Source organism: Celeribacter persicus, assembly GCF_003050785.1.
Classification (GTDB): Bacteria; Pseudomonadota; Alphaproteobacteria; order Rhodobacterales; family Rhodobacteraceae; genus Celeribacter; species Celeribacter persicus.
In genome coordinates, this window is the sequence record NZ_QAOH01000013.1 from 1 (window position 1) to 56,066 (window position 56,066).

53 protein-coding genes, 1 tRNA gene and 1 pseudogene (1 of these 55 running past the window's edge) are annotated in these 56,066 nt (G+C 60.5%); 26 read left to right on the top strand and 29 right to left on the bottom strand.

The features are described 5' to 3' along the window. From C8N42_RS14885 to C8N42_RS14910, 6 genes are all read right to left on the bottom strand, one after another. Window positions 1-200 (bottom strand): acetyl-coenzyme A synthetase N-terminal domain-containing protein (locus tag C8N42_RS14885; RefSeq protein WP_146168279.1); only part of this gene is annotated, 200 nt, incomplete at its 3' end. A gap of 4 nt (window positions 201-204) precedes the next feature. Further along, a complete protein-coding gene (locus tag C8N42_RS14890; RefSeq protein WP_066706553.1) occupies window positions 205-954 on the bottom strand; it encodes an ABC transporter ATP-binding protein in 750 nt (249 codons plus the stop codon). A 3-nt stretch (window positions 955-957) separates the two neighbouring features. Continuing rightward, window positions 958-1,719 (bottom strand): ABC transporter ATP-binding protein, encoded by a 762-nt coding sequence (locus tag C8N42_RS14895; RefSeq protein WP_107817373.1) that lies wholly within the window; start codon window positions 1,717-1,719, stop codon window positions 958-960. A gap of 242 nt (window positions 1,720-1,961) precedes the next feature. Next, entirely contained in the window at window positions 1,962-3,197 is a 1,236-nt protein-coding gene (locus C8N42_RS14900; RefSeq protein WP_107817374.1) for a branched-chain amino acid ABC transporter permease, read from the bottom strand. 4 nt (window positions 3,198-3,201) lie between these two features. Then, on the bottom strand, window positions 3,202-4,233 hold the full coding sequence (locus tag C8N42_RS14905; protein ID WP_107817375.1) for a branched-chain amino acid ABC transporter permease: 1,032 nt from the start codon (window positions 4,231-4,233) through the stop codon (window positions 3,202-3,204). A 187-nt stretch (window positions 4,234-4,420) separates the two neighbouring features. Further along, window positions 4,421-5,761 (bottom strand): substrate-binding protein, encoded by a 1,341-nt coding sequence (locus C8N42_RS14910; RefSeq protein WP_107817376.1) that lies wholly within the window; start codon window positions 5,759-5,761, stop codon window positions 4,421-4,423. A gap of 444 nt (window positions 5,762-6,205) precedes the next feature. Here C8N42_RS14910 and C8N42_RS14915 point away from each other — a divergent pair, with 444 nt between their 5' ends. Continuing rightward, entirely contained in the window at window positions 6,206-7,549 is a 1,344-nt protein-coding gene (locus tag C8N42_RS14915) for a helix-turn-helix transcriptional regulator (protein WP_107817460.1), read from the top strand. 3 nt (window positions 7,550-7,552) lie between these two features. Here the strand turns inward: C8N42_RS14915 and C8N42_RS14920 are convergent, their stop codons facing one another. Beyond that, on the bottom strand, window positions 7,553-7,927 hold the full coding sequence (locus C8N42_RS14920) for a hypothetical protein (protein WP_107817377.1): 375 nt from the start codon (window positions 7,925-7,927) through the stop codon (window positions 7,553-7,555). 204 nt (window positions 7,928-8,131) lie between these two features. Between C8N42_RS14920 and C8N42_RS14925 the strand changes: the two genes are divergently transcribed. The 9 genes from C8N42_RS14925 (at window position 8,132) to C8N42_RS14965 (ending at window position 18,533) form a co-directional block, all read left to right on the top strand. Then, window positions 8,132-8,518: a response regulator transcription factor gene (locus C8N42_RS14925; protein WP_107817378.1), complete on the top strand. Its 387-nt coding sequence runs from the start codon at window positions 8,132-8,134 to the stop codon at window positions 8,516-8,518. Next, window positions 8,511-8,831, top strand: coding sequence for a hypothetical protein (locus C8N42_RS14930; RefSeq protein ID WP_211309201.1), 321 nt, complete (start codon window positions 8,511-8,513; stop codon window positions 8,829-8,831). The genes C8N42_RS14925 and C8N42_RS14930 overlap by 8 nt, the downstream gene beginning before the upstream one ends. Further along, window positions 8,832-11,534 (top strand): ATP-binding protein, encoded by a 2,703-nt coding sequence (locus tag C8N42_RS14935; RefSeq protein WP_107817379.1) that lies wholly within the window; start codon window positions 8,832-8,834, stop codon window positions 11,532-11,534. 112 nt (window positions 11,535-11,646) lie between these two features. Next, window positions 11,647-12,747, top strand: coding sequence for a FliM/FliN family flagellar motor switch protein (locus C8N42_RS14940; protein WP_107817380.1), 1,101 nt, complete (start codon window positions 11,647-11,649; stop codon window positions 12,745-12,747). 121 nt (window positions 12,748-12,868) lie between these two features. Beyond that, window positions 12,869-13,204: a TraR/DksA family transcriptional regulator gene (locus tag C8N42_RS14945; protein ID WP_107817381.1), complete on the top strand. Its 336-nt coding sequence runs from the start codon at window positions 12,869-12,871 to the stop codon at window positions 13,202-13,204. 53 nt (window positions 13,205-13,257) lie between these two features. Next, entirely contained in the window at window positions 13,258-13,446 is a 189-nt protein-coding gene (locus C8N42_RS14950) for a hypothetical protein (RefSeq protein ID WP_107817382.1), read from the top strand. Window positions 13,447-13,480: 34 nt separating this feature from the next. Beyond that, window positions 13,481-13,687 (top strand): hypothetical protein, encoded by a 207-nt coding sequence (locus C8N42_RS14955; protein WP_107817383.1) that lies wholly within the window; start codon window positions 13,481-13,483, stop codon window positions 13,685-13,687. 243 nt (window positions 13,688-13,930) lie between these two features. Further along, on the top strand, window positions 13,931-16,030 hold the full coding sequence (locus C8N42_RS14960) for an enoyl-CoA hydratase-related protein (RefSeq protein WP_107817384.1): 2,100 nt from the start codon (window positions 13,931-13,933) through the stop codon (window positions 16,028-16,030). Between the two features lie 814 nt (window positions 16,031-16,844). Next, entirely contained in the window at window positions 16,845-18,533 is a 1,689-nt protein-coding gene (locus tag C8N42_RS14965) for a putative transporter (protein ID WP_107817385.1), read from the top strand. Between the two features lie 79 nt (window positions 18,534-18,612). Here C8N42_RS14965 and infC read toward each other — a convergent pair whose 3' ends face one another. Then, the gene (infC, locus tag C8N42_RS14970; RefSeq protein WP_425430531.1) at window positions 18,613-19,266 is read right to left on the bottom strand and encodes a translation initiation factor IF-3; all 654 of its coding nucleotides are present in this window, start codon (window positions 19,264-19,266) and stop codon (window positions 18,613-18,615) included. Between the two features lie 106 nt (window positions 19,267-19,372). Between infC and C8N42_RS14975 the strand changes: the two genes are divergently transcribed. Beyond that, a complete protein-coding gene (locus C8N42_RS14975) occupies window positions 19,373-20,104 on the top strand; it encodes a hypothetical protein (RefSeq protein WP_107817386.1) in 732 nt (243 codons plus the stop codon). A 144-nt stretch (window positions 20,105-20,248) separates the two neighbouring features. On the opposite strand, the gene C8N42_RS14980 is transcribed toward C8N42_RS14975, so the two are convergent. The 5 genes from C8N42_RS14980 to C8N42_RS15000 form a co-directional block, all read right to left on the bottom strand. After that, window positions 20,249-21,085 carry a ferredoxin--NADP reductase gene (locus C8N42_RS14980; RefSeq protein WP_107817387.1) on the bottom strand — a complete coding sequence of 279 codons (837 nt, stop codon included), beginning with the start codon at window positions 21,083-21,085 and terminating at the stop codon, window positions 20,249-20,251. A gap of 147 nt (window positions 21,086-21,232) precedes the next feature. Next, window positions 21,233-21,607: a DUF934 domain-containing protein gene (locus C8N42_RS14985; protein WP_107817388.1), complete on the bottom strand. Its 375-nt coding sequence runs from the start codon at window positions 21,605-21,607 to the stop codon at window positions 21,233-21,235. Next, complete coding sequence (locus C8N42_RS14990) at window positions 21,604-22,392, bottom strand: phosphoadenylyl-sulfate reductase (RefSeq protein WP_107817389.1); 789 nt, start codon at window positions 22,390-22,392, stop codon at window positions 21,604-21,606. Before C8N42_RS14990 ends, C8N42_RS14985 begins: the two co-directional genes overlap by 4 nt. After that, window positions 22,382-24,052, bottom strand: coding sequence for a nitrite/sulfite reductase (locus C8N42_RS14995; protein WP_107817390.1), 1,671 nt, complete (start codon window positions 24,050-24,052; stop codon window positions 22,382-22,384). Before C8N42_RS14995 ends, C8N42_RS14990 begins: the two co-directional genes overlap by 11 nt. Continuing rightward, window positions 24,045-24,350: a DUF2849 domain-containing protein gene (locus tag C8N42_RS15000; RefSeq protein WP_107817462.1), complete on the bottom strand. Its 306-nt coding sequence runs from the start codon at window positions 24,348-24,350 to the stop codon at window positions 24,045-24,047. The genes C8N42_RS14995 and C8N42_RS15000 overlap by 8 nt, the downstream gene beginning before the upstream one ends. A gap of 142 nt (window positions 24,351-24,492) precedes the next feature. On the opposite strand from C8N42_RS15000, the gene C8N42_RS15005 reads away from it, so the two are divergent. After that, window positions 24,493-24,954, top strand: coding sequence for an Lrp/AsnC family transcriptional regulator (locus C8N42_RS15005; RefSeq protein WP_107817391.1), 462 nt, complete (start codon window positions 24,493-24,495; stop codon window positions 24,952-24,954). Between the two features lie 102 nt (window positions 24,955-25,056). Here the strand turns inward: C8N42_RS15005 and trpE are convergent, their stop codons facing one another. From trpE to C8N42_RS15020, 3 genes are all read right to left on the bottom strand, one after another. Then, a complete protein-coding gene (trpE, locus tag C8N42_RS15010) occupies window positions 25,057-26,571 on the bottom strand; it encodes an anthranilate synthase component I (RefSeq protein WP_107817392.1) in 1,515 nt (504 codons plus the stop codon). A gap of 20 nt (window positions 26,572-26,591) precedes the next feature. Continuing rightward, on the bottom strand, window positions 26,592-28,445 hold the full coding sequence (locus tag C8N42_RS15015; RefSeq protein WP_107817393.1) for a SurA N-terminal domain-containing protein: 1,854 nt from the start codon (window positions 28,443-28,445) through the stop codon (window positions 26,592-26,594). A gap of 65 nt (window positions 28,446-28,510) precedes the next feature. Next, a complete protein-coding gene (locus C8N42_RS15020; protein ID WP_107817394.1) occupies window positions 28,511-29,689 on the bottom strand; it encodes an aminotransferase in 1,179 nt (392 codons plus the stop codon). 323 nt (window positions 29,690-30,012) lie between these two features. Between C8N42_RS15020 and C8N42_RS15025 the strand changes: the two genes are divergently transcribed. After that, the gene (locus tag C8N42_RS15025; protein WP_107817395.1) at window positions 30,013-30,306 is read left to right on the top strand and encodes a hypothetical protein; all 294 of its coding nucleotides are present in this window, start codon (window positions 30,013-30,015) and stop codon (window positions 30,304-30,306) included. 17 nt (window positions 30,307-30,323) lie between these two features. Here C8N42_RS15025 and C8N42_RS15030 read toward each other — a convergent pair whose 3' ends face one another. Continuing rightward, window positions 30,324-30,917 carry a TetR/AcrR family transcriptional regulator gene (locus C8N42_RS15030; RefSeq protein WP_245890176.1) on the bottom strand — a complete coding sequence of 198 codons (594 nt, stop codon included), beginning with the start codon at window positions 30,915-30,917 and terminating at the stop codon, window positions 30,324-30,326. Between the two features lie 67 nt (window positions 30,918-30,984). Here C8N42_RS15030 and C8N42_RS15035 point away from each other — a divergent pair, with 67 nt between their 5' ends. Then, window positions 30,985-31,578: an NAD(P)H-dependent oxidoreductase gene (locus C8N42_RS15035; protein ID WP_107817396.1), complete on the top strand. Its 594-nt coding sequence runs from the start codon at window positions 30,985-30,987 to the stop codon at window positions 31,576-31,578. A 38-nt stretch (window positions 31,579-31,616) separates the two neighbouring features. On the opposite strand, the gene gpt is transcribed toward C8N42_RS15035, so the two are convergent. From gpt to fabI, 3 genes are all read right to left on the bottom strand, one after another. Then, a complete protein-coding gene (gpt, locus tag C8N42_RS15040) occupies window positions 31,617-32,120 on the bottom strand; it encodes a xanthine phosphoribosyltransferase (RefSeq protein ID WP_107817397.1) in 504 nt (167 codons plus the stop codon). Window positions 32,121-32,165: 45 nt separating this feature from the next. After that, window positions 32,166-32,780, bottom strand: coding sequence for a LysE family translocator (locus C8N42_RS15045; RefSeq protein ID WP_107817398.1), 615 nt, complete (start codon window positions 32,778-32,780; stop codon window positions 32,166-32,168). Between the two features lie 81 nt (window positions 32,781-32,861). Continuing rightward, entirely contained in the window at window positions 32,862-33,665 is an 804-nt protein-coding gene (fabI, locus tag C8N42_RS15050; protein WP_107817399.1) for an enoyl-ACP reductase FabI, read from the bottom strand. Between the two features lie 232 nt (window positions 33,666-33,897). On the opposite strand from fabI, the gene pdxH reads away from it, so the two are divergent. From pdxH to C8N42_RS21395, 5 genes are all read left to right on the top strand, one after another. After that, the gene (pdxH, locus tag C8N42_RS15055) at window positions 33,898-34,515 is read left to right on the top strand and encodes a pyridoxamine 5'-phosphate oxidase (RefSeq protein WP_107817400.1); all 618 of its coding nucleotides are present in this window, start codon (window positions 33,898-33,900) and stop codon (window positions 34,513-34,515) included. Window positions 34,516-34,706: 191 nt separating this feature from the next. Next, window positions 34,707-35,255: a cold-shock protein gene (locus C8N42_RS15060; RefSeq protein ID WP_107817401.1), complete on the top strand. Its 549-nt coding sequence runs from the start codon at window positions 34,707-34,709 to the stop codon at window positions 35,253-35,255. Continuing rightward, on the top strand, window positions 35,248-35,748 hold the full coding sequence (locus C8N42_RS15065) for a DUF192 domain-containing protein (protein ID WP_245890178.1): 501 nt from the start codon (window positions 35,248-35,250) through the stop codon (window positions 35,746-35,748). The genes C8N42_RS15060 and C8N42_RS15065 overlap by 8 nt, the downstream gene beginning before the upstream one ends. 59 nt (window positions 35,749-35,807) lie before the next feature. After that, window positions 35,808-35,884 (top strand) — tRNA-Pro (locus tag C8N42_RS15070). Between the two features lie 203 nt (window positions 35,885-36,087). After that, on the top strand, window positions 36,088-36,444 hold the full coding sequence (locus tag C8N42_RS21395) for a hypothetical protein (RefSeq protein WP_146168280.1): 357 nt from the start codon (window positions 36,088-36,090) through the stop codon (window positions 36,442-36,444). A 237-nt stretch (window positions 36,445-36,681) separates the two neighbouring features. On the opposite strand, the gene C8N42_RS15075 is transcribed toward C8N42_RS21395, so the two are convergent. From C8N42_RS15075 to C8N42_RS15095, 5 genes are all read right to left on the bottom strand, one after another. Then, entirely contained in the window at window positions 36,682-37,674 is a 993-nt protein-coding gene (locus C8N42_RS15075) for an ABC transporter ATP-binding protein (protein WP_107817402.1), read from the bottom strand. Then, entirely contained in the window at window positions 37,671-38,642 is a 972-nt protein-coding gene (locus tag C8N42_RS15080) for an oligopeptide/dipeptide ABC transporter ATP-binding protein (RefSeq protein ID WP_107817403.1), read from the bottom strand. The genes C8N42_RS15075 and C8N42_RS15080 overlap by 4 nt, the downstream gene beginning before the upstream one ends. Before the next feature lies 1 nt (window position 38,643). After that, window positions 38,644-39,549, bottom strand: coding sequence for an ABC transporter permease (locus tag C8N42_RS15085; RefSeq protein WP_245890184.1), 906 nt, complete (start codon window positions 39,547-39,549; stop codon window positions 38,644-38,646). A gap of 24 nt (window positions 39,550-39,573) precedes the next feature. Next, a complete protein-coding gene (gene oppB / locus C8N42_RS15090; RefSeq protein ID WP_107817405.1) occupies window positions 39,574-40,497 on the bottom strand; it encodes an oligopeptide ABC transporter permease OppB in 924 nt (307 codons plus the stop codon). Window positions 40,498-40,563: 66 nt separating this feature from the next. Then, complete coding sequence (locus C8N42_RS15095) at window positions 40,564-42,174, bottom strand: peptide ABC transporter substrate-binding protein (RefSeq protein ID WP_107817406.1); 1,611 nt, start codon at window positions 42,172-42,174, stop codon at window positions 40,564-40,566. Between the two features lie 429 nt (window positions 42,175-42,603). Between C8N42_RS15095 and tsaA the strand changes: the two genes are divergently transcribed. The 3 genes from tsaA (at window position 42,604) to C8N42_RS15110 (ending at window position 47,809) form a co-directional block, all read left to right on the top strand. Then, window positions 42,604-43,005: a tRNA (N6-threonylcarbamoyladenosine(37)-N6)-methyltransferase TrmO gene (gene tsaA / locus C8N42_RS15100; protein ID WP_107817407.1), complete on the top strand. Its 402-nt coding sequence runs from the start codon at window positions 42,604-42,606 to the stop codon at window positions 43,003-43,005. Window positions 43,006-43,843: 838 nt separating this feature from the next. Continuing rightward, a complete protein-coding gene (locus C8N42_RS15105; RefSeq protein WP_107817408.1) occupies window positions 43,844-47,539 on the top strand; it encodes a vitamin B12-dependent ribonucleotide reductase in 3,696 nt (1,231 codons plus the stop codon). A gap of 9 nt (window positions 47,540-47,548) precedes the next feature. Continuing rightward, window positions 47,549-47,809, top strand: a complete 261-nt coding sequence (locus C8N42_RS15110) for a hypothetical protein (protein WP_107817409.1) — start codon at window positions 47,549-47,551, stop codon at window positions 47,807-47,809. A 343-nt stretch (window positions 47,810-48,152) separates the two neighbouring features. Here C8N42_RS15110 and C8N42_RS15115 read toward each other — a convergent pair whose 3' ends face one another. Next, the gene (locus C8N42_RS15115) at window positions 48,153-48,419 is read right to left on the bottom strand and encodes a hypothetical protein (RefSeq protein WP_107817410.1); all 267 of its coding nucleotides are present in this window, start codon (window positions 48,417-48,419) and stop codon (window positions 48,153-48,155) included. Window positions 48,420-48,646: 227 nt separating this feature from the next. Here C8N42_RS15115 and C8N42_RS21905 point away from each other — a divergent pair. Continuing rightward, window positions 48,647-48,826, top strand: a pseudogene (locus C8N42_RS21905) (XRE family transcriptional regulator); the annotation flags it as partial. Between the two features lie 392 nt (window positions 48,827-49,218). Then, the gene (locus tag C8N42_RS21910) at window positions 49,219-49,467 is read left to right on the top strand and encodes a hypothetical protein (RefSeq protein WP_245890186.1); all 249 of its coding nucleotides are present in this window, start codon (window positions 49,219-49,221) and stop codon (window positions 49,465-49,467) included. A 73-nt stretch (window positions 49,468-49,540) separates the two neighbouring features. Here the strand turns inward: C8N42_RS21910 and ilvN are convergent, their stop codons facing one another. The 3 genes from ilvN to C8N42_RS15135 all read right to left on the bottom strand — a co-directional run bounded on the left by ilvN (window position 49,541) and on the right by C8N42_RS15135 (window position 53,255). After that, entirely contained in the window at window positions 49,541-50,107 is a 567-nt protein-coding gene (ilvN, locus tag C8N42_RS15125) for an acetolactate synthase small subunit (protein WP_107817412.1), read from the bottom strand. A 126-nt stretch (window positions 50,108-50,233) separates the two neighbouring features. Continuing rightward, window positions 50,234-51,982: an acetolactate synthase 3 large subunit gene (locus tag C8N42_RS15130; protein WP_107817413.1), complete on the bottom strand. Its 1,749-nt coding sequence runs from the start codon at window positions 51,980-51,982 to the stop codon at window positions 50,234-50,236. Between the two features lie 796 nt (window positions 51,983-52,778). Further along, window positions 52,779-53,255: a YbjN domain-containing protein gene (locus tag C8N42_RS15135; RefSeq protein WP_107817414.1), complete on the bottom strand. Its 477-nt coding sequence runs from the start codon at window positions 53,253-53,255 to the stop codon at window positions 52,779-52,781. A 352-nt stretch (window positions 53,256-53,607) separates the two neighbouring features. Between C8N42_RS15135 and C8N42_RS15140 the strand changes: the two genes are divergently transcribed. Continuing rightward, complete coding sequence (locus C8N42_RS15140; RefSeq protein ID WP_107817415.1) at window positions 53,608-55,491, top strand: PhoX family protein; 1,884 nt, start codon at window positions 53,608-53,610, stop codon at window positions 55,489-55,491. A gap of 246 nt (window positions 55,492-55,737) precedes the next feature. Then, window positions 55,738-56,066, top strand: partial view of a hypothetical protein gene (locus C8N42_RS15145; RefSeq protein ID WP_107817416.1) — the 5' portion only. Its footprint extends 241 nt past the window's final position; only the first 329 of its 570 coding nucleotides appear in the window; the start codon lies at window positions 55,738-55,740; its stop codon lies beyond the right edge, outside the window.

The following is a 56,066-nucleotide window of genomic DNA, read 5'->3' on the forward strand; positions in this document are numbered from 1 at the left end:
TGCGTGTAGGGCTCCATCCAGTCGAGCACCTTGCCCTGCTCAGCCCAGAAACTCACCGGATCTTCAACCGAGCGACGGTAAAGATCTTCGTAATCTGCCGTGGAGATCAAGGCGTCGGACGCGAAGGTTTCAGAGGGCGGGTAAATGTCGGTCATAATGGCTCCTCCCAAAGCTGACCCTCGCCGCTTTGGGAGGGGCATGTCATCAGATGGCGAGATATTCGGCCCTCAGCGCTTCATTCTCAAGCACTTCTTTTGCCGAGCCATCATAAACCACCCGTCCGGTGTCGAGGATCACGGCCCGGTCGGCCAGATTGAGGGCACGCACGGCATTCTGTTCGACGAGCACGGTGGTGATGCCCTGTTCCTTGATGATGCGCAGAGTCTTTTCGATCTCGTCGACGATGACTGGCGCGAGACCCTCGTAAGGCTCATCGAGAAGCAGCACCTTGATGTCGCGGGCCAGTGCACGGGCGATGGCGAGCATCTGCTGTTCGCCACCCGAAAGCGTCACGCCCTCCTGTTTGCGGCGTTCACGCAGGCGGGGGAAGAGGTCGTAGAGCCGGTCCAAAGACCAACCCACCGGTTCGACGATCTGCGCCAGTTGCAGGTTTTCCTCGACTGTGAGGCCGGGAATGATGCGGCGATCTTCTGGGACGAGCGCGATGCCTTTCACGGCGGCCTCATAGGAGGTCTTGGTGTGCAGGCGTTCGTGATCGAGCCAAATCTCGCCATGAGTGACCTGCGGGCTGTCGAGGCGGGCGAGTGCGCGCAGCGTCGAGGTCTTGCCCGCACCATTGCGGCCCAGAAGGGCGAGGATTTCGCCCTCGTGAATATTAAACGTCACGCCCTGCACGATGTAGCTTTCACCATAATAGGCATGCACGTCCCATGCGGAGAAGAAGGCGGGAGCGTTCTGGGCATGGTTGGCGTTGGGATTGAACTGTTCTGTCATGTCTCACACCTGCTGGGTTTCGCCAAGATAGGCTTCTTTGACTTTCGGATTGCCCTTGATGTTGTCGGGCGTGTCCTCCACGAGGGGCGTGCCTTGGGCCAGAACGGTGATGCGGTCCGCAAGCGAGAAGACCACATGCATGTCGTGTTCGATGATGGCGATGGTGATGTCGCGCTTCTCCTTGATTTCCTTGAGCAATGCGATGGTGTTGTTGGTGTCGGCGCGGGCCATGCCGGCGGTGGGTTCGTCGAGCAGCAGGAGTTTCGGTTCCTGTACCAGACACATGGCGATCTCCAGCCGCCGCTTGTCGCCGCGCGACATCGAAGAGGCGATCATGTCGCGCTTGTCAAGCATGCCGACATCGTCGAGCATGGCTTCCGCCTTGGCGATCAGATCGGTTTCCGCCTCCATGCTCTCGATGGCGTGCATGCGAAACGCCCCGTCGCGTTTGGCGAAACACGGGATCATCATGTTTTCCATCACCGTGAGATCGCCGAAAATCTCCGGTGTCTGGAACACGCGGGAGATGCCCAATTGGTTGATCTCATGCGGTTTCTTTCCCAGTACCGAGGTGCCTGCGAAGGTGACGGAGCCCTCATCGGGGATGAGCTTGCCGACGAGGCAGTTCAGGAGCGTGGATTTCCCGGCACCGTTCGGGCCGATGATGGCGTGGACGGTGTTTTCTTGCACCGAGAGATTGACGTTGCCGAGGGCTTGGAGGCCGCCGAAGCGTTTGCCGACGCCTTTGACTTCAAGAATGCCCATGGGAGGTCTCCTTGGATTGGAATTCGGTTGAGCGGTGCCCGGTGCGTGGAGCAAAGGCCGCAGGCCGCCACGCACTCGCCAGCTCAGCCCCATGGGCTGGCGATCTTGTGAGCTTTGCGCGTCGTTTCGAGGTCACGCGGATTTGGCATTCATAAAGCGCTTCGTTCAGAGGGAGTATCGCCATCCCCTGAGCTGGCGAGCGCGCGGCTTGAGAGAATTCGAATGGTTTCATCTTTCCTCCCTCACACCACATGCTTGCCGGGGTCGGGGCGGTGCTCCGGGTCCGGGTTGTCGTATTTGTCGCGCTTTTGCGAGCCGTTTCTGATCCGGGAGCCGAGACGTTTCAGCCCTTCGATCAGCCCTCCCGGCAGGAAGGTCACCACCAGCATGAAGGTCACGCCAAGGGTGAGGTGCCAGCCCTCGCCGGTGAACCGCGCAAAGACCCAGATCACCACATCTTCCACCCCATCGGGCAGGAAGGAGAACCAGTCGTGCAGCACGCCTTCGTTGATCTTCGAGAAGATGTTTTCGAGATATTTGATCACGCCCGCACCAAGGACCGGCCCCATCAGCGTGCCCGCGCCGCCAAGGATGGTCATGATCACCACCTCGCCCGAGGCGGTCCAGAGCATCCGGTCGGCGCCCGCCAGCGGGTCCATTGCCGCCAGAAGCCCGCCCGCAAGCCCCGCGTACATACCGGAGATAACGAAGGCCGCCAGCGTGTAGGGTTTCGGATCGAGACCTGTGTAGGTCATGCGCTGCTGGTTCGATTTCACTGCGCGGAGCATCATGCCGAAGGGCGAGCGGAACAGGCGGATCGCGACGTAGAAGGCAAGAATCGCAATCACGGCACAGAAATAGAAGCCTACGTTGAAGGTGAAAACTCGCCCCAAAGCCTCTACTTTATATGAGGAATTCATCGCCAGACCGAAGATGTTGGTGACCGGCAGAGAGCTTCCTTCGCGCGCGCCGTCGAGGATACGGGGATCGTTGAGGGTGAGCTGGAGACCCGTTTCGCCATTGGTCAGCGGCGTGAGCACGGAATAGGCCATCTTGTAGCACATCTGCGCAAACGCCAGCGTCAGGATGGAGAAATAGATGCCCGAGCGGCGCAGGCTCACATAACCGATGGCGGCGGCAAACAGCCCGGAGACCACCATGGCGAGGATAATGCCGGGGATCACGTTCATGGTCAGCAGCTTGAACATCCAGACGGCGGCATAGGAACCGATGCCGAGGAAGGCGGCGTGGCCGAAGGACAGGTAACCGGTGAGGCCGAAGAGGATGTTGAAGCCCACGGCGAAGATGCCGAAGATGGCGATTTTCTGCATCAGGTCCGGGTAGCCGCCGTTGAACTGTGCGAGTTCAGAACCGGCCGCGAAGGGTTGCAGCAGGATCGGGGTGAACAGAGTCAGAAGCACGACGATCAGCAGGAATTTGGTGTCTTTCGGGTTCAGTCCGAGAAGGTTCTTTTTCATGGTCTCACTCCTCCATCACGCCTTTGCGCCCCATCAGACCGCGCGGACGGGTCAGAAGGATGACGATTGCGACGACATAGATGATGATCTGGTCGATGCCGGGGATGATGGATTTGATGGCGTTCATGGACGCGAAGCTTTCGAGAATGCCCAGAAGGAAGCCCGCGGCGACCGCGCCCGGCAGGCTGCCCATGCCGCCGACGACCACGACCACGAAGGACAGGACAAGAAAGTCCATACCCATGTGGTAGTTGGGCGACAGGATTGGCGCGTACATCACGCCCGCGACACCTGCCACGGCGGCGGCAAGGCCGAACATCAGGGTAAAGCGCCGGTCGATGTTGATGCCCAGAAGGCCCACGGTCTCGCGATCCGCCATGCCCGCACGCACCACCATGCCGAAAGTGGTGAATTGCAGGAAGGAGAACACAGCTCCGATCACCAGAGCGGCAAAACCGAAATAGATGAGACGCCAGTAGGGGTAGATGATGATGTTCGGATCAAAGCCGAGCATAGCCCCGAAATCGAAGCTGCCCTTGAAAGCATCGGGGGCGGGGGTGGAGATCGGGTTGGCGCCGTAGAAATACTTGATCACCTCTTGCAACACGATGGCGAGGCCGAAGGTGACAAGGATCTGGTCGGCATGGGGGCGTTTGTAGAAATGCTTGATCAGCCCGCGCTCCATGATGAAGCCGACGGCGATCATGATCGGAATGGAAAACAGGATCGCCAGAGGCACCGACCAGTCGATCAGCGCGTGACCGAAATCGGGGCCGAACCAGGCTTCGACATAGGGCGTCTTGACCTTGAGCGGATTGCCGAGGAAATCGGTTTTCGTCGGGTCGACGGTCTCGAACGACAGGTTGAGAAGCTTTGAGAGCGTCACCGCGCAGAACGCGCCGATCATGAACAGCGCGCCATGGGCGAAATTCACCACGCCCAAGGTGCCGAAAATCAGCGTCAGCCCGAGCGCGATCAGCGCATAGGCCGAGCCCTTGTCCAGCCCGTTGAGCAATTGCAAGAGGATGGTTTCCATGGACGTGTCGTCCTTCCCTGTGTCCTGTGTGGGTCCCCGAGGGCCAAAGCTCTCCCGGTCCCGCGACATGGCGGGGCAGGGAGGCGGAGGATCCGCTGCTTTGAGAGGGGTGGGGTGGGGGCTGCCGCTTTGCGGTTCAGCCCCCGTTCAGAGGCCTTTGAGGAGGGGTGTCTCCCCAAAGGGCCGCTTAGCCGGCGTTGCACTCACCGAGCGCACCACCCGCGAACATCGGGTGATCCGGCGGATATGTGACCTGGGCTGCGGGCGTGATTTCGACGATTTCCAGAAGGTCGAACTCGGAGGTCGGGTTTTCTTTGCCGCGCACCACGAGCACGTCCTTGAAGCACTGATGATCCTCGGCGCGGTAGAGCGTCGGGCCGTTGCCCAGACCGTCGAACTCGTAGCCTTCGAGCGCTTCGGCCACGGCACAGGGGTTGAAGGAGCCTGCACGCGCCACAGCATCGGCGTAGAGCAGTGTCTGCACATAGCAGGTGTGCGCGGCCTGCGACGGCGGGAAGCCGTATTTCGTGCCGAACGATTTCACAAAGGCCTTGGAGCCTTCATCCGTGAGAGACCAGTGCCAGTTGGTCGAGCCGAGAATGCCCTTGATGTTCTCGCCCGCGCCGCGCGCCATCAGGCGGGAGAACAGAGGTACGACGATCTCGAACTGCTTGCCGTTCACCATCTTGTCGCGCAGGCCGAACTGCACTGCGTTGGTGAGCGAGTTCACCATGTCGCCGCCGTAGTGGTTCAGGATCAGCACATCGGCGTCGGTTTGCAGCACCGGCGTGATGTAGGACGAAAAATCCCCCGCGCCGAGTGGTGTGCGTACCTTGTTCACGGTCTGCCAGCCAAGCGCCTCGGTGGCCGCCGCGATGCTCTCTTCCTGCGTCCAGCCCCAGGTGTAATCGGCGGTCAGGTGATAGGCCTTGCGATCCGTGCCGTAACGCGCGGCGAGCACCGGAGCGAGCGCCGCGCCGGACATATAGGCGTTGAAGAAGTGGCGGAAACCGTTGGCTTTCTTGTCCTTGCCGGTGGTGTCGTTGGAATGCGTCAGACCGGCCATGAAGATTACGCCCGCCTCCTGACAGAGGCCCTGAACGGCCACGGCCACACCCGAGGACGATCCCCCGGTGATCATGATCGCACCGTCTTTCTCGATCATGGATTTGGCGGAGGCGCGGGCAGCGTCGGATTTGGTCTGGGTGTCGCCGGTGACATATTCGACCTTCTTGCCGAGGATGCCGTTGCCTTCGAGCGCCTTGGAACTGAAGGTGTTTAGCATACCACCATCGCCCTCGCCATTCAGGTGCTCGACCGCAAGCTGGTAGGCGCGCAGCTCATCGGCGCCCTCATCCGCATAGGGACCGGATTGCGGCACGTTGAAGCCCAGCGTCACGGTGCCGCCCATCGGTTCGTTGGTAAAGGCGTAAGCGCCGGAGGTGAAAATCGTCGGCAGCGCGAGACCTGCGCCCGCGACGGCACCGGATTTCAACACGCGGCGGCGCGTCAGATCGGTTTTGGTCATTGGAAACTCCTCCCTGAGTTCTCATTTGGCCTGAGTTTTTCGTTTGGCCTGCGTAGAGGCCCGGTTGTATGGCCTGATTTTTGACGGCCTTATCTTGCAATTGGCGCATCGCCCGGAGGTCCTCCCCGATCCCCGGGCGATGCGCGAAACCCGTTTCCCGCCCCGTGATCCACGGTGGTGGCCACTGTTGCGGCTGTAAACGAGATGGGGGTATTATTGAAGGTGTATCGAAAATCGGGCAACAAGTGGCTTGGAAACAATGATTTTTTTGTTAAGGATTACACAATGCATTCGCATACAATGTAAATGCATTTTCCCGCAGTCGCAGAAGGATTCTCTTTGCGCGCGCGGAAAGGACCTGAAATCGCGACGAGAATTCATGTCGCAGGTGAAAAGGCCGGGGCCGCAGGAGGACAAGGGGCGGCCCGGGCTCTGGGAGGGATCATGCCACGTTCGGCACTGACAGGCACGCGCATTCGCGAAAGACGCACGCTCGAAGGGCTCAAGCAGGCCGATCTGGCGCGCACGGTGGGGATTTCGCCTGCCTATCTCAACCTGATCGAACACAATCGGCGCAGAATCGGCGGCAAGCTTCTCGTCGATCTGGCCCGCGCGCTGGGTGTCGAGCTCTCGGTGCTGACCGAAGGGGCGGATGTGCCGCTGATGGAAGGTTTGCAGGATGCGGCGAGTAATGCGGTTGCGCGGACCCGTCCCGCCGGACGCAAGGCGGCGGTCGAGCCGGAGGCGGAACGGGCGGAGGAATTCGCCGGGCGGTTTCCGGGCTGGGCCGAACTGGTGGTGGCGCAACGCGACCGGATCACGGTGCTTGAACGGCGGATCGAGGCGCTGAACGACCGGTTGGCGCATGACCCGTTTCTTTCGGACAGTCTGCACGAGGTGCTCTCCACGGTGACAGCAATTCGCTCCACGGCGGGCATTCTGAACGGCATGGGTGAGATCGACCGCGAGTGGCAGGCGCGCTTTCACCGCAACCTCTACGAAGACAGTCAGCGCCTTGCGCAGGGCTCGCAGGCGCTGGTGAGTTATCTCGACTCGGTCGGTCAGTCGGAGGACACGCTCAGTTCCCCGCTCGAAGAGGTAGAAGCCTGGCTTGCGGCGCGGGATTTCGCGCTGCCGGAGCTGGAGCGCGGCGCGATGCCGGATCTGACGGGCGAGGGGGGGCTGCGTTCGGCCCCTGCGCGGCAGCTTGCGCGCAAGTGGGTGTTGCGTGCGCGGGCCGAAGCCGAGAAAATGCCGCTCTCCATGGTCGAGGAACTGATCTCGGAACATGGGCCGGACCCGGCAGCGCTGGCGCAGGCCGCAGGCGTCGATCTTGCGGCGGCGATGCGGCGTCTGGCGAGCCTTCCGGCGTTTGAGAACCGACTACCGACGGGGTTGGCGATCTGCGACGGTTCGGGTGCGTTGACTTATCGCAAGCCTCTGGACGGGTTTGCACCGCCGCGCTTCGGGGCGGCCTGTCCGCTCTGGCCGCTCTATCAGGCGCTTTTGCGTCCGATGGTGCCGATCCGCCGGGTGGTTGAGCAACAGGGCCAGCCCCCGCGCCGCTTTCTTGCCTATGCCATCGCCCAACCCCAGCGCCCCGAAAGCTTCGAGGCGCCGGAGGTGGTGGAGGCAACCATGCTGTTCATCCCGCTGGAGCGGCTTGAAATCTCCCCGCGCGAGGCGGAGGTGCAGGGCATCGGGACAAGCTGCCGGGTTTGCGCCCGGATGAACTGTCTGGCGCGGCGCGAGCCCTCGATGGTGCTCGAAGAGCCGGAGGAAGGATGAGGCTCAATAGATATGTGTGCCGGAGACGATGAACACGCGCCCGGCTTTGGTTCTGAGCCAAAGAGTGCCGAAGCTGCGCAGCAGAGTCAGAACGGCGGGCAACTGGCTTTCGAAGGCAAAGAAGCGAATGCGCCCGTCGGGGAATTGATAGGCATCCGGCAGGGTGCTGTGCTTGTCGTCCTTGAGAAGGAAAAGCTCGTTGCGAAAAAAATTGCCGCCATCGTCCTGGCGGCTGTCATAGATATAGACGACGATCTGCAACGGGTCGTTGGCGGGATCGGCAATGTCACCACAACCATAGACGACTTTGTACTGTCGGATTTCGCTTGTGGAGTCGATGGGCAGCGTACTGTTTTCGGGTGTGCGTAGCTGTGTCATGAAGAAAGTCCTTTTCAAAATGTGTAGGCGCGGGCGCCGTCATCAACAGATCATGGCAGCGGGGCTGCGTGCAGGGGAATTTGCGCGACAGACGACATGGCAGGGATAAAATGCGCGCTCGGAGGCCCGTCTGGCACAAATTTTTGACAGAGACGCGACAAATCGCCATAAGGTGCGACACGCGAGGGGGAGAAGAGGGCAATCATGGGCAAGCGCGTGCTCCTGATCGAGGACGAGCCGAACATCATCGAGGCGATCCGGTTTATCCTGTCGCGCGATGGCTGGGTGGTGGAGACCCATTCCGACGGTGCGACGGCGGTGGAGGCGGTGGGGCGCAAGCGTCCGGACATCGTGATCCTCGACGTGATGCTGCCCAACAAGTCCGGCTTCGATATTCTGCGCGAACTTCGTGCGGATGCCGAACATGAAAGCCGCCCGATCCTCATGCTCACGGCGCGCGGTCAGAAGAAGGACCGCGACATGGCGGAGGCGGCGGGCGTGTCGCATTTCATGACCAAGCCGTTTTCCAATTCCGAAATGCTTGAGATGGTGCGCCGTCTGGCCAACGGAGCCGGTGAGGGCGATGGCTGAGCGGCGCGGGCCGCTTTATCTGGCGCGCGCCTCGTACCGGCGGCGGCGGCTGATTGATGCTCTGCGATTGCTGCCGTTTCTGATGTTCGGGCTCTGGCTTTTGCCGCTCTTGTGGGGCGGTGAGGGGACGGATCGCCCGGTCGGGGCGGGCGCGCGGGCGTTTTTGCATGTCTTCGTGGTCTGGGCGCTCGGGATTGCAGCGGCGGCGCTGCTCACGCGGCGTCTGGCACGGGCGGAGACCGCGCCGGAGCGTGCAGCACCGATGCAGGACGGGCAAGGCGATGAGAGTCGGGATGAGGAGGCGGAGGGGTAAATGCTGCGCTTCAACATCCTTGTTCTCGCCTGTCTGAGCTATGCGACGCTCCTGTTCGTCGTCGCCTTCTGGGCCGAAAAACGCGCTGAGGCGGGGCGGCTCGGCTGGCTGCGCTCGCCGATGATCTACACCCTGTCGCTGTCGATCTATTGCACCGCCTGGACGTTTTACGGCGCTGTCGGATATGCGGTGCGCTCCGGCCTTGAGTTCGTCACTATTTATCTGGGGCCTTCGCTGATGATGATCGGCTGGTGGTGGGTGCTGCGCAAGCTGGTGCGGATCGGGCGGGTGCAGCGGATCACCTCGGTTGCCGATCTGATTTCCTCGCGCTACGGCAAATCCACCACCCTAGGCGTGCTGGTGACGCTTTTGGCGGTGATCGGCACCACGCCCTATATCGCGCTGCAACTGCAATCCGTGGCGCTGTCCTTTGCGGTTTTCGGGGTCAATGATCCGTCGGGTGCAGTGCTGCCGGATCTCGACAAAACGGCGCTCTGGGTGGCGGTCGGACTTGCGGTCTTCACGGCGCTGTTCGGCACCCGAAATCTCGATGCCAACGAGCGTCATCACGGGGTTGTCACCGCCATTGCGCTCGAAGCGGTGGTGAAGTTTCTGGCCCTCGTGGCGGTGGGGGTGTTTGTGGTCTGGGGGCTGGGCGACGGGATCGGCGATCTGATGGCGAAGATCGACGCCTCGCCCGTGGCGCAGCACCCGATCCAGGGCACGCGCTGGATCGCGCTCACCATGTTGTCTGCGGCGGCATTGCTGACCTTGCCGCGGATGTTTCAGGTGCTGGTGGTGGAGAACTCGGATGAAAGCCACCTGTTCACCGCAGGCTGGGCCTTTCCGCTCTATCTCTTCGGCATGTCGCTTTTCGTGATCCCGATCGCGGTGGTGGGGCTTGAGGTTCTGCCGCAAGGGTCGAACCCCGATATGTTCGTCCTCACCCTGCCGCTGCATTCCGATCAGCGGGTGTTGGCGACGCTTTCGTTCCTCGGGGGGTTTTCGTCGGCCACCTCCATGGTGATCGTCGCGGCGATTGCGCTTTCGACCATGGTGTCGAACCACATCGTCATGCCGATCTGGCTTTCCGTTCAGGACAAAGGTGGCGTGACTGTCTCCGGCGACGTGCGCCGCGTCGTGCTTTATGCCCGCCGACTGTCGATCTTTGGCGTCTTGGTGCTGGGCTATCTCTATTTCCACTTCTCCGGTGGCTCTGAAGCGCTCGCCTCCATCGGCATGATTTCCTTCACCGGTGTGGCGCAGGTGCTGCCCGCCATGCTCGGCGGCATCTTCTGGCGCGGGGCGACGCGTCTGGGGGCGATCCTCGGCGTGGTCATGGGGTTTGTCGTCTGGGCCTATACGATGTTTTTGCCCTCTTTCGGTGTGGCTGCCGGGTTCACGCCGGAACTGCTCGAACACGGGCCGTTTGGCCTTGTGCTGCTGCGTCCGCAGGCACTTTTCGGTGTCACCGGCGTCGATCCGGTGGTGCATGCGGTGAGCTGGTCTCTGGCGCTCAACACCTTGGTGTTTCTACTTGGCTCGCTCTTCTCCTTCCCCCGGCCCGTCGAACGGCTTCAGGGTGCGCAATTCGTCAATGTTTTCGAACATTCCGGTTCGACGCGCGGTTGGTCGCATGGCTTTGCCGAGGCAGAAGACCTGTTGGTGATGGCGCAGCGCATCCTTGGCCCGGTGGAGGCACAGGCGTTGTTTCAGTCAGAAGCGGCGGCACAGGGCAAGGAGGGCTACCTGCCCGACACCACGCCGGATTTCATCGAGCGGCTGGAGCGGGAACTCGCGGGTTCCGTGGGCGCGGCCACGGCACATGCCATGCTGGGCCAGATCGCGGGGGGCGTCGTCGTCTCTGTCGAGGACCTGATGGCGGTGGCCGACGAGACCGCGCAGATCATGGAATATTCCAGCCAGCTCGAACTCAAATCCGAAGAACTCAGCCGCACCGCGCGCAAGCTCCGCGAAGCCAACGAGAAACTCACCGCGCTCTCGATCCAGAAGGACGCCTTCCTGAGCCAGATCAGCCACGAGCTGCGCACGCCGATGACCTCGATCCGGGCGTTTTCCGAAATTCTGCGCGACAGTGGGGCTGCGGGCGATCTCGATGCGGCGAGCCTTGAGCGGTTTTCCTCAATCATCCATGACGAGGCGCAGCGTCTGACCCGTCTGCTCGACGATCTTCTGGACCTTTCCGTGCTGGAGAACGGGCAGGTGAGCCTGAACTGGGCGCGTGACAACCTGCATGACGTGATCGCCCGGGCGGTGAACGCCAGTACCGAAGGGCGCGAAGGGCGGGCGCTTACAATCCGGCGCAACGAGATCGCCGAGCATATCGCCATCGAAACCGATCCGGACCGTCTGGCGCAGGTGTTCATCAATCTGATCGCCAATGTGCGCAAATATTGCGATGCGCCCGCGCCGGAGCTTCGGATCGAAACCCGGCGACTGGGCGGGGATCGCATTCAGATCGACTTCATCGACAACGGGTCCGGCATTCCCAAGGAAAAGCAGACGGTGATTTTCGAGAAATTCTCCCGCCTGACGGATCACGCCAAGGCGGGCGGTGCGGGGCTTGGGCTGGCGATCTGCCGGGAGATTGTGACCAATCTTGGCGGCAGTATCGCATATTTGCCGGGGCAGGGCGGCGCGGCTTTCCGCATCGAACTGCCACGGGTGCGTCAGCGCACGTGAACAGGTGGTTTTCGGAGCAGAAATCCGTCGTGCTTCAATGATTTGTTTACTTTGAGCGGAGACAAAGGGCGGGAGAGTGCGTGCCAGAAACTGTGTGAGATTGCCGTCCGTCATGTCCGATGCCGACATCATTTCCGCGATGCGCCGCAAGGCAGGCGTTGGCCGTCCGCCGCCGGACGTCCAGCCCTTGACACCGGCCAAGGCGCTGCGCATCGCGGCGGCCAAGGCGGCGGAGGACACGATCGGTCTGGTGCTTCAGGTTACGGAGGTCCGCGAGGAGAAAAGCGCGATTTCCCGTCTGCCGGGGGAGGTGCCAGACCATGCGCTTCTCTCTTTGCTTGAAGGGCCGGCCAATGCCTATGGCCTGATGGTGTTCGACCGCAACACCGTGGCCGCCATCGTCGAACAGCAAACGGCGGGCCGGGTCCTGTCGCTCGCCCCGGAAGCACGCCCGCCGACCGCCACCGATTCCGTCATGTGTACGCCGCTTTGCGAGCGGATGCTGCGGCTTTTCGAGGCGCAGCTTGCCGAGTTGGCCGATCCGCCGGAGGTCGCGGGCTATCATGTCGCGGCCCAACTGCGCGAAGCGCGCTCCATCGCCATCGCCTTTGAGGACATGCCTTACCGGCTCTACCGGCTAAAGGTGATGCTGGGCTGTGAGGGGCGTGAGGGGGAGATCCTGTTGATCTTTCCGCATGTGCCGGTTGCCAGTGGTCCTGTGCATGGGACCGGGCGCGATTTCGGTGCGGCCCTCCAGGATACGGTGATGAAGACGGAGGCGCGGCTCGACACTGTGCTGCACCGCCTGTCCCTGCCGCTGTCCGATGTGACCGGTCTTGCGGAAGGCATGATGCTGCCGATCCCGCGCGAGGCGCTGTCGCGGGTCGAACTGCGCGCGGGGGGGCGGGTGATCAGCCGGGCGCGGCTCGGGCAGATCAACGGCAAACGTGCGCTCCGGGTGATGCTGCCCTGTGAGGACGAAGACGCTCTTGGGGGAGATTTGTCCTCTGGCGGCGATTTCGGCATAGCGCCGCTGGCTGCGGAGGACTATCCGGCGCTTTCCAATGGCGGACTGTCCAGAGATATGGCGGGCGATCTGCCGCCGCTCGGTGATTTTCCGGCCATGACGGACCTTCCTCCTCTGGGAGATTTGCCTCCGCTTGGGGAGGGCGAAAGTTTCCCGGAGACGGGCGAGCTTCCGGCACTGGAATAGGCTGTGCCCCTGTCGGCGAGAACCGGCCTCGCCGCAGTGGCGAAACCGTCATTTCTGTTGATGTGAATCAAGGCTTGGGCGACGGTTTGGGAGGATGCTCATGGTCCAAGGAGGAGCCGCTATGATCGACCTTGCAAAAAGAAAGGCGCAATTGCTGGAGCGCAGAGCCGAGTTGACCCGGCGTCTCGAAGAAATCGACGCCGAGTTGGATGCGCACCAGTCGAAAGACTGGGCGGAACTGGCCACAGAACGCGAAGGCGATGAGGTGCTTGAGGGCATGGGAGCCGCTGGCAAGACGGAGATCGTGATGATCAATGCCGCTCTGGAGCGGATCGAGGATGGTGAATACGGCTATTGCGCCGTGTGCGGCGAAGAAATCAGCGAACAGCGTCTGGATGTGCTACCCTATACCCCGATGTGCCGCGATTGCGCCGCGCGTGCCGCTGCGGGCCATTGAAACGCTGACGAGACCGTGAGGCCGGGCAGGTCGAAGGTATCAAGGAGGTTGAGATGACCAGAGTGACGAAAACGGAGGCGGAGATCGACAAGATTGTCGACGATCTCGTGAAAGACGAGAAAACCGCCAATGCCTTGAAGGAAAAACTGCATGACTCGCTTGAGGGGGAGGAGGCGGAGTATATCCGACCGGTGCCCGACGACGACGATGCGGATGATATGTGGGACAACATGCCGGTCTGATCCGGCTCCCCTGACAGGATGAAAGGACGGCGCCATGGCATTCGAAGCGCTGAAAGCTCAGGTTTACATGATCCTGGACGAGATCGCGGCGCGTCCGGAGGACCGCCATATCCTGCAGGAAAGCCTGCGCGAGAAACTGGCCGAACTGTCGGCGCTGGGCCTGCCTTTGCCGCAGGATCTGGTGCGGCTGGAGGCCGAGTTGGAAGATCGCTCCGCCGACGATCTCTATCCTCACCGCTAATGCGTTCAACGGCGCAGGCCTTTTGCATGTAGTCCGTGCCTCGGATCAATTGTAAAAAGCTTTAGGTCTGCGGCCTGTGACGGGTGTTTCAGCCTGAAAAGCCTTGGGAAGGGCGCTGCCGTCTTGCCAAGCGGCGGGTGTCTTCGCATTATGTGGAAAACCTGTGGATAACTTTCATGCGAGCCGCTGTCAGGGTGGAGGGTGCGTGGAGCAGGGGACGGTAAGTGTTGTGCGGGGGCGCGGATGAGTGAGGCGGTGGAACTGACCAGAAAGATGGAGCAAAGTGACCGGGTGGACGGAATGCCGACGCCCCTCGTCCGGAGTGGCCGACAGGGTAACGTCGCGGTCCTGTGCCTGTCATCCCCGCCCGTGAACACATTGACCCCGGGACTGCGTCAGTCTCTGCTTGAGGCGGTCGAGGCGGCGGAGCGGGACCCAGAGGTGGGGGCCATCGTTCTGATGGCGGAAGGTGCCTCGTTCTGCACGGGTTTTGCCGCGGACAAGCTGACGGCACAGGAGCCTGCGCCCAGTCTCAACACATTATGCGACCGGATCGAAGCCTGCCCGAAACCGGTGATTGCCGCACTGCATGGCAGCACGCTGGAAGCGGGGCTGGCTCTCGCCTTGGCGGCACATTACCGGGTGATCGGGCGCAGCGCGCGGCTCGGTGCGCCGGAGATCACCCTCGGTCTCGTGCCGACGGGTGGGGTGACCCAGCGTCTGCCACGGCTGGTAGGACCGGGTGCGGCGTTTGAAATCCTGCTGTCCGGTCGCCCGGTTCCGGCGTCGCAGGCGCTCGAACTGGGACTGGTTGACGAAATGACCCCACAGAACCCCGGTGAGGCGGCCATAGCCCTGGCCGAACGGGTTCTGACCGAGGGGCGCGGGCCGCGTCCGACGCGCGGGATCACACGGGGGCTTGCCGACGGCGTAACATATATGAAAGAGGTTGCGGTCCGACGTGCCCGGATCAAGGGCGCGCGGATCGGTGCGCCGGGGCGGATCGTCGACTGTGTCGAGGCGGCGCTCATACTGCCCTTCGAGGCCGGCGTGGCACGCGAGACCGTGGCGCGCGCCGACTGTTTCGCCAGCGAGGACACAGAGGCGCTGCGCCATGCCCATTTCGCCGAACGCCGCGCGGCACGGCTTGAGGACGTCGAAGGGCTGCACCCCGCAGAGGTGAAGGAGCTCGGGTTGGTCGGCACCGGCTCTCTGGCGCTCGGTATCGCCATCACGGCGCTCGATCACGGGATCAAGGTGCGGCTTGTGGGCGCTTCTGCCGATCAGTTGGTGGTGGCGGAACAGCGGATCGCCGCAGTCTATACGCGCGCCGAGCAACAGGGGCAGATCACGGCGGAACTGCGTCAGGAGAGGCTTGCGGGCCTTACGGCGACGACCCGGACGGACAGCTTGTCGCAAGCCGATCTGGTGCTTGAGGCCAGTGCCGCCTCGACGGAGGCCCGGGCGCGGCTTCTGGCGCGTCTCGAAGAATTCCTGCCGGAGGAAACGGTGCTTGCCACCGTGGCGGATCGCGGTTTTGCGCAACTGGCACGTGACCTCGCCCATCCGGAGCGCTTTCTCGGCCTGCATTTCTTCGCGCCCTCACAGGTGATCCGTGTGGTCGAACTGGCGCTGCGCGATGGCGTGTCGAAACAGGCACTGGTGACGGTGCATGGGTTTGTGAAACGTCTCGGCAAGGTGCCGGTGACACTGCACGCACGCGACGGGCTGATCGCCAATGTGGTGCAGGAGGCGGTCTGGGCGGCGGTGGACGTTCTGTTGCTGATGGGGGTACGCCCCGCGCGGATCGACCGGGTGATGCGCGATTACGGCTTTCCGGCGGGGCCTTGCGAAACCATGGATGCGCTGGGGCTCGATCACATGAGCGGGGCGGTGGCGCAGTTCCTCGCGGGGGAGGGGCGCACAGGCAAAGAGGCGGGGCAGGGGTTCTACGATTACCCCAAAGGGCTGGCGCCGAGCGATATCACGACGGAGGCGATTCTCGCCGATCTGCGCGCGCAGGGCGGTGTGCCGGAATTGTCCCTGAGCGATCGCGACATCTCCGAGCGGCTTTTGCTGGCGGCAGCCAATGCAGGCGCGCGGCTGTTGCAATCGGGCGTGGTGATGCGCCCGGTGGACATCGACGTGGTGATGATGTTGGCCAAGGGGTATCCGCGCTATCACGGCGGTCCGATGAAGGCGGCGGATCTCATGGGGATTTTTCAGGCGGAAAAACGTCTGAAAAGCTTTTCCTCCGCCGCACCGGACATTTGGGAACCTGCGGCACTTTGGAGGGAATTGGCGAAAAATGGCGACAATTTCGAGAATCTGAACCTTCTCTGATCTTTGTTTCCGTCTTTTTTCAATTTTTTCAGGGGAATTAGACGATTTTTTGTCTGGGGATTTTTCCGTGTTTTTTGCGTTTTTCCCAAGAAAACGAGTTTTTTCGCTGCAAGTGCATCGGGGTCAATATCAGACTGAAACCCATGGTTGATCGAGATCAATGTTCCGAGTCGCCCGCTCCCTTATTCAGAGTCTCGAGCGCAGTGACCTGTTCGTCAGCAGTCAGACATCCGGGTCCTGCATTCCTCCCGCGGACTCTCCTTCCGATCGTCCGCGCCGTATCCTGCCTTTTGTGCGTGGGCAGAATACTATACTGGCGTCGCAGGGTTTGCGTTTCTCCTGCGACGCCTCTTTTTTGCGCGTTTTCCGGTTTTGCATTCTGCGGTTGACGGACGGTTCCCCTTGGCATGGCATTAAAACGTTTCTGATTAAACCTGTATCAAGGTTTGGGCAGAAACGCTGTGCAACGCTCAAATGGAGCGGGCATTTCGAGTTTATGTGATAAATCAGGTTAAACTGGAACCGCTTTGAGGGTGGGATTTGATCCGGTTCAAGCCAGGGCGGACTGGTGTTCCGAACGTCTGGCTTTTGGCGTGGGCACTTCCGATAACGATTTGACCGATCTCGGGGTCGGTGGGCTGCTTTCCGCACCGGATGCAGGTCAAGAACCAGATTTCTCTTGCATGACCGTTATGCATTTGCAGAAAGTTGAGACATATCAGGTACAGACAAGGACGCGCGACATAGGATCGCAATGGGGAGGTTCTAATTAGCGCTGAAGTTCTCCTGAAATTCTCCCAAAGAAAGCAAGCCTATGGCCCTCTCTCTTCCACTTTCAGACATTGCCATCACGACCCTCGCCCTGACGCTGGCAGGTGCCTTCGGGCTGTTGTTCGGAAAATTGCAGATCCGCAAGATCGGCCTCGGCATCGGTGGCGTACTGTTTTCCGGCATCCTTGTCGGCCATCTCGCTTCCCGTGCGGGGATCGAATTCGATGGCGAGGTGATGCATTTTGTGCGTGAACTGGGGCTGATCCTGTTTGTCTACACAATCGGGATTCAGGTGGGTCCGAGCTTCTTTTCCTCCTTCGCCAAGTCCGGTCTCAGGTTCAATCTCGCGGCCATCGCCATCGTGCTGGGCGGGGTTGCGGTGACGCTGGCGATCTGGGCGATCACCGATCTGCCGCTGCCGGTGCTCGTCGGCGTGATGTCGGGGGCGGTGACCAACACGCCGGGGCTGGGGGCTGCGCAGCAGGTGCTGGGTGATGCCGGGTTTCCGGGCTCCGAGGTGGCGAATTCCGGCATGGGCTACGCCATGGCCTATCCTTTTGGCATCCTCGGCATCCTGACAGCGATGTTCGTGATCCGCTTTTTGTTCCGCATCGTTCTGGCCGATGAGGAAGCCGCGTATAAGGCCGAAACCCGGAGTGGCGAGGAAGCGCTTCCTTCGATGAATGTCGAGGTCATAAACGCCAATCTCGACGGTCTCCGTCTGGGCGATGTGCCGGATCTGTTCGATCATGGCGTGGTGGCCTCCCGGATGAAAAAGGCCGGTGAATTGGTGGTGCCGACGCGGGACGTGATCGTGCATGTGGGAGACTGTCTGCACCTCGTGGGTCCCAAGGACAAGTTGCAGGCGATGAAGCTCATTCTGGGCCGAGAGATCGACGCACCGATGACCACCAAGGGAACAAAACTCACTTGGACGCGTCTTGTGGTGACCAAGGAGCGGGTACTGGGCAAGTCGCTGCGTGAGCTTGCCTTTCTCGAAGGCAACGGGGTGACCGTGTCACGGATCAACCGCGCGGGCGTCGAGCTTCCGGCGCAGGCCTCCTCGACGCTTGCCTTCGGGGATATCGTCACCGTTGTGGGCGCGCAGGCGGATATCGACGCCGTGGCAAGCCAGCTCGGCAACGAGAACGCCCGGCTTCAGGAGGTGCAATTCCCCGCGCTGTTCTTCGGCATCGCGCTCGGGGTGCTTCTTGGGTCCATTCCGCTCGCCGTGCCGGGGCTTCCGGCGCCTCTGAAACTCGGGCTTGCAGGCGGGCCCTTGATGGCGGCGATCCTTCTGGGCCGTCTCGGCCATTGGGGGCCGTTCACCTGGTACATGCCCCCCGCCGCCAACCATGCGCTGCGCGAGTTCGGCATCGTCCTGTTCCTCGCCGTTGTCGGCATCATTGCGGGAGATCGGTTTTTCGAGACGCTGTTGCATGGCGACGGTTTGCTCTGGATGGGCTATGGCATCCTGATCACGATCCTGCCGCTTCTGGTCGTGGGTATCCTTGCGCGCATCTTCGGCAAGTTCAACTACCTGAGCCTGTGCGGCGTGCTTGCGGGGTCGATGACCGATCCGCCGGCGCTCGCCTTCGCCGTGTCGATGAGTTCGACGGGGGCGGCGTCTGTCGCTTATGTCTCGGTCTATCCGCTGGTGATGTTCCTGCGCATCCTGGCGCCGCAGATTCTCGTGCTTGTGCTCGCGGGGATCGGGGCGGGGGCGTTCTGAGCCGCGCGCCATCGAAACCGCAAAGAAAAACCCCCGGTCGAGGCCGGGGGTCGTTTCGGATTACAGCATGTAGGCCGGATCAGCTTTTCGAAGGAAGCGGACCGATCATCATGATCATCTGACGGCCTTCCATCTTCGGCATGTTCTCGATCTTGCCGATCTCCTTGACATCCTCGGCAACACGCTCAAGAAGCTGACGCCCCAAATCCTGGTGCGCCATTTCGCGGCCACGGAAGCGCAGGGTGACCTTCACCTTGTCGCCATTCTCAAGGAACTTGATGACATTGCGCATTTTCACTTCGTAATCGTGCACGTCGGTGCCGGGGCGGAATTTGACTTCCTTGATCTCGATGATCTTCTGCTTCTTGCGGGCTTCGGATTCCCGCTTCTGCTGTTCGTATTTGAATTTGCCGAAGTCCATGATCTTGCAGACCGGCGGCGTGGCGTTCGGGGAAATTTCCACGAGGTCCAGCCCGGCTTCGATCGCCAGATCGAGGGCCTTGGCGGGCGTGATGACACCAATATTCTCGCCCTCTGCACCGATCAGTCGGATTTCCGGCGCTCGGATGCGTTCGTTGATACGCGGTCCGGTGTCGCGGGTCGGCGGGGCGTTATGCGGTCTGCGGGCTATGGTCGGCTCCTGTTTGTCGTTGCGTTTGTGTTGCGGGAAAATAAGGCGTATCGCCGCCGCTTTCAACCCGCATTCGGCGGCTTCCCGCACAGGGTGCGCCACGGGGGAAAATCCTGTCGACAGGCCCCTTTTATTTCGTCATGCCTCATGCCATATCCGCGGTGTTCGGGGGGGAAATACCCCGCAAGTATTTGTGAGGAAGACTGACATGACCAAACGTATTCTGACCGGCGCTCTCGTGACCAGCCTCGCGCTGACGCTCGCGGCCTGTAAAGAGGAAGAGAAAGCTGCGGAGACCACGACGGAAACCACCTCCGTGATGGAACAGGCTTCCGAAGCGGCCTCCGACGCGGCTGATGCCGTATCCGAGACTGCCGAAGAGGTGGCTGCCGAAGCGACCGAAACCGCAACTGAAGCTGCCGAAGCCGCTTCCGAGGCAGCAAGCGATGCTGTCGAGGCTGCGACCGATGCCGTGACCGCCGCCGGTGAAGGTGCTGTCGAGGAAGCCTCTGACGCCGCCGAATCCGCTGTCGAAGCTGCGACCGACGCCGCCGATGCCGCAACCGAGGCGACGGAAGCCGCCGCCGAGGCTGCAACCGAAACCGCCTCTGATGCTGCCGAAGTGGCTGCGGACACCGCCGAATCCGCGACCGATGTTGCCGCCGATGCCGCTGCCGATGCGATGGAAGCCGCCTCCGATGCCGCCGACGCCGCCGCGGATGCAGTGGTCGAAAGCGCGCCGTCTTTCGACCTCGCCACCGCTGCCGAAGTGCTGACCGTCGACGGTTTCGATCTCGATAAAGCGACCGAAGTGGTGAATGCCTCCTCGCTGTCGGACGAGGCGAAAGCCACCGTCATCACCAGCATGGAACAGGCCGCCGAAAACCCGGCGATCCTTGGTCCGATCCTGGAAAAAGCCCGTACCCTTCTGGGGATGTAATCATCGCTGAGTCAGAGCGAGCAGTTCAAAACCAAGGGCCGCGTGGGGAAAACCTCACGCGGCCTTTTTGTTTTCCGATGGTGGAAATACTCAAAAGAAAACCCCGCCGGAGCGGGGTTCCCTGCACGCTTGCCCGGGGGTGGATCAGTCCACGAAAGCCTTCTCGACCACATATTCCTTCGGTTCGGAATTGGCTCCCTCGCGCAGGCCGAAACCGTCGAGAATGGCCATGATGTCCTTGTTGAATGCGAGGTTGCCACAGACCATGCCGCGGTCGGTTTCCGGGTTGATCGGCGCGATGCCGAGGTCTTCGAACACCTTGCCAGAGGACAGGTTGTCGGTGACGCGGCCCATATGATGGAACTCTTCGCGGGTCGTCGTCGGGTAATAGCGTAGCTTGCCGTCTTCGATCTCGCTGAGAATCTCGTCCGACTTGATATGTTCGACCAGTTGACGCCCGTATTCCAGTTCCGAGACCTCGCGACAGGTGTGCATCAGGATCACCTCGTCGAATTTCTCATAAACCTCCGGCTCGCGCATCAGGGACGCAAAAGGCGCAATCCCGGTGCCGGTGGCGAAGAACCAGAGCCGTTTGCCGGGCAAAAGCGCATCGACCACCAGCGTGCCGACCGGTTTCGGGCGCAGGATGATCTGATCGCCGGGCTGGATGTGCTGCAAACGCGAGGTCAGCGGGCCGTCCTGCACCTTGATCGAATAGAATTCGAGATGCTCTTCCCAACTGGGCGAGGCAATGGAATAGGCGCGCAAAAGCGGCTTTTGCTTGCCGGTTTTCGGGTCCGGGTCGTTCATCAGCCCGATCATCACGAATTCGCCGGAGCGGAACCGCAGGGTCTGGGGCCGTTCCACCTTGAAGGAAAACAGCCGGTCGTTCCAGTGTTGCACCTCAAGAACTGTGGCGGCATCGGGCAGGGTGGGCACGGGTTTGGTTTTTACGTCGGTCACTTGGGTCAGCTCGGTCATTTGGGTCTCGCGCCGTTTAATGGGGAGTTGCGGATACATCTTTGATCCACATCAGGCAGAGGTCGCCCCGGCGCGCGGTCCCGTCCCTTTTGGACTGTTCTGACCGTGCGTGCAAGCGTGACCGGGGCTCAGGTTTGTCTGCGGGGCCTATCCGCGCGCCCGTAAGCGCATTTGGTAATCATGTGCTCGCCAATTGGACCGGGCAAGCCATTGGTCCTCGGGTTGGCGCGCCGCGAGGGTCTCGGGAATTTCCACCTCGTCGAAGCCCGCGCGCCGGGCCATGGCATATTGATCGGCGATCACATGGCCATGGGCACGCAGCCGCCCTTGAAAGCCCGACAACCGCAGAAGGCGGGCCAGCGTGAAACTACGCCCGTCGCTGAATGCGGGAAACTCAATGCGGATCGCAGGCGCATTGCCGTGTTGCGCCAGAGTTTCGGGATCGGTGTCGGAGGGCAGGTCGACCCACTCACCTGTGTAATCCTCGGGGATGAAGCCGTCGTCTCTCACAATCACGCTCATGCTGCGTCTCCTTTGATGGGACCGCCGATGGGACCGCGCACGATCTTGCCATCGACGAAGTGAATCCCGCACTCGGTCTTGTCCTCGCCCCGCCAGCGCCCTGCGCGCGGGTCCTCGCCCTCTTTCACCGGGCTCGTGCAGGGCGCGCAGCCGATCGAGGGGTAGCCTTTCGCCACCAGGGGATGACGCGGCAGGCGGTTGTTGATCATGTAATCCTTCAGGTCCTCGGGCGCCCAATAAGCCAGAGGATTGATCTTGATCCGGGTATCGGCCTCGTTCTCGAAGAAATCGAGTTGAGCGCGGGTCGATCCCTGGAACCGTTTGCGTCCGGTGATCCAGGCATCGAAATTGCCCAAGGCCTGTTGCAGAGGCACGGTTTTGCGCAGATCGCAGCAGGCGTCCTTGTTCGACAGGTGCAAAAGCCCCTCCGGATCATGAGCGTCGAGGCGTGCGGGGGCCGGTTTGATCCGCCGCACGTCACGCAGATCGAGCCGGTCGATCAGGTCGAGTTGATACTGAATCGTCTCTTCGAACAGCATTTCCGTGTCGATGAAGATCACCGGCGTGTCGGGTTTCATCACCGAAATCATGTGCAGGAGCACGACGCTTTCCGCCCCGAAAGAGGAAACAAGCGCGATCCGTCCCAGTTCCCGGTCCCGCAAGGCGAGTTCGAGAACGGAGGTGGCCGAGTGGTGGGCATAGCGCGCATTCAGCCGGTCGACACGGGCCTGGACCGTGCCAAATTCGTCGCGCAGAGAAAGGGCTTGCGCCAGATTATGCTGCATGTGCTTTCTCCTCTTTCGGAGGATAGAGCGCGGTCTTGAATGGATCCATGCCAAGCCGACGATAAGCTTCGAGGAAGGTTTCCTGGGGCGCTTCGCGCAGATCGAGATAGGTCATCAGGATACGCTCGATTGCGGGCACGATCTCGTCATAGGCAAAGCCCGGGCCCGTGCGCTCGCCGATCACCATGTCCTCGGTGCCGTCGCCGCCCAATGTGATCTGGTAATTCTCCACACCCGCCCGATCGAGGCCGAGAATGCCGATGTGACCGACATGGTGGTGCCCGCAGGCGTTGATGCAGCCGGAGATCTTGATCTTCAGCGGGCCGATGTCCTGTTCGAGTTTCAACTCCTCGAAGCGGGTGGCAATACCTTGCGCCACGGGGATCGAACGGGCGGTGGCCAGAGCGCAGTAATCCATGCCGGGGCAGGCGATGATGTCGCTCACCAGCCCGATGTTGGCCGTGGCGAGCCCTGCGTCCTTCAGCGCCGCATGGATGGCGGGCAGGTCGGATTTATGGACATGCGGCAGGATGACGTTCTGCTCATGAGAAATGCGCAACTCGTCATGGCCATAGTCACGCGCGATCTGCGCCAGCACGCGCATCTGATAGGCGGAGGCATCGCCCGGTGTCTGGCCGGGTGTCTTGAGCGAGACGGTCGCGATGGCATAGCCCGACGCCTTGTGGGCGCTCAGGTTGGTGTCCGTCCAAGCGCGGAACACCGGGTCGTTGTTATAGGCACGATCAAAGGCGTCGGTTGGTGCGTTGCGAAATGCCGGGGGCGCAAAGGCCGTTTCGATCTCCCGCAGCATGGCCATGTCGATGCCGCCGAAGGCCGGTTTGATCTGTGCAAACCGGGCTTCGACACGGGCGCGGATATCCTCGATCCCGTGTTCATGCACGGTGATCTTGATCCGGGCCTTGTATTTGTTGTCCCGCCGTCCAAGCAGGTTCCAGACCGACACGGTGGCCTCCAGATAGGGCAGCAGGTCTTCGAGGGACACGAAATCCTTGAGCACTTTGCCGACCATTGGCGTGCGGCCAAGCCCGCCGCCGACAATGAGCTGGGCGCCGATCTCGCCGCCTTGTTCGCGCAAGTAAAGGCCCACGTCATGCGCTTTGATGACGGCACGGTCGGCCTTGGCGCCCGACACCGCAACCTTGAACTTGCGCGGCAGGAACTGGAATTCCGGGTGATCGGTGGACCATTGACGAATGAGCTCGGCTACGGGGCGCGGATCGGCAATCTCATCGGCGCTCGCGCCCGCGAAATGATCGGCGGTCACGTTGCGGATCGTGTTGCCGGAGGTCTGGATCGCATGCATTTCCACATCCGCCAAATCCGACAGGATCGCGGGCACGTCCGGCAGTTTCGGCCAGTTGTACTGGATGTTTTGCCGCGTGGTGAAATGACCATAGCCGCGATCGTAGGTCTCGGCGATATGGGCAAGCTGATCCATCTGGCGCGAGGACAGCGTGCCATAAGGGATCGCCACCCGCAGCATATAGGCGTGCAGTTGCAGATACAGCCCGTTCATCAGACGCAGCGGACGGAATTCTTCCTCGGTCAGCGAACCGTCGATGCGGCGGGCGACCTGAGCGGAGAATTGCGCCACACGTTCCCGGACGAAAGCCTCGTCGAAGTCGTTGTACTTATACATGGGCTTCGGCCTCTTGTTTTCCGTGAAAATAGTTGGACGGGCCGGTGCGGCGGAACTCTTCGCGGAAATGCGCAGGCTCCGGGCCATACTCGCCGAGCTTCACGTCGGTCAGATACGCGCCGACCACCATGCCGTCTTTCGCGGCCTCCGAGAGAGCGGCCTCGGCGGCCTCTGCCTCTGTAAAGGCCTGCGCCATGCGCAGATCGCGGACCCACTGGCCGGACTGGTCGAGATAGATCACATCGCCCTCCAGAAGGGCGTTGGCGGTGACGGCTTTGGGCGTGAACGGGCGCGGCATGGCTCTTTCCATCTTGCGAATTCTTGCCATTAATTTAGAACATTCTCCCAATATCAGGCCATATGCCCGCGCGAATAAGGATGTTTGTTCCTTTCCCTTGCGGCAGAAAGGCCGGAATTCCGATATGGAAAGGAAAATCGAAATGGTGGACCAGATCGACGCGATGGACCGGAAAATTCTGGGTGAGCTGCAACGCGATGCGAGTCAGTCTCTGGACGAAATTGCCCGCAAAGTCGGCTCTTCGAAGACGCCTGTTTGGAATCGCATCCGCAAAATGAAAGAGGGTGGCGTGATCGGTCAGCAGACAGTGATCCTCGACCCCGAAAGCCTTGGGCTTGAGGCCTGTTTCTTCGTGCTGGTGCGCACCAATGCCCATGAGGCGGGTTGGCAGGAGAAATTCCTGAAAGTGCTGCAAAAGCGACCAGAGGTTCTGGAGGCGCACCGTCTTGCGGGGGAGATCGACTATATCCTCAAGGTGCGGGTGAAGAACGCACGCGCTTACGATGAGTTCTATCAGGCGCTGATCAAGGAGGTGACGATCTACAACGTTACGGCGCTGCTTTCGATGGAAGAGATCAAATCGACGACCGAACTGCCGCTTTAGGGCTTTTCTGATGGTTTAAATACTCAAACGGCGCGCGGGCGGTGGCCCGGCGCGCCGTGAGTATTTTTGTGAGTATTGGAGCCATCAGAAAGCCGCAAGGGCTCAGCGATTTCCCGACCGTGTGAACAGTCCCGCATCCTCGGCGGCTTTTCTGAGGGCGTTGGATTTGTTGACGGTTTCCTGATATTCGCCTTCGGGCGAGCTGTCGTAGACGACGCCGCCGCCCGCCTGGATATAGAGCTTTTCGTCTTTCAGGACGGCAGTGCGCAATGCGATGCACATGTCCATGTCGCCGCCTGCGGAGAAGTATCCCACACCGCCACCATAAACGCCGCGTTTTTCGGGCTCCAACTCGTCGATGATCTCCATTGCTCGCACTTTCGGCGCGCCTGAGACGGTGCCGGCGGGCAGGCCCGCAAGCAGGGCGGAGAGCGCATCCTCATCCTCGCGCAGTTCGCCGACCACGTTGGAGACGATGTGCATGACATGGGAATAGCGCTCGATGATGAATTCTTCGGTCGGATGGACCGTGCCGATTTTTGCGACGCGGCCCACATCGTTACGGCCCAGATCGAGAAGCATCAGGTGCTCGGCCAGTTCCTTTTCGTCGGACAGAAGATCCTCTTCGAGAGCCTTGTCCTCCGCCGGTGTCGCCCCGCGTTTGCGGGTGCCGGCGATGGGGCGGATGGTGACTTCGTTGTCGAACACGCGCACGAGAATCTCGGGCGAGGCGCCGATGATCTGAAAGCCGCCGAAGTTGAAGAAGAACATGAAGGGCGAGGGGTTGGTGCGCCGCAGGCTCCGGTAGAGCGAGAAGGGCGGCAGCGGGAAGTCCTGCGTCCAGCGCTGTGCGGGCACGACTTGGAAGATGTCGCCTGCGGTGATGTATTCCTTGGCCTTCTCGACGGCGGCCTTGTAGCCTTCGTGGGTGAAGTTCGAGGTGGCGGGGGGCGCGATATAAGCCTCGCCCATCTCATGCGTTGCTTCGGAGGGCGCGCGTTCGAGATCACGGAGCGCATCCATCACGCGCTCGGCGGCCTGCGCATAGGCGGCTTTGGCGGAGAGGCCGCTTTCGACCCAAGCGGGGGAGACGAGGATCACGTCGCCTTTCACCCCGTCGAGGATCGCAATCACGGAAGGGCGCATCAGCACCGCATCGGGCAGGCCGATCGGGTCGGGGTTCACATTCGGCAGATGTTCGACGAGACGGATCATGTCATAGCCGAGATAGCCGAAGAGACCGGCGGCAGCACCCGGAAGCTCGTCGGGGATATCTACCCGGCTTTCTGCGATCAGGGCGCGGATCGAGGCGAGGGGATCGCGCTCATCTCGGACATAGCTTTCCGCGTCGAAACGGGCATTGCGGTTCACGAAAGCCTCCGTGCCCTCGCATTTCCAGATCAGGTCGGGCTTCATGCCGATGATCGAATAGCGCCCGCGCACCTCGCCGCCGGTGACGGATTCGAGGATGAAACTGTCGGTGCGTGCCCCCGCGAGTTTCAGCATGATTGAAACGGGCGTGTCGAGATCAGCGGCCACCTTGGCGTAGACGAGCTGGTTTTGGCCCGCGTTGAAGCCGGTTTCAAACTCGGCGAAGGACGGAATGAGCGTGGCCATGTCGGGCGTCTTTCTGGTCTTTATTGCAGTTGGCTATGCACCGCGTTGAGCGCGGTCTGGTTCACCGTCACGCCCTCGCGGGTACGCAGTGCGCGGGAGAAGGCGTCGATCACATCGGTGGCGACACCTTGGGCGGCGGTTTCGATGTAATTTTCCGCGATGGCGGCGTTCTCGTCCGAGGGTTCCGGCGCTTCGACGGTTTCGACCTTGGCGATGACCACGCGGCCCTCGCCGGGGATCAGCGTGGTGCCTCCTGCCTTGAGACCCGGCGCGAAGACCGCATCCATGAAGCCTGCGGGCATGGTGGAGATGAAATCCTGACGGGTGATCTTGGTGAATTGTTCGACCGGCAGGCCGAGATCGGCCATGGCGGTGCCAGAGGCGACGCCGGTTTCAAGCGCCTCGGCGCGGGCGGTGAGTTTCTGGGCCAGCGCATCGGCTTCCCAGTCGGCGGCGACCTGATCGCGCACCTGATCGAGCGGTTTCACGCTTGCGGGCACGATCTCGTCGAGACGTAGGGCGAAAACCCCGCCATCGGACAGCTCGACGATCTCCGGATAGTCGTCCAGCGTCACGGAGGCGGCGGCCTGCTGGAAATCGGTGTAGGCGGCGATCCCGCCTTCGCTCTCCGGTGTCCAGTCGATCTGCCCAAGTTCCATGTCGGTCTCATTTGCCAGATCCTCAAGCGTGTAGCCTTCGGCGAGGTCGTTATCGAAAGCTTCGATCTGATCGGCGATCAGGCGGGCGGCGGCATCCGCGGCCATCTCGGTCGCAAGTTCGTCACGGGCCTCTTCGAAAGGAATTTCGGAGCCCGCAAGTGTGCCGTTGACACGATAAAGCGCCGGACCCAGATCGGACATCAGAGGACCGACGACGCCCGTGCCTTCAAGCGCGAAGACGGCGGGCCCGGCCTCGGACGACAGATCACCCTCGGAGACATCGCCCATGTCGGTGTCGATCAGCGCAAGGCCTCGGGCGGTGACTTCATCCTCGAATGTGCTTTCGCCGGATGCGATCCGGTCGGCGGCGGCCTGCGCTTCCTCCTCGCTGCCATAGACCAGACGTTCGACCAGACGGCGCTCCGGCTGGACATAGCTGTCGATGTTGTCCTCATAGAGCCGGCGCAGCGCGGCCTCGTCGAGATCGACCTTGTCGGTCAGCATGGCGGGGGTCAGCCAGGCATAGGTGATGCGCCGCGCCTCGGGAGCGGTGTAAGCGTCCGGATGGGCATCGTACCAGCTCTGGATGTCGGTATCTGAGGCGGCGGGCACGCCGGTTTCGAGATCGGTGGCGGAGAGCACGGCAACGGAAATCGTGCGGCGTTCGCCAAGCCAGTCGACCACGGCCTGACCGTAGGACGGGGGCATGGTGATGCCGGAAGCCAGCGCACCGGAAAGGATCGAACGGGCGGCCTCATCACGCAGATCGGCTTCGAAATCGCCTTCGTTCATATTGTTGCGCGCCAGAAGCTCCTTGTAGGACTGGGTGTCGAATTTGCCGTCAATGCCCTTGAACGCGTCATAGGTCAGCAGTTCGCGGCGCACCGCGTCGTCACCGACGGAGAGGCCGAGGCGCGCGGTCTCGTTGTCGAGCGCGGCCTGTGACAGGAGCTGGTCAAGCACCTGTTGCGAGAGGCCGAATTCCTGTGCCTGAGTGACGGAGAAAGGCTGGCTGGTTTGGGCCTCGATCGCGCGCATCTGGGTGCGAAGCGCATTGGCGTAATCGTTGACGGAAATGTCCTCGTCGCCCACAGAGGCCACACGGGTCACGCCACCGCCGAAATTCGCCGTGCCAAACCCGCCGAGGCCGATGATGAGGAGGCCGAGAATCCCCCAGACCACCATTTTCGCGCCAGAACCCTTGCCGCTCGCCATGTTTTTCTTCTCCCATCAAGGTTGGGCAATTGTGTAGGGGCAAGCGACAGGGAGGGCAAGGCGGATCAGGGCTTGATTTGTGCCAATCTCGTGAAAAGCGTTTCGATCTCCGGCACGCCGATATTGGCAAAGGCGATGCGCAACTGCCGCTCTGCACGCGGGTCGTTTTGCGGCATGAAGGCGGTGCCGGGCAAAAGCAGCACTCCCGCTTCGCGCAGGAGCCAGGGGGCAAACTCGGAAGAGGGCATGTCGAACGGGTGCTCGGCATAGGCGAAGAATGCGCCGCAACCGAGGAGTTTCCAGCCCTGGAGGGCCTTGAAACCTTCGATCATCGCCGCGCGCCGGGCGAGGATTTCGGTGCGCTCGCCTGCGACCCACTGACTGAGATTGCGCAGCCCCCAAAGTGCCGCGCGCTGACCGATTTGATTGGGGCAGATGGTGACTGTGTCGAGATATTTCTCCACCTCGACCATCCGGTCGGTGCCGGTGATCAGCGCGCCGACGCGGTGACCGGTGAGGCGGAAGGCCTTCGAGAAGGAATAGAGATGCACGAGCGTGTCACGCCAGTCGGGTTGCCGGAACAGGTGATGCGGCACCTCGGAACGGCTGTCGAAATCGCGATAGGTCTCATCAAGCACCAGCATGATGCGATGTTCGCGGGCCAGTGCGTAGAATTTCGTCAAAAGCTCGGGCGGGTATTCGACGCCGCCCGGATTGTTCGGGGTGATCAGCACGATGGCGCGGGTGCGCGGTGTGATCAGCCGGGCGCAGGTCTCCAGATCGGGTAAAAGATCGTCGCCGGTGGGCAGCGGCACGGCATGGACGCCCGACATATCGCACCACATTTTATGGTTGAAATACCATGGTGTTGCGAGGATTACCTCGTCACCCGGCCCGGCGATGGTGGTCATCACGGCGGTGAAGGCCTCGTTGCAGCCGGAGGTGATCGCAACCTCCGGCGGGGAGATTCCGGCGTGATAGGCGGTGGACCATTGGTGAGCGAGTTCCTCCCGCAACTCCGGCAGGCCCAGCACCGGGCCGTAAAGATGTGCGGAAGTGTCTTCCAGCACAATGCGGGCGATCTCTTCGCGCAGCGGCAGGGGCGGAGCCTCCATGGGCGCGGCCTGACTGACATTGATCAGCGGGCGCTCGGGCGGGAAGGTCATGCCGTCCATCCAGCTTTTCGACGCGACGATGGGCGAGGCGGCGGTATGGGCCATGGCTGGATTGAGCGGGTTCGGCATGGGTGTATCCTTTCGTGATCGGGCCGAATTTAGGAGCGGCTCTCGCGGGATGCAATCGTTTCGCTGAGCTGTGATGTGTCCGTGACACGTCCGTAACAAGCGGTGTGCCATTGCATGCAACGCGATGAAAACACTGGCAAGGCGCTGAAAAAACGACCTTTCATGCGGGGGTGAGCGGTTTTAGGGCAGCTATTCAGGATTTGTTTACCATTTTTGCAAGAGCCTTGGATGACACTGGGGCAAAAGCGCCCCAATTGGAGAGCAGGCGTACCCGGATCAGAGCCGAAACGGATCTGGGCCAGATAAAACGATAAGAGGTTGATATGGCAGTCATGAACACAGGCGGGATGGAGGGCGATCCCTATCTGATCGAAGACCTGCGGGCGGCACTCGATATGGCCCGGAGAGGCGATGCGACGGGTGAAGCGGAGATGACGGAGCGCATCCGCGATCTGTCTTACGATATGGAATTGCGTCAGGCAGGCTATCTCGTGCGCTCGGCCTGCGGGGCTATCGACGCAGTGCTACGCGGCTCGGATCGCGGGGCCGGTCTGGCCTTTGCCGAGCATGAGATCGACAAGGTGCAGGATATGCTGCTGCGCGCCTCAGCGGCGTAAACCGGGGGCCTAGACGATCAACTCTGCGGCAGCAACCATGCGGTGAGATACCCGGCCAGCCGCACCTCCAGCGCCTGTTGCCCATGCAAGGCGCAAAAGGTCAGGGCGATGGCCTGAATGAGAAAGGCGCTGATGCCTTCCCCCAGAAGCTCCGGGTCTGTGTCCTTGCGAAACGGACCCGAGGCGGCCCAACGGCTATAAAGCGCGATCTGGGCATCGAACTGCTCGGCGATGGGGCCAATTTCCGCACTCGCCGCAGCGCCCGAATGGCGGACCATTACATCGAACACCGTGCGTTCCGAGGTCGAAAAGGCAATCAGCGGGCGCATCCGGGCGATCATTTCCGCAATGTTTTCAGGAACGGGGGATTGGGCCATGGCTTCATTGAACCCGGCAAGCCGTGCGCCGATGATCTGTTCCAAAAGCGCGTCCTTGTCCTTGAAATGCGCAAAGAACGTACCCTTTGCGACGCCAGCGGCACCGACCACATCCTCGACCCGGAGATGTTCAAAACTGTCCTGCTCGATCAAGGCCTTGGCGGCTGCGAGCAGCTTTTCCCGGGTGGCGATGGCGCGTTTCTGGATCGGCTTGGTCATGGTGTCAGTTTGCATGTTTCTTGACCACGGTCAATTTCGCGAATAAAATTGACCGCGGTCATTTTTTTGTTGGGGGGAGACCATGTCCCAGAAACGTATCTATATCCTGAACGGTCATCCTGCGGCCAATTCTCTGTCGCGGACATTGGCGGAAAGTTATGCGCGGGCCGCCGAAGCGGCAGGGTACGACTTGCGGATACACCACCTGAGCGATCTGCACTTCGACATGGATTTCGAGCGGGCGGGGTATAAGGACATCAAGCCGCTGGAACCTGATCTCGAAGAGGTTCTGGCGCATATCGACTGGGCGGAGCATGTGGTGCTGTTCACGCCGATGTGGTGGGGAAGCCTGCCAGCGAAGCTCAAAGGGCTGATCGACCGGGCCTTTTTGCCGGGGCGGGCCTTCGATACGCGCCACCCGAACCGTTTCGGCATGCCGCGCCCGATGCTGACGGGACGCAGCGGCCGGGTGGTGATCACCTCCGACACGCCGACATGGTTTCTCTGGCTCGCCTATCGCAATCCGGTCGCCGCGACGCTCAAGGGACATATCCTCGGTTTTGTCGGCATCAAACCGGTGAAACTCACGCAGCTTGCGGGGGCTTCGGAGGCAACGCCCGGAAAAGTGGTGCGCTGGCGGAAAAAAGTTGAGGCTCTGGGCGCGAGGGGCGCATGAAAAAGGGGCCGATTGGCCCCTTTGAGTTCGATCCGAGATCAGTCCCGCCCGCGATACGGCTTGACGTATTGCATCGCCATATCCCACGGAAAGAAAATCCATGTGTCCTGAGACACTTCGGTGATATAGCTGTCCACCTGCGCGCGGCCTTTCGGTTTGGCGTAGACCGTGGCGAAATGGGCGTTCGGATAGAGCTGACGGCAAAGCTCAAGCGTGCGTCCGCTGTCCACCAGATCGTCGATCACCAGAATGCCGGTGCCATCGCCCATCAGATCGGCATCGGGAGCGTTCAGCACCTTCGGCTCGGTTTGGGTCTGGTGATCGTAGGATTTCACCGAGATCGTGTCGACGGTGCGAATATCCAGTTCACGCGCGATTATCATCGCGGGGGCCATACCGCCGCGGGTGATCGCCACGATGGCACGCCATGCACCGTCATCGGGACCCTTGCCGTCAAGCCGCCAGGCCAGCGCGCGGCTGTCCCGGTGGATCTGGTCCCAACTGACATGAAACCCTTTTTCATGGGGCAGGCGGTCGGACATCTCTTTCATCCTTTCATCATGGTGGCGAAGCCGGAGCGGTTCTTCTCAACTGGTGGCGATCCGCAGACCGAAAACGGCGATAAGGCCGCCTAGGACGCGGTCGGTCCAGAGTTTGGCCCGGCCATAGGCTTGTCGTGCTTTTTGCCGCGAAAAAAGCCGCGCGACAATCACATACCACAGGGTTTCGTCAAAAAAGACGAAAAACAACAAGACCGCCTTAACGACCACGGAGGTTTCCGGCGGGACCAGACCGGCGAACACGGCTCCGAAGAACACGGCGGGTTTCGGGTTCGAAAGCTGCGTCATCAACCCGAGACGAAAGGCATTGGCCAGAGAGCGCGGGCTGGTCATCGCCGAGGCCTCGGGCAGGGGATCGGCGGCATGGCGGAAGGTCTTGTATCCGATCCAGATCAGGAACAGCCCGCCCGCGAGTTTGAAGGCGAGATAGGCGCGGGGGAAAATGTCGAACAGGATCGAGAGGCCGGAAAGCGCGGCAAGTGCCCAGATCACCGCGCCCAGCCCGAACGCCACGGCAAGGCCGAAGGCGGGGCGGAAGCCTTCTGAGGCGGCGGTGCGTACCGAGACCACGAAAGAGGGGCCGGGGCTCATCGCCGCGATCAGATGGATGCTCAGGATCGACAGGAATACGGTGAGTGTCATGTTGTGTCTCCTCCCAAAAGCACAGGCTGACGAAAAAAGGGAGCCGAAGCCCCCGTTTCGAAACAGTCATCCAAGGCCGGATCAGTTCTTGGAAATATCCGGCGCATCCACGGCTTTCATGCCGACGACGTGATACCCCGCATCCACATGGTGGGTTTCGCCGGTCACGCCTGCGCCCAGATCGGACAGGAGATAGAGCGCCGAATTGCCCACGTCGTCGATGGTCACGTTGCGGCGCAGGGGCGAATTGTATTCGTTCCACTTCATGATGTAACGGAAATCGCCGATACCGGAGGCGGCCAGCGTCTTGATCGGGCCTGCGGAGATCGAGTTGACGCGGATACCGTCCTTGCCGAGGTCCTCGGCGAGGTAGCGCACGGAGGCCTCAAGCGCGGCCTTGGCGACACCCATCACGTTGTAATGCGGCATCACGCGCTCGGCACCGTAATAGGTCATGGTGAGCATGGAGCCACCCTCGGGCATCAGCTTCGCCGCACGCTGTGCGACCGCGGTGAAGGAGAAGACGGAGATGTCCATCGTCAGGTTGAAATTCGCGCGCGAGGTGTCGACATAACGGCCACGCAGCTCGTTCTTGTCGGAAAAGCCGATGGCGTGAACGATGAAGTCGATCTTGCCCCATTTTTCCTTGATCGCCGCGAAAAGCGCATCAATCGAGGCCTCGTCGGCCACATCGCATTCCACGACGAAATCGGAGCCGAGGCGTTCGGCCAGCGGATCGACGCGCTTCTTAAGTTGTTCGCCCTGATAGGAAAAGCACAGCTCGGCGCCATGATCTGAGAGCGCTTTCGCGATGCCCCAGGCGATTGATTTGTCGTTGGCAAGGCCCATGATCAGCCCGCGCTTGCCGTCCATCAGTTTCGTCATGGTCTTCCTCGACCCCATTATTTTTCGTGTTATGACGTGCTTTAGGGGTTTTCAGATAGGCGATCAAGCCTGCGTGGGGGCAAATTCGTGACGTGGCGTCACAACTCGGTGCAAATCTCCTTTGCGGCGCGGGGGTGCACAGGCCCTTCATGACCCCGCGCCTGCCTGCGATGACGCTTGCCGCTTCCGGATGTAGGGGGTATCCGGGGAAGGATAAAAAGAGGAGGGCGTCATGGCTCCACGCACAGTTCCGCGAAAAGGCATTTTCGCAGGCAACGATCCGTTCGAGATCGCGCGCAAATGGCTGAAAGAGGCCGAAGCAAAGGAAATCAACGATCCCAATGCCATTGCCATCGCCACCGTGGACCCCGAGGGGCTTCCGAACGTGCGTATGGTGCTTCTGAAGGAGATCGCTGACGATGCTTTCGTGTTTTACACCAATTACGAGAGCGCCAAGGGGCAGGAAATCGAAAGCGCGGGGAAGGCGGCTTTCGTGATGCATTGGAAGAGCTTGCGTCGTCAGGTGCGTGTGCGCGGACTTGTGACGCGCGAAAGCGAGGAGCATTCGGATGCCTATTATCGCTCACGCGCGCTCGGGAGCCGGATCGGTGCCTGGGCCAGCCGTCAGTCGCGTCCGCTGGAGTCGAAGGCGGCGCTGATGGAGGCGGTGGCGAAAGAGGGGCTCAGGCACGGGCCGAATCCGAAACGTCCTCCGTTCTGGGGCGGTTATCGGATCACGCCTTTGGAAATCGAATTCTGGGCCGATGGCGAATTCCGCCTGCATGACCGGTTCCGCTGGCGCAGGAGCGCACCGGATCAGCTCTGGGATATTCAACGGCTTAATCCATAAGTTTTGCCTGACTTTGAGGCAAGAGGTGCAGGATGACGCCGGGGAACCCGACCTCTTGGTCAAAAAGACAGGGGGGAGGGGGCTTGAACCTTCGGCCCGAATGGCACAGGGTCTGGCAGGGATGAGGGGCTCACGCCCCATGGTTCGGGCTCTGCCGTTTGGTATGGGCCCCTGTGAGTATATAGAAGAGAATGAACGAAACTGACTTGAGCCAAGTCGTGTCGGGCCATGTGAAATGGTTCGATCCGGCACGAGGATTTGGATTTGTGGTCGCCGATGACGGCGGGCCGGATATTTTGCTGCACGCAAATGTGCTGCGCAATTTCGGACAAAGCTCCGTTGCCGATGCGGCGGGCATCCGCCTTGTGGTGCAACGCACCGATCGTGGTGTGCAGGCGGTCGAGGTGCTCGAAATCCTGCCACCGGCGCCGGGCACGGGGGCCGTGCTCGAAGATCTGGAAGACATCGACGAAAGCAGTTTGACCCTGCCGTTGGAACCCGCACGGGTGAAATGGTTTGACAAGGGCAAGGGCTTTGGTTTCGCCAATGTGTTTGGCCGCCCCGAGGATGTGTTCATCCATATCGAGGTGCTGCGGCGCTCCGGTCTTGCCGATCTGATGCCGGGTGAGGCCGTTGGCCTGCGCGTCATCGAGGGCCGTCGGGGCCGGATGGCCGCGCATGTGACCGCCTGGGATGCGGCACTGCGGGAGCCGGAGGCACAGGATCTGGATCATGGCTGAACGGCGGGCGGTCCTGACGCCTCTCGGGGCGATGACCGGGGCCGTGATGCTCGCGTCTGTGGCAGGAGCTTCGGCGCAGACGACATGTGACAGGAACGAGGTGATCGTGACGGGGGAGGGCACGGATGCGCGCTTTTCCGTCGAGATTGCCGATGATGCGGGCGAACGCGCACTCGGGCTGATGAACCGCTCCGAGATGGCGCGCTCCCATGGCATGCTCTTCGTTTATGAGAAACCTCAGCCAGTGGCCTTCTGGATGGCCAATACGCTGATTCCTCTGGACATGATCTTCACCGACCGGCGCGGCGTTGTGACCCGTGTGCATGAAAATGCTGTGCCGCTTGATCGCACGCCCATTCCGGGCGGGGATGCAGTGTTCGCGGTGTTGGAGATCAATGCCGGGCTGGCCAAGGGGTTGGGGATTGCGCCGGGGGACGTGCTGCGCCACCCGGCTTTCGGGCCGGAGGCGGCCGATCCCTGCGTGGTGCAATAAGACCTTTGCAATAAAGCTCTTTTCAACCGCGTTCTGGCACGGTAGGAGAGGCGCACGGTCGGGGCGTGGCGCAGTCTGGTAGCGCACCTGTTTTGGGTACAGGGGGTCGTGAGTTCGAATCTCGCCGCCCCGACCACTTTCTGAACAGTCGATAGTCAGGGCATTTGCCCTTTCGGGGCACGAAATGCCCTTTGGCTGCCGCTGCGCCCTGGCTCGGTTTGCACGCCGCTTCATGAAAACCTAAAGGTCGGCATTGAGCCCTAAGTTACATTGTGTGCATGGGGGAGCCGCTTTATTCTGACGCAATTGGCCGAACGTAAAACAAGGAGAGCCAAAATTATGGCTTATGAAATCCATATCGAACGAAACAATGGTCGGCCAATCAGCCTAAATGAATGGATGAACGCCGTAGGCAGTGTTGAAAGCGTTAGGCTGGCAGATACGGCCACTACGATAGTGACGAACCCCGTTACTGGCGAAAAGATATCGAATCCTACAGCGCATGGAACAGCTGAACTGTTTGACCCTAATAGTCAAACTTGGATCGCAATGTTCAGATGGTTCAATGGACGGATTTCAACCCCTCCTTCCCCTGACTTTGAGACATCCAATAGTCATCAAAGATCAGTAATGCGGGCTTTATCTGCGCAGCTAGGTGCCCAGATCGTGGGCGACGAAGGAGAAATTTACGAATAGGCGGACAGTGGATTGCGCCATTCACGTGAATGACCACTGAGTCCACATAGTTGCCCCTCGGGCCGCGCTCACCTTCGGCAAATCCCCTGACGAAAAAGGGCACTTTCGTCACTGATCCAAAATCGGCCCGCATGTTTCCAAGGGGCTGCCGAAGTCCGAAAGGACAAATCCGGTGTGTTTCTCGACACGAACATCGGATAAATGAAAAGGGCACGCGACTTCGCATGCCCTCTCTGTTTACGCCTCGACACCCTGATCCGCAAGGTGACAGGCGGTGTGGTGATCGCCGCGCAGACGATCCTCCGGCACGGTTTCACAGACCGCCTGCGTCTTCGGGCAGCGGGTGCGGAACACACAGCCTTTTGGCGGCGCCATGGGAGAGGGCAGGTCGCCTTCGAGCGGGATCACCTGTTTCGTCTTCTCGATCTTCGGATCGGGGATCGGGACTGCCGACAGCAAAGCCTGCGTGTAGGGATGGCGCGGATCGGCAAACAACTCGTCCGAGCAGGCCTTTTCCATCATCCGTCCGAGATAGAGCACCATGACCTCGTCGGAGAGGTGTTTCACCACCGACAGATCATGGGCGATGAAGATGATCGTCAGGCCGAGATCGCGGCGCAACTCTTCGAGCAATCCGATCACCTGCGCCTGAATCGAGACGTCGAGGGCGGAGACAGGCTCGTCGCAGATCAGGAGTTTCGGCTCCACCACCAGTGCGCGGGCGATGCCGATACGCTGACATTGGCCGCCGGAGAACTCATGCGGGTAGCGGTTGATCTGGTTCGGCAACAGCCCCACGCGCTCCATGACGGACCGGACCTTTTCCTTGCGCTCTTTCGAACTCATGCCGGGGCGGTGGGTACGCAATGGTTCGGCGATGATGTCGCCCACGGTCATGCGCGGATTGAGCGAGGCCAGAGGGTCCTGAAAGATCATCTGAATTTGCGAGCGGTACTTGAGCATCTGACGCGGGCTAAGCGTCAGAAGGTCGGTGCCGTCCTCCCAGATCACCTGTCCGCTGGCGGGCAACATGCGGATGAGCGCGCGCGCCAGCGTGGACTTGCCACAGCCGGATTCTCCCACGATGCCCAGCGTCTGACCCGGTTCCAGCGAGAAGCTTACGCCATTGACCGCGTGCAATTGTGCGGGCGGCGTCCACGGAAGGTCGGAGGGGCGGCGAATGTCGAAGGTGACCCGCACATCGCGGGCTTCGATCAGCGGACGGCTCATGCGGCGACCTCCTCGATGGGGCGGAAACAGGCACGGGCGCGATCTTCGCCGAATGTCAGAAGTTCCGGCGTCTCGATCCGGCACCGCTCATCCGCAAAGCCGCAGCGCGGCGCAAACGGACAGCCCTTGGGCGCGCCGGTCATGTTCGGTGGGTTGCCCGGAATGGCGCGGAGCGCCTCCTGTTCCTCGTCGACCCGAGGAATCGCGTCCAGAAGCCCGCGCGTATAGGGATGCGTCGGGGTTTCGAACAGCGGATCGACCGGGGCCTCCTCCATGATCCGCCCGCCATACATCACGATGGCGCGTTCGCAAAACCCGGCCACGACGCCGAGATCATGGGTGATCAGGATCGTCGCCATGCCGAATTCACGTTGCAGTTCAGAGAGAAGCTCCATGATCTGGGCCTGCACCGTCACATCGAGCGCGGTGGTCGGCTCGTCGGCGATGAGGATTTCCGGGTGACACAAAAGCGACATGGCGATCATCACCCGTTGCCGCATCCCGCCGGAAAACTCATGCGGATAAAGCCGGACGCGATTCTTTGCGTCGGGGATTTTCACCGCGTCGAGCATGGCGACACTTTCCGCAATGGCCGCGCGTTTGCTGAGTCCCTTGTGCAGCATGATCACCTCCGCCATCTGGTCGGAAATGCGCATATAGGGGTTGAGCGAGGTCATCGGGTCCTGAAACACCATCGCAATGCGGTTGGCGCGGATCTTGTTCAACTCCCGCTCAGAGATCGACAGCAGGTTTTTGCCATCGAACATGGCCTGTCCGGTGGTGCGGCCGTTGCGCGCAAGAAGCCCCAGAAGCGCGAAGTTGAGCTGGCTCTTGCCGGAACCGGACTCGCCCACAATGCCAAGGGTTTCGCCCTTCTCAAGGCTGAAGCTCACGCCATTGACGGCATGAATTTCGCCCTCGGGCGTATCGAAACGAACGGAGAGGTCTTTGACGTCCAGAAGTGCCATGTCAGCGATCCTTCGGGTCCAGAGCGTCGCGCAACCCGTCGCCGACAAAGAAAAAGCCGAAGAGGGTGAGGACGAAGAAAAGAAGCGGGAAGGCCAGTTGCCAGAGCGTCCCGTAAGAAATGGTGCCGGAACCTTCGGAGATCAGCGCACCCAGAGAGGTCATCGGTTCCTGCACGCCGAGGCCGAGGAAGGAAATGAAGCTCTCGGTCAGGATCATGTTCGGCACCAGAAGGGTCGCGAACACCGTCACCACGCCGATCAGGTTCGGCAGGATATGACGGCGGATGATCACGGGGGCCGGGACGCCAATGGCGCGCGCCGCTTCGATATATTCGCGGCCCTTGAGCGTGAGCGTCTGCCCGCGCACGATCCGGCTCATCTCAAGCCATGAGATCAGGCCGACGCCGACGAACAGCATGGTGATCGAGCGGCCATACATCACCAAAAGAAGGATCAGCACGAACATATAAGGGATCGCCAAGAGGATATCGACGGCGCGCATCATGAAATTGTCGAGCCGCCCGCCGAAATAGCCGGCGGTCGCGCCATAGATCGTGCCGACGACGACGGCGATGGCCGATCCGATGATGCCCACGGCGAGTGAGATTTGCGTGCCCTGCACGGTGCGGGCGAAAAGATCGCGGCCCAGATCGTCGGTGCCGAAATAATGCCCGTTGGCAATCGACGGCCCGCCCTGTTCGGCGACCATGCCCATGACGGAAAAGTCGATTTCCTCGTTCGACCATTGCGCGATGTAATTGCCGAAGAGGGCGAAGAGCGTGACAAAGACGAGCAGCACGAGCCCGAACATCGCCGCCTTATTGCTGAAAAACCTGCGCCTCGCATCAGCCCAGAGGGAGCGGCCCGCTACATCCTCGCGGGAAGTGGCTTCGGCCAGGGACTTCATTTTCTGACTGTCGATGACCATGGCTCAGTACCGGATTTTCGGGTCGATCCATCCGTAGATGATATCGACGACAAGGTTGAACAGGATGGTGAGCGCGCCGACGAGGATCGTGACCCCCATCATCACCGCGTAGTCGCGGTTCAGCGCACTGTCGACAAAGGCCTTGCCGATGCCGCCCGTCGAGAAATAGATGTCCACGATCACAGAGCCTGTGATCATCGCCACAAAGGCCGGGCCGAGGTAGGAGATCACCGGCAAAAGCGCGGGTTTGAGCGCATGACGCCAGATGACGCGATGACCGGGCAGCCCCTTGGCGCGCGCCGTGCGGATGTGGTTGGAGTTCAGCACCTCAAGCATGGACGAGCGCATGATCCGCGCGATTGAGGCCATGTAGGAGGTCGACAGCGCGATCACCGGCATGATCCAATAAGAGGGATCGGAAAACCGCCAACCGCCCCCCGGCAACCAGCCGAGAATGAGCGTGAAGACGATCACGAGGATCGGTGCCATGACGAAGTTCGGTAGCACCTGCGCGCCAATCGACACGCCGACTGCGAAATAGTCGATGATCGTGTTGTGTTTGACGGCGGCGACCGCACCGAGCGTCACGCCCGCGACCACGGCGACCACGAAAGAGACGCCGCCATAGGTCAGTGTGACCGGAAAACCCTGCGCGATGATCTCGTTCACGGTGCGGTCCTTGTAGACAAAGGACGGGCCGAAATCGAAATGCGCGACGATGCCCCAGATGTAACTGGCGATCTGTTTCCACAGAGGCTGGTCGAGACCGTATTTGGCGTTGAGATTGGCGAGCACCTGTGCGGGCAGCTCGCGTTCCTGCGTGAAGGGGCCTCCGGGGGCCGCGTGCATCAGCAGGAAGGAGAAGATGATGAGCAAAAGCAGCGTCGGGATGGCAATCGCCAGACGCTTGAGAATGTAGACAATCATGGATGTCTCTCCGGGTGGGAACGCGGCACACTAAAGTGCCGCGTCCTGCCTGTTTTCAAAGTGAGATCACTCGGCGATGCGGTACAGGTCTTTGCCGTACCAGGTCTGCATCACGTTCTCGGTCGGAAGGCCCTTGATGTCCGACGAAATCATGTCGACCTGTGCATAGTGATAGATCGGGATTATCGGCATCTCGGAGGCGAGAATCTGTTCCGCCTGCGTATAGAGCGGCTGCGGATCTTCGGCGGTTTTGCTTTCCTTCATCAGTGCATCGTATTCGTCATTGAAGAAATGGCCGTTGTTGTGGCCCGAATAGGAGGTGAAGAGATCGAGATAGGTCGAGGCCTCGTTGTAATCGCCACACCATGCATAACGCGCCAGATCGAAGTCCTGGTTCTGCATCTTGTCGGTGTGCACCTTCCATTCCATGTTGTTGAGCGTCAGGTTCACGCCGAAGGGCTTGAAGAACTGCTGCGCTGCGATGGCGATCTTCTTGTGATCCTCAGACGTGTTGTAGTTCAGTGTCAGGTCGAGCGGATTTTCCGGGCCATAACCGGCCTCGGCCAGAAGTTCGCGCGCCTTCTCGTTGCGCTCTTCCTGCGTCCAGCCCGCATAGTCGATCTCGGGCATCTCAAAGCCTGCGGTCGCCCAGTGTGTCCAGTTGTAGGACGGGTGCTGACCGCCCTGAAGGATGTTGTCCACCACGATGTCACGGTTCATCGCATAGGACAGCGCCTTGCGCACGCGCACGTCCTTAAGCGCTTCCGGACCCTTTTCGGACATGTTCATCATATAGATGTAGGAACAGGAATAAGGCAGCGAGGTCGCCTCGTCCGGGTATTCTTTTTTCAGGCGTGGGTACTGACCGGCGGGGATGTCCACGCGATCCAGCTCGCCCGCGAGGTAACGGGTTAAACCCTGATTCACGTCATTGATCGTGAGCGCCGTGAGATGTGTCATTACCGTCTTGTCGGCATCCCAATAGGTATCGGATTTGTCCATCTCGACGCGTTCGCCGAGGATGTGCTCGGTCAGCGTATAGGCGCCGTTGCCGATCATGTTCTCCGGCTTGGTCCAGTCCGCGCCGAATTTCTCGATCACGTCCTGACGCACCGGGAAGGTCGAACCATGCACAAGCATCTGCGGGAAGTACGGCAGCGGGGTCTCGATGGTCACTTCGAGCGTGTGATCGTCGATGGCTTTGACACCCAGATCGGAGGGCGGCAATTCGCCTGCGGTGATTTTCGACGCATTCACCACCTGCATCAGTTCCATGTACCAGGCGTATTCCGACGCTGTCGCCGGGTCCGCCAGACGCTGCCAGGCGTAGACGAAATCACCGGCGGTCACGGGCTTGCCATCGGACCATACGGCCTCGGGGCGCAGGTGGAAAGTGTAGGTCATGCCATCTTCGGACAGATCGTGGCTCAGCGCCACGCCGGGGACGATGTCTCCTTTGGCGTCTTCATTGTAGAGGCCTTCGAAAAGGTTGCGCAGAATGTCTGAGCCTTCGACGTCCGTGTTGATCTGCGGGTCCATCGACTTGATCGCGTCGAGGAGCCAGAACGTATAGGTCTGGTTCTCCGAGAGCACCGTGCCTTCGGGCACATCGGCGGCAAAGGCCGTCGGAGCGGCCACAAGCAGGGCCAGCGCGGACAGGGCGGTGGTGAGTTTCATGAAGACCTCCTGGGTACTGTTTATTTGTCGGTTATCTCAAAAGCGCCATATCCGGGCCACACAGGAGGCGATCCGGGGCGGCGCGTGAATGTAAGAAGGGAAATGTATTCGGCCGGAGAAGGCAAGGCTTCGTCGGAAAAGTGATCGTAACGTCAACCTGTCCCGCCGTCTGCTACCGGGATTGCCTTGTCTTGTGGCAAATGTGGTGAATTTTCCGGAGATTATGCGCGGAGCGGCGGGTGTTTCGTTCGGGCGGTGACTGCGCGGGACATATGTTGCGACTCGCAAAAGGGCGCTTTCGGCGAAGATCCGCCCAAAATTTCATACAGGCGATCTGGTGGAGCCGATGGTGGCTCGGTGGCCGCCTGCGTCCTTTTGTCGGACGGTTCCGCGCCGGTTTCTTCCTACATCAGGGAAAAGGAGACACGCATGACCGACATGATCCTCACCCCCATCGGACGCATTCGCACCCCTTACAAGACGCTCGCAGACTGCCCGAAAGGGCCGGGGCGCGAAGGGCAGGAGGCGCGCATCGAGCTGGACCCGACTTTCGCCCCCGGTCTCAAGGGGCTTACGGCCACCGAGGTCGATGTGCTTTATTGGTTCGACCGCGCGCCGCGTGATGTGTTGCAATCGGTACGCCCCCATGACGGGGTGCATTGCGGCGTTTTCGCCATGCGCTCGCCGCATCGTCCGAACCCCATCGCCCTGTCGCGGGTCCGGGTGCGGGCGGTGGAAGAGGCCGCGCTTGTGGTCGATGGACTCGATTGTCTCGACGGCACTGTTCTGGTCGATCTCAAGCCTGTTCCCTCCGCGATGTCACAAAAATGATTCGTTGAACCGCGAAGCGCTATGCCGGTGGGAAGGTCCGTTGAGGATTTGGCCTGAAATACATCCTGTGATTGTATTTTCTCGCAGGTTTCCGTGCAAAACCGGGCGCTTGCTGCGGCTGCGAGGCCAAGTTTATGCTACCAGATGTAGTATGCTGATGGATTAGGCACAGATTGCTGCGCCGCCCGATTTCGATGCTCCACAGGGCGGGCCGACTTATCCACAAACACTCGCTTAAATTCTTAACGTTTTGCGTGAAACCCATGGGAAACAAAGGAAAATTAGTTAACGTGCAGGGAGGCGAATCGAGCGTCCCTGTGGGCAAAATTCGTCAACGAAATTTTGCTCTCGAAAAGGGTAAATTTTGCGTTGACCAGTGGGCCGTAACCGCTGCACATTGTGTGAGCCGGATGGGTGACACACTACATTTAGTCGATCCTGACTGGCGAGGGACAAGGGTCCCGGGGAACATATCCGACAAAGGGCCGTGTGGGATCGGGGCGAATATGCCTTGTTTTCGCGGAAACGGACGGGGTGAAACACGGATATGACCACGGTGACCGAGGCGACGCACTGAGGCGAATCTCTATAGAACCGGACCTGCGCTGCGGGACCGGATAAGGTTGGGTTTGTCCGTTGCACAAGGCTGTCTTTCGCCGGATCAGAGCACAATATGTAGCTTTAAGCTCTGAGGGCACAGGTGTGCGGCGGACACGCTCGGGCCTGTGGGTCGAGAGACCGGGGATCGGAGCCGTCAGGGGCGGGTCACCGGATGCAGTCAAGGGCGGGGCGTGGACGACACGCCGGGAACGCCGAAACAGATTTGGTCGGGGCAGACATGAAGATCGAACGCAAATTTACGACGGCAGGCAAGGACGCATATTCGGAGCTTGAGTTCACCACGACGAGTTCGGAGATTCGTAATCCGGACGGGACGATCGTTTTCAAACTGGACGATTGCGAGGTTCCCTCGAAATGGTCGCAAGTCGCCTCCGACGTCATCGCGCAGAAATATTTCCGCAAGGCGGGCGTGCCCGCGGCGTTGAAAAAGGTTCGCGAAAAAGGCGTGCCCTCCTTCCTCTGGCGTTCGGTCCCCGATGAAGACAAGCTCGCGAAACTCCCCGAAGAGGAGCGTTTCGGCGGTGAATCCTCCGCCAAACAAGTGTTCGACCGTCTGGCTGGCGCTTGGGCCTATTGGGGCTGGAAGGGGGGGTATTTCTCCTCCGAGGAGGACGCGAAAGCCTATTACGACGAAATGCGCTTCATGCTGGCTGCCCAGATGGGCGCGCCGAACAGCCCGCAATGGTTCAACACCGGTCTGCATTGGGCCTATGGCATCGACGGTCCGGGGCAGGGGCATTACTACGTGGACTATCAGTCCGGCGAACTGACCCGCTCGCAATCTTCCTATGAGCATCCGCAGCCGCATGCCTGTTTTATCCAGTCCGTCGCTGACGATCTGGTGCAGGAAGGTGGCATCATGGACCTCTGGGTCCGCGAAGCACGCCTGTTCAAATACGGTTCCGGGACGGGCACCAACTTCTCCTCGCTGCGCGCCGCCAATGAAAGCCTTTCGGGCGGCGGTAAATCCTCCGGCCTCATGGGTTTCCTGAAAATCGGCGACCGTGCGGCGGGCGCGATCAAATCCGGCGGCACCACACGCCGTGCGGCCAAGATGGTGATCTGCGACATGGATCACCCGGACATCGAGGAATTCATCAACTGGAAGGTGATCGAAGAGCAGAAAGTGGCGTCCATCGTCGCGGGCTCGAAGATGCACGAACGCCAGCTCAACGAGATTTTTGCCGCGATCCGCGCATGGGACGGTTCCGAAGAGGGCGCGTTCGACCCGAGTCAGAACACTGCGCTCAAGGCCGCGATCCGTGGCGCGAAACAGGTGGCAATCCCCGAAACCTACGTCAAACGCGTGCTCGATTACGCGAAACAGGGCTTTTCCTCGATCGAATTCCCGACCTATGACACCGATTGGGATTCCGAGGCCTATGCGTCGGTCTCCGGTCAGAATTCCAACAACTCCGTGCGCGTCACTGACGCTTTCCTCAAGGCGGTGAAAGACGATGCCGAGTGGGAGTTGCTGCGCCGTACCGATGGCAAGGTCTCGAAAGTGGTCAAGGCCCGCGAGCTCTGGGAGCAGGTCGGTCATGCCGCATGGGCTTGCGCCGATCCGGGCATCCAGTTCCACGACACGATCAATGCTTGGCACACCTGCCCGGAAGACGGTCAGATCCGCGGTTCCAACCCGTGTTCCGAGTATATGTTCCTCGATGACACGGCCTGTAACCTCGCCTCGATGAACCTGCTGACCTTCCTGCGTGACGGTGAATTTGACGCGGAAAGCTACATGCATGCGACCCGCATCTGGACGCTGACGCTGGAGATTTCCGTGATGATGGCGCAGTTTCCGTCCAAAGAAATCGCGCAATTGTCCTACGATTTCCGGACCTTGGGTCTTGGCTATGCCAATATCGGCGGGCTGTTGATGAACATGGGTCTGGGCTATGACTCTGACGAGGGCCGCGCTTTGGCGGGTGCCCTGACCGCGATCATGACCGGCGTGTCCTACGCGACCTCCGCTGAGATCGCGGGAGAGCTGGGCACCTTCTCCGGTTACCAACGCAACGCCGAGCACATGCTCCGCGTCATCCGCAATCACCGCACCGCTGCCTATGGCAAGACCACGGGCTATGAGGGGCTTTCGGTCAAGCCGGTCGCGCTCGATCACGCCAACTGCCCGGATGCACATCTTGTCGAGCTGGCGAAATCCGCATGGGATGAGGCCCTGAGCCTTGGCGAGAAAAACGGCTACCGCAACGCGCAGGTGTCGGTCATTGCCCCCACCGGCACTATCGGTCTGGTGATGGATTGCGACACCACGGGGATCGAGCCGGACTTCGCGCTGGTGAAATTCAAGAAACTCGCGGGGGGCGGCTATTTCAAGATCATCAACCGCTCCGTGCCCGCAGCGCTCGAAAAGCTGGGCTATTCGTCGAGCCAGATCGAGGAAATCGTCTCCTATGCGGTCGGTCATGGCACCATCGGCAACGCGCCGGGGATCAACCACACCGCGCTGATCGGTCATGGCTTCGGTCAGGCTCAGATCGACAAGATCGAAGCAGCACTTCCCTCCGCCTTCGACATCCGCTTCGTGTTCAACCAGTGGACGCTGGGTGAGGAGTTCTGCACCGGTACGCTCGGCATTCCGCAAGAGAAGCTGAACGATCCGTCCTTCGACCTGCTGCGCTCCTTGGGTTTCACGAAAAAGGACATCGACGCCGCCAATGACCACGTTTGCGGCACGATGACGCTCGAAGGCGCGCCTTTCCTCAAGGAAGAGCATTACCACGTCTTCGATTGCGCCAATGCTTGTGGCAAGAAGGGCAAACGCTATCTCTCCGTCGAAAGCCACATCACCATGATGGCGGCGGCACAGAGCTTCATCTCCGGCGCGATCTCCAAGACGATCAACATGCCGAACGATGCGACCATCGAGGATTGCCTCGCGGCCTATGAGCTGTCCTGGTCTCTGGGCACCAAGGCCAACGCGCTCTACCGTGACGGCTCGAAACTGTCGCAGCCGCTCGCCACCGCTCTCATTGAGGACGACGAGGAGGCCGAGGAAATCCTCGCCACCGGTTCTGCGCAGGAAAAAGCTGCCGTTCTGGCCGAAAAGATCATCGAAAAAGTGGTGATCAAGGAAGTGGCGCGCGGCCGTGAGAAACTGCCGACCCGTCGCAAGGGCTATACCCAGAAATCCATCGTCGGTGGGCATAAGGTCTACCTGCGCACCGGCGAATACGAAGACGGCTCCCTGGGCGAGATCTTCATCGACATGCACAAAGAGGGCGCGGGCTTTCGGGCGATGATGAACAACTTCGCCATCGCGGTCTCCGTCGGTCTCCAGTACGGCGTGCCGCTTGAAGAGTTCGTCGATGCTTTCACCTTCACCAAGTTCGAACCGGCGGGCATGGTGCAGGGCAACGACTCGATCAAGAACGCCACCTCGATCCTCGATTATATCTTCCGCGAACTGGCGGTGAGCTATCTCGACCGCACGGACCTCGCCCATGTCAAACCGCAAGGTGCGACATTCGACGATCTGGGTCGCGGCGAGGAAGAGGGCGTATCGAACGTCAAGGAACTGTCGGAAAACGCTGCCTCGAAGTCTTTGGAAGTGCTCAAGCATATTTCCTCCACCGGCTATCTGCGCAAACGCGTACCGCAGGAGCTGATGGTGCTTCAGGGCGGAATTCAGTCCGGTGCGACCGCATTTACCGGCTCCATCGACCCGGAAGTGGCGCTTCAGACGCTGGTGCCGGAAACCAAGGCTGCCGCGAAAGCCGCCACCTCCGAGACGGCCCTGTCCTCGGGCGCGATCTCCATGGATGCGCGCACTAAGGCAAAGATGCAGGGCTATGAGGGCGAGGCCTGTGGCGAATGCGGCAACTACACGCTGGTGCGCAACGGCACCTGCATGAAATGCAACACCTGTGGCGCCACGTCGGGCTGTTCGTAAGGAGAGACGATGAACCTCGTTTTCGACATCGCCGGCCAACTTTGCGCGGCAGATCGCGTGACCATGCGGGGCAATACGCTTGAGGCCGAGTTCGACCGCAACGTGATGGGCGCGCTGGCCGATGCCTATCAGGGCGCGCGGGCGGTTTCCGTGCTGGGCGTGCCGTCTCTGAGCGTGACCTATTCGGTGCAGGACTACCGTGACACGGGCGAAGCGGGCTGCAAGGCCGTGTTCTCCGTCAACAGCTCGGCGGGCCGGGTGCTGCACTAAAGGAATACGTTTTGCCCGACCCGCGGGCGAAGCCGTCGCAAGGGCGCGAAAAGTGGGAACCAGTTTTCGCCGTTCGCCCTGAGGCGAATAAAAGAATACGTTTTGCCCGATCCTCGGGCGAAACGGGGTGGGGGCTTTCCATTCGACCCGGAAAGCCCTGAGTGAGGAGTTCTTGGAATTCCTTTTCTGGAGCGGATGCGTTCGCTCCCGACGCGGATCGGGCCGCAGGCATAAAATCTACCGGGCGGTATCAATATGAGCCCGATCAGCGAAACTACAGGGAGGTCTCAGGACCTCCCTTTTTTCTTGCCGTGATTTGGATCGCAGAGAGTGAAAGAGCACTTCAGGCGGCGGAAGCTTCTGCGGCGAGGGCGCGCAAAGCCTCTGCGAGTTCCGGAGCGGCAAAGCGTTGAATGGGATGCAATTGCGTGCAGATACGGACACCGTTTTCCATGTGCGTTTCGCAATACACCATGGTTCCGGCTTCGGGCATGTCGAATGCGCCGATGAGCGTTTCAGGACCGGTGGCATAGGCGAGAGGGCCGTGGTCGCTGCACCAAATCACCGCTTTATGGGCCTGCGGATCGGCCCAAAGAACTATCCCATCCATTTCAATGACTCTGAGTAAATGCTATTTGCCTGAACATTCATTTTTATCATGAGTATAAGTCTCATCATATTTCGATTTATGTATCATTCTGGGATCATATAGACGCTCATAAGCGTCAGATTTTTTTGACCCCCCGTAAATTGACGCAAAACAGTATCAATATGCACCAGAATGACGCATAATTTTGCATATTGGGGGGATGTCTCTCGGTCTCAGATGTTGGGACCATGCAAGTGGACGTGTTTGGACAGGAGAGGGCAGTGCGGGAAAAAGAATTGTCTCCCGTGCAGTTGCGCCATGTGTTCGGGGCGAATTTGCGCGCATTGTCTTCCGGAGCGCGGTCGATCTCGTCCCTGTGCCGCGCGCTTGAGATCAACCGCACACAATACAACCGCTATCTGAATGGCGAAGCCTTTCCCCGCCCGGACGTGCTTAACCGGATTTGCAAGCATTTCGACGTCGATGCCCGGATTCTGCTCGAACCTCTGGAGACGATCACGCGCCAATCCTGCGCAGACGCGCTCGGCGAAATCTCAAGCCTGCTCTCCGATCTCGACATGCTCGACATCCCGGCCAAAACCCTGCCGGAAGGGGCCTATCTATATTACCGCGTGTCCTATTTCGTGCCCTCGGACATCAGTTGCTCCCTCATCGGGTTTCGGCGGGACGCCCATGGGGTGATGCGCATCCGGGGGTATATGCCCTATGCTTCGAGCGACCGCATCGGACTGCCGCGGGCGGCCTCTACACGAAGGTTGCGCGGGGTAGTGTTTCGTCAGTTGATGGGGTTTCCTTCATCATGTCGATGGAGCGCACTCCGCTCATGGTGCTGGGTGGTTTTGAACCGGGCTATCTTGGACTGGAAAACTTCTATTTCGGAAGTGCGGTTTCAATGCAGGATGTGCTTTCGACAACGCCCATCCTGCTGCAACGGCTGGAACCGTCTCTGGCCGCGATGATCTCCGCCCGTGACAGGATCGGCATCCATCCGAGGACGCATTCCCCGCCGTTGATCCGCGGCTATTTCGACAAGCACAAACCCGTGTAGTCTGTCGCCGATACGAAAGCCGATACGAAAAAGGGCCCTGTGGGGCCCTTTGGTGTTTCTAGAGGAGCCGGGCTCAGGCCTTGCTGCCACGCGCGAGCGCTGCAACGCCGGTGCGGGCGGTTTCCACCAATCCCAGCGGGCGCATCAACTCGGCGAAAGCGTCGATCTTTTCCGAGGTGCCGGTCATCTCGAAGACAAAGCTTTCCAGTGTGCTGTCCACAACATTGGCGCGGAAAATCTCCGCCAGACGCAGCGCCTCGATGCGGTTGTTGCCGGTGCCTTCGACCTTGAACAGTGCCAGTTCGCGTTCGATCGACGGGCCCTCGACAGTCAGGTCATGGACCTCATGCACGGGCACGATGCGCCCCACCTGCGCCTTGATCTGTTCGATCACATCGCGCGTGCCAGTCGTGACCACGGTGATGCGCGAACGATGGCCCTCATGATCGACTTCGGCCACGGTCAGGCTTTCGATGTTGTAGCCCCGGCCCGAAAACAGACCGATGACGCGGGCCAGAACCCCCGCCTCGTTGTCGACCAGAACGGCGAGGGTGTGTTTTTCGATGACTTCCGCGTGGTAGTCACGAAGGTCATAGGCGGAATGGCTCGACGAGCCTTGTTGGATACGTAGGGCGGACATGCTTTTCTCCCTTAATCCACGCGCTGCGTGGCGAATATCTCTGTAAATCCCGGGCTCACCCCGCAAGCCCCCAGGTCGCGACCAGCGCGGCGAGGGCAGTGCGGAGCCATTTCCCGAAGCGTTTCATCAGACCAGAACCGCGCCGTCGGATTTGATCGCGCCTTCGACGTAGGCTTCGCCCAACAACATTTCGTTGTGCGGCTTGCCCGACGGGATCATCGGGAAGCAGTTTTCATGCTTCTCGACGAGGCAGTCGAAGATCACCGGACCGTCGTAGTTGATCATCTCCATGATCGCGTCGTCCAGATCTTTCGGGTCGGAACACTGGATGCCCTTCGCGCCAAAAGCTTCGGCGAGCTTCACGAAATCGGGCAGGGCTTCGGACCAGCTCGACGAATAGCGCTCGCCATGCAGCAATTGCTGCCACTGGCGCACCATGCCGAGGCGTTCGTTGTTCAGGATGAACTGTTTCACCGGCAGGCGGTATTGGATCGCCGTGCCCATTTCCTGCATGTTCATCAGCCACGAGGCCTCGCCCGCAACGTTGACCACGAGGCTTTCGGGATGCGCCATCTGCACCCCGATCGAGGCCGGGAAGCCGTAGCCCATGGTGCCGAGGCCACCGGAGGTCATCCAGCGGTTCGGGTCTTCAAAGCCCAGAAACTGTGCCGCCCACATCTGGTGCTGGCCGACCTCGGTGGTGATATAACGATCCATGCCCTTGGTCAGTTCTTCGAGCCGTTGCAGCGCATATTGCGGTTTGATCACCGTGTCGGAATTCTTGTAGGTCAGGCAGCGGACCTCGCGCCATTCCTCGATCTGTTTCCACCAGGCCGAAATGTCAGCTTTTTTGCGACCGCGCGATTTCCACACTTTCAGGACGTCTTCCAACACATGGCCGACATCGCCGATCACCGGCAGATCGACATGGATGATCTTGTTGATCGAGCTGGGGTCGATATCGACATGGATCTTCTTGGAATTCGGCGAGAAATCCTGAATCCGTCCGGTGATCCGGTCATCGAACCGCGCGCCGATGTTGATCATCAGGTCGCAGCCGTGCATCGCCATATTGGCCTCGTAAAGACCGTGCATGCCCAGCATCCCGAGCCAGCCTTTGCCAGACGCCGGGTAGGCGCCCAGACCCATCAGCGTGGAGGTGATCGGAAAGCCCGTCGCATCCACCAGCTCGCGCAAAAGCATCGAGGCCGCAGGGCCGGAGTTGATCACGCCACCGCCGGTGTAGAACACCGGGCGTTCGGCTTTCTCGATGAGCGCAACGATGTCGTTGATCTCCTCGATGGAGGCTTTCACCCGCGGTTTGTAGTGACCCATCTTGACCTTCGTCGGAGGTGTGTACTCGCCATCGGCGAACTGCACGTCTTTCGGCAGATCAATGAGGACCGGGCCGGGGCGACCGGAGGTGGCAACGTGGAACGCCTGATGGATGGTCTCGGCGAGCTTGTCCGTGTCTTTCACCAGCCAGTTGTGTTTCGTGCAGGGGCGGGTGATGCCGATGGTGTCGGCCTCCTGAAACCCGTCGGTGCCGATCATGAAGGTCGGAACCTGCCCGGAGAAGACCACGAGCGGAATGCTGTCCAGAAGCGCGTCGGTCAGGCCGGTGACGGCATTGGTCGCGCCGGGGCCGGAGGTCACGAGGGCGACACCGGGCTTGCCGGTCGAGCGCGCATAGCCCTCGGCGGCGTGGAGCGCGGCCTGTTCATGGCGCACCAGAACGTGCCTGATGTCGTTCTGCTGGAAAATCTCGTCGTAGATCGGAAGGACAGCGCCCCCCGGATACCCGAATACCGTGTCCACGCCCTGATCCTTGAGGGCCTGAACCACCATTTTCGCTCCGGTCATCTGACGTGTCATGTTGTTCTCCGTCTGCACATCGTCACTTTGTTTTCTGCAATAAAAAAGCCCCCGCTGTTCAGTCGGGGGCGCATGGGTTCCATTATGGTCAACCGTCACCGGCCCATGCGCGTGTTCCCTACGAGTACAAGAATGCCAGACATGGCGTTTCCTTTTGGGGCTCTGACCCTTACGGGCCCTTCATTGCGTGGGCGGGACATTAGGACCCGGCTGATCATGCGTCAACCGCAAAACATCCGCTTGATTGAATAAAATGTCGCAGCGCGGCATGTGTGTGAAATAATGTTAAAAGGGCTGACCTATTTTATGCCATCTCCGGATTTGTGTGTGAGCCCGGGGCATGTTTGGGGGGAGCGAATTTGTAAGGTTTGCGGTAAGGGGCGCGTGATCAAGTGTCTCTGTCAGCGCCTTCTATATTCTGAAAAAGGCATCCGACCGAATTGCGGACTGGGTATCCGTTTCTCCGATGAGCCTGTAGCCAAACAAGGCGCGATACATTCGAGTGCAAGATAGAACATGGCACCACCCGCGGCCATCACGGGAGGAAGGGCGGGGTCAGGTATGACCCTGCCAAACCTTATGCCGTGGGACTGACAGAGTGCACTGAATGCGCGCACAGCGGCGATCTGGAGAGACTACACCAAGGGTGTTCCGATCAGAGAGACATGGACAGACCGCGTGTCGTATTTCCCGAGATACCACGCGACAGCCCTCCGGTATCACGCGATGAATTGGCGGGCTTTCTTCATTACACCAGTTCGCTGCCTTTGGTTTGATGGAGCGAGCCCCGCTCCCTTCACTCAAAATGCTCTTCCGCCTGCTCCAAAATCACCCGCCACCAGTCGAACGTGTCATCGAGCGCCTCGCGGGTGATGCCGCCCTTGAAGGCGAAAGAATAGTTGATCTCCAGATCGCCGTCGCCATCGACCGAGGCTTTGCCGAAGCGGTAGCTGTTGTTGTACTCGTTGATCACATCCGGGTCGGTGGAATAGTCCTGCCCGTCGAAATAGGCCACGAAGGTGCCGTTGTTGCAGTCCTTGTGGTCTTCGCAGCCGTAGAAATAGAGCGAATAGCGGGTGCCGCCGATCCGGCCGCGAAACATCGGGTCATCCTCGCCGTCGATATCGCGCTCGACCGAGCCGAACCCTCTCAGAAGCTCTTCAAACGTGTCCAGATTGTCGAAGGTCAAGACCTCGGTCTCGGCCAGGGCGGGCAGGGCGGTGAGGGTCATCAGGGCGCTGAGGGCGGCAGAGAATGCTGTGGGGCGAAGCATCGGTCGGTATCCTTTCGTTTCGGGGGAGCTCGCTCCCCGACGCGGGCAGTCTGGCCGGTGGGGCCCGTGAAAGGAAGGGGAAAATGCCGGGGGCGTCCTCCCCGCTCCGAGTGTGCGAGAAAGCAAAGGATGCCGTGGCTGGGCCGGATGGGTCTTCGGCTGCTGCACAGGCTCGGATCACATCTCCCGGTCAATCTGTCGCGGTCAGGCGATTTCGGGCCGGTTTCATCCCGTTGTTACAATTTCGTCACCTCGCTGTTGCGCGCGATTGGCACCTGATGCGCCAGAAGACGCGCCTGTGCCCAGGTGCGGCGTCATCGATTCTCAAGCAACGCACTCAATGGAGCGAGATATGAAAGATCAGGACATCGTCGACCTGTCATGGGACGATTTTGACGAGATGCGCGACCCGCGCCCGGACAACAACGGTTTCGACGCGGTCGTGGAGCGCGCCATTTCCCGTCGCGGTTTCCTTGGCGGTGCGCTGGCCTTCGGGTCCGGTGCTCTTGCCATGGGGTCTGCTGGCCTCCTGTCCTCCACCACCGCGGCGCGCGCGGAAGGGGCGGCCTTCACCTTCAAGCCGATCCCGATTGCCACCGATTTCGACATCCATGTGCCGGAAGGCTACCAGTGGAAAGTGCTCGTGCGCTGGGGCGATGCGCTGTTCTCCGAGGCGAAGGACGCCTATTCCCCGGAAACCGGCGTTTCCGTCGAGATGTCCGACAAGGTCTTCGGCGAGAACACCGACGGGATGGAGACCTTCACCGATGGCGACAAGACGATCCTCGCGATCAACTCCGAATATGTGAACCCGAAGATCAACCTGCCTGCCGACTCCGAAGGCATGCCGAAAAACGCCGATGAAGTGACGCTTCTGAAGAACATGCAGGGCGTGACCGTCATGGAAGTCGCCGACATGGGCAACGGGTTCGAGGTTGTCGTTGACAGCCCCTACAACCGTCGTATCACCCATGAGACCCAGATGACCATGGACGGCCCGGCCGCCGGGTCCGATCTGGTGAAAACCAATGCGGACCCCGAAGGCATGAGCCCGAAAGGCACCATGAACAACTGTGGCTCCGGCAAGACCCTCTGGGGCACCTACCTGACCTGTGAAGAGAACTTCAACGGCTACTTCGGCGCGACCGGCGAGTATGAGGTGACCGAGGGTCTCAAGCGTTATGGCATCGGGGGCGAAGGCCGCTACGCCTACGAGAAATTCGACACCCGTTACGATCTCTCGAAAGAGCCGAACGAGCCGAACCGTCACGGCTGGGTCACCGAGATCAATCCGCTCGACCCGTCCTCGACCCCGGTGAAACATACTGCTCTGGGCCGCTTCAAACACGAGAACGCCGAGATGGTGCAGGCTGCCGACGGTCGCGTCGTGGTCTACATGGGCGACGATGAGCGCGGCGAATTCATGTATAAATTCGTCTCCAACGGCACCTACACCGAAGGTGGCTCGACCGAAGGCCTGCTGTCCGATGGCACGCTCTATGTCGCCAAGTTCAACGACGACATGACCGGAGAATGGCTGGCCCTGACGCCGGAAACCACCGGCATGTCGATCGAAGAGATCCTCGTGTTCTCCCGTGAAGCAGGTTCCAAAGTCGGCGCGACCACCATGGACCGCCCGGAATGGATCGCCGCCAACCCGCTCAAGTGCGAAGCCTATTGCGCGCTCACCAACAACAAGAACCGCGGTGTGAAAACCAACGCGGGCGGTGATGAGCAACCGGCGATGGGTCCGAACCCGCGCGAGACCAACAACTACGGCCAGATCGTACGCTGGCGCCCGGAAGGCGAAGATCACGGTTCCGACAAATTCGGCTGGGATCTCTACGTCATGGCCGGCAATCCGACCGTTTACGACAACGCCTATGCGGGCTCCGAGAACGTCAACGAAGGCAACATGTTCAACTCCCCGGACGGCATGGCGTTCTCTTCCGACGGTTACCTCTGGATCCAGACCGATGGCGACGACAGCAATGAAGGCGAGTTCGCCGGTCAGGGCAACAACCAGATGCTCATCGGCAACACGGAAACCGGCGAAATCGGCCGCTTCCTCACCGCGCCGAACGGCGCCGAGGTCACCGGTCTCACCTGGTCCCCGGACAAGAAAGTGGCTTTTGTGGGCATCCAGCACCCGGGCGGCTCCTGGCCGGACGGCGCGGGCAAACCGCGCTCGTCGGTGATCGCCGTGTGGCGTGAGGATGGCGCGCTGATCGGGTAAGCCGATCCCGTCTTAGGATTTTATCAGGCGAGGGGTGCGGTGAAAGCCGCGCCCCTTATTTTGTAGCGTGACTTGAAGATCCTTTAACGAGACTAGTGATGGACTATATGTACTTTCTTAAGTGATTTTACGGGTGAGTTGATGAATTACAGGTATATATGTACTGCAGCTAAAATCTCATATCTTGGTCTACGTACTGCGCACAATGCTGCAGGCAGATTGGGGCACGGAGAAGAAGAGCCTAATATGGAGCGTGCGGTCGAACTATACTGTTTAAGGCTACTTTATTTTCGTCACATAATGTTGGAAATTGCAAATATCGCAGATGTGGCCTCGACCGCCCGTGCTTTGTATAAAGATCACCCTGAACTTGGAGAATTACACGGGGAGCTTTCACAAGCTTTTGAGTTCTTTAAGTATATTCGTAATAAATACGTTGGTCATCTCGTGCCGGAGTTGGTGGATAAAACTTTCGAGTGGCTACCTCAGTCATTCTCTACTCTTGGAGATGTGGATGAAAGTAACGCCCTCATTTTATCGTGGTTTGTTCTGGAAACAGTTATAAATACTTACAC

Excerpts from the sequence above, each read along its gene's own strand:
- C8N42_RS14890 (WP_066706553.1), bottom strand. The coding sequence starts at position 954 with ATGACAGAACAGTTCAATCCCAACGCCAACCATGCCCAGAACGCTCCC.
- C8N42_RS14895 (WP_107817373.1), bottom strand. The coding sequence starts at position 1,719 with ATGGGCATTCTTGAAGTCAAAGGCGTCGGCAAACGCTTCGGCGGCCTC.
- C8N42_RS14900 (WP_107817374.1), bottom strand. The coding sequence starts at position 3,197 with ATGAAAAAGAACCTTCTCGGACTGAACCCGAAAGACACCAAATTCCTG.
- C8N42_RS14905 (WP_107817375.1), bottom strand. The coding sequence starts at position 4,233 with ATGGAAACCATCCTCTTGCAATTGCTCAACGGGCTGGACAAGGGCTCG.
- C8N42_RS14910 (WP_107817376.1), bottom strand. The coding sequence starts at position 5,761 with ATGACCAAAACCGATCTGACGCGCCGCCGCGTGTTGAAATCCGGTGCC.
- C8N42_RS14915 (WP_107817460.1), top strand. The coding sequence starts at position 6,206 with ATGCCACGTTCGGCACTGACAGGCACGCGCATTCGCGAAAGACGCACG.
- C8N42_RS14920 (WP_107817377.1), bottom strand. The coding sequence starts at position 7,927 with ATGACACAGCTACGCACACCCGAAAACAGTACGCTGCCCATCGACTCC.
- C8N42_RS14925 (WP_107817378.1), top strand. The coding sequence starts at position 8,132 with ATGGGCAAGCGCGTGCTCCTGATCGAGGACGAGCCGAACATCATCGAG.
- C8N42_RS14930 (WP_211309201.1), top strand. The coding sequence starts at position 8,511 with ATGGCTGAGCGGCGCGGGCCGCTTTATCTGGCGCGCGCCTCGTACCGG.
- C8N42_RS14935 (WP_107817379.1), top strand. The coding sequence starts at position 8,832 with ATGCTGCGCTTCAACATCCTTGTTCTCGCCTGTCTGAGCTATGCGACG.
- C8N42_RS14940 (WP_107817380.1), top strand. The coding sequence starts at position 11,647 with ATGTCCGATGCCGACATCATTTCCGCGATGCGCCGCAAGGCAGGCGTT.
- C8N42_RS14945 (WP_107817381.1), top strand. The coding sequence starts at position 12,869 with ATGATCGACCTTGCAAAAAGAAAGGCGCAATTGCTGGAGCGCAGAGCC.
- C8N42_RS14950 (WP_107817382.1), top strand. The coding sequence starts at position 13,258 with ATGACCAGAGTGACGAAAACGGAGGCGGAGATCGACAAGATTGTCGAC.
- C8N42_RS14955 (WP_107817383.1), top strand. The coding sequence starts at position 13,481 with ATGGCATTCGAAGCGCTGAAAGCTCAGGTTTACATGATCCTGGACGAG.
- C8N42_RS14960 (WP_107817384.1), top strand. The coding sequence starts at position 13,931 with ATGAGTGAGGCGGTGGAACTGACCAGAAAGATGGAGCAAAGTGACCGG.
- C8N42_RS14965 (WP_107817385.1), top strand. The coding sequence starts at position 16,845 with ATGGCCCTCTCTCTTCCACTTTCAGACATTGCCATCACGACCCTCGCC.
- C8N42_RS14975 (WP_107817386.1), top strand. The coding sequence starts at position 19,373 with ATGACCAAACGTATTCTGACCGGCGCTCTCGTGACCAGCCTCGCGCTG.
- C8N42_RS14980 (WP_107817387.1), bottom strand. The coding sequence starts at position 21,085 with ATGACCGAGCTGACCCAAGTGACCGACGTAAAAACCAAACCCGTGCCC.
- C8N42_RS14985 (WP_107817388.1), bottom strand. The coding sequence starts at position 21,607 with ATGAGCGTGATTGTGAGAGACGACGGCTTCATCCCCGAGGATTACACA.
- C8N42_RS14990 (WP_107817389.1), bottom strand. The coding sequence starts at position 22,392 with ATGCAGCATAATCTGGCGCAAGCCCTTTCTCTGCGCGACGAATTTGGC.
- C8N42_RS14995 (WP_107817390.1), bottom strand. The coding sequence starts at position 24,052 with ATGTATAAGTACAACGACTTCGACGAGGCTTTCGTCCGGGAACGTGTG.
- C8N42_RS15000 (WP_107817462.1), bottom strand. The coding sequence starts at position 24,350 with ATGCCGCGCCCGTTCACGCCCAAAGCCGTCACCGCCAACGCCCTTCTG.
- C8N42_RS15005 (WP_107817391.1), top strand. The coding sequence starts at position 24,493 with ATGGTGGACCAGATCGACGCGATGGACCGGAAAATTCTGGGTGAGCTG.
- trpE (WP_107817392.1), bottom strand. The coding sequence starts at position 26,571 with ATGGCCACGCTCATTCCGTCCTTCGCCGAGTTTGAAACCGGCTTCAAC.
- C8N42_RS15015 (WP_107817393.1), bottom strand. The coding sequence starts at position 28,445 with ATGGCGAGCGGCAAGGGTTCTGGCGCGAAAATGGTGGTCTGGGGGATT.
- C8N42_RS15020 (WP_107817394.1), bottom strand. The coding sequence starts at position 29,689 with ATGCCGAACCCGCTCAATCCAGCCATGGCCCATACCGCCGCCTCGCCC.
- C8N42_RS15025 (WP_107817395.1), top strand. The coding sequence starts at position 30,013 with ATGGCAGTCATGAACACAGGCGGGATGGAGGGCGATCCCTATCTGATC.
- C8N42_RS15030 (WP_245890176.1), bottom strand. The coding sequence starts at position 30,917 with ATGCAAACTGACACCATGACCAAGCCGATCCAGAAACGCGCCATCGCC.
- C8N42_RS15035 (WP_107817396.1), top strand. The coding sequence starts at position 30,985 with ATGTCCCAGAAACGTATCTATATCCTGAACGGTCATCCTGCGGCCAAT.
- gpt (WP_107817397.1), bottom strand. The coding sequence starts at position 32,120 with ATGTCCGACCGCCTGCCCCATGAAAAAGGGTTTCATGTCAGTTGGGAC.
- C8N42_RS15045 (WP_107817398.1), bottom strand. The coding sequence starts at position 32,780 with ATGACACTCACCGTATTCCTGTCGATCCTGAGCATCCATCTGATCGCG.
- fabI (WP_107817399.1), bottom strand. The coding sequence starts at position 33,665 with ATGACGAAACTGATGGACGGCAAGCGCGGGCTGATCATGGGCCTTGCC.
- pdxH (WP_107817400.1), top strand. The coding sequence starts at position 33,898 with ATGGCTCCACGCACAGTTCCGCGAAAAGGCATTTTCGCAGGCAACGAT.
- C8N42_RS15060 (WP_107817401.1), top strand. The coding sequence starts at position 34,707 with ATGAACGAAACTGACTTGAGCCAAGTCGTGTCGGGCCATGTGAAATGG.
- C8N42_RS15065 (WP_245890178.1), top strand. The coding sequence starts at position 35,248 with ATGGCTGAACGGCGGGCGGTCCTGACGCCTCTCGGGGCGATGACCGGG.
- C8N42_RS21395 (WP_146168280.1), top strand. The coding sequence starts at position 36,088 with ATGGCTTATGAAATCCATATCGAACGAAACAATGGTCGGCCAATCAGC.
- C8N42_RS15075 (WP_107817402.1), bottom strand. The coding sequence starts at position 37,674 with ATGAGCCGTCCGCTGATCGAAGCCCGCGATGTGCGGGTCACCTTCGAC.
- C8N42_RS15080 (WP_107817403.1), bottom strand. The coding sequence starts at position 38,642 with ATGGCACTTCTGGACGTCAAAGACCTCTCCGTTCGTTTCGATACGCCC.
- C8N42_RS15085 (WP_245890184.1), bottom strand. The coding sequence starts at position 39,549 with ATGAAGTCCCTGGCCGAAGCCACTTCCCGCGAGGATGTAGCGGGCCGC.
- oppB (WP_107817405.1), bottom strand. The coding sequence starts at position 40,497 with ATGATTGTCTACATTCTCAAGCGTCTGGCGATTGCCATCCCGACGCTG.
- C8N42_RS15095 (WP_107817406.1), bottom strand. The coding sequence starts at position 42,174 with ATGAAACTCACCACCGCCCTGTCCGCGCTGGCCCTGCTTGTGGCCGCT.
- tsaA (WP_107817407.1), top strand. The coding sequence starts at position 42,604 with ATGACCGACATGATCCTCACCCCCATCGGACGCATTCGCACCCCTTAC.
- C8N42_RS15105 (WP_107817408.1), top strand. The coding sequence starts at position 43,844 with ATGAAGATCGAACGCAAATTTACGACGGCAGGCAAGGACGCATATTCG.
- C8N42_RS15110 (WP_107817409.1), top strand. The coding sequence starts at position 47,549 with ATGAACCTCGTTTTCGACATCGCCGGCCAACTTTGCGCGGCAGATCGC.
- C8N42_RS15115 (WP_107817410.1), bottom strand. The coding sequence starts at position 48,419 with ATGGATGGGATAGTTCTTTGGGCCGATCCGCAGGCCCATAAAGCGGTG.
- C8N42_RS21910 (WP_245890186.1), top strand. The coding sequence starts at position 49,219 with ATGTCGATGGAGCGCACTCCGCTCATGGTGCTGGGTGGTTTTGAACCG.
- ilvN (WP_107817412.1), bottom strand. The coding sequence starts at position 50,107 with ATGTCCGCCCTACGTATCCAACAAGGCTCGTCGAGCCATTCCGCCTAT.
- C8N42_RS15130 (WP_107817413.1), bottom strand. The coding sequence starts at position 51,982 with ATGACACGTCAGATGACCGGAGCGAAAATGGTGGTTCAGGCCCTCAAG.
- C8N42_RS15135 (WP_107817414.1), bottom strand. The coding sequence starts at position 53,255 with ATGCTTCGCCCCACAGCATTCTCTGCCGCCCTCAGCGCCCTGATGACC.
- C8N42_RS15140 (WP_107817415.1), top strand. The coding sequence starts at position 53,608 with ATGAAAGATCAGGACATCGTCGACCTGTCATGGGACGATTTTGACGAG.